This is a genomic window from Paenibacillus assamensis DSM 18201 (assembly GCF_000422445.1).
GTDB lineage: Bacteria > Bacillota > Bacilli > Paenibacillales > Paenibacillaceae > Paenibacillus_B > Paenibacillus_B assamensis.
Genome location: NZ_KE383838.1, coordinates 230687 through 288357, shown reverse-complemented (window position 1 = coordinate 288357; position 57671 = coordinate 230687). Strand labels below are relative to the sequence as shown.

55 protein-coding genes and 1 other RNA gene (2 of these 56 running past the window's edge) are annotated in these 57671 nt (G+C 44.3%); 32 read left to right on the top strand and 24 right to left on the bottom strand.

Annotated elements, in window-relative coordinates; genetic code table 11:
* Together H580_RS0119755 and H580_RS0119750 are read right to left on the bottom strand one after the other, a co-directional pair.
* Positions 1-661: the 5' portion of an electron transfer flavoprotein subunit beta/FixA family protein gene (locus H580_RS0119755; RefSeq protein WP_028596315.1), read on the bottom strand. 107 nt of this gene lie to the left of the window's left edge; only the first 661 of its 768 coding nucleotides appear in the window; it begins with the start codon at positions 659-661; its stop codon lies beyond the left edge, outside the window.
* Positions 662-802: 141 nt separating this feature from the next.
* Positions 803-1390 carry a fatty acid metabolism transcriptional regulator FadR gene (locus H580_RS0119750; protein ID WP_028596314.1) on the bottom strand — a complete coding sequence of 196 codons (588 nt, stop codon included), beginning with the start codon at positions 1388-1390 and terminating at the stop codon, positions 803-805.
* A 277-nt stretch (positions 1391-1667) separates the two neighbouring features.
* Here H580_RS0119750 and H580_RS0119745 point away from each other — a divergent pair, with 277 nt between their 5' ends.
* The 10 genes from H580_RS0119745 to H580_RS0119700 all read left to right on the top strand — a co-directional run bounded on the left by H580_RS0119745 (position 1668) and on the right by H580_RS0119700 (position 17398).
* Positions 1668-3851, top strand: coding sequence for a (Fe-S)-binding protein (locus tag H580_RS0119745; RefSeq protein ID WP_028596313.1), 2184 nt, complete (start codon positions 1668-1670; stop codon positions 3849-3851).
* Positions 3852-4255: 404 nt separating this feature from the next.
* On the top strand, positions 4256-6652 hold the full coding sequence (locus H580_RS0119740; protein WP_028596312.1) for a 3-hydroxyacyl-CoA dehydrogenase/enoyl-CoA hydratase family protein: 2397 nt from the start codon (positions 4256-4258) through the stop codon (positions 6650-6652).
* A 152-nt stretch (positions 6653-6804) separates the two neighbouring features.
* Positions 6805-7989, top strand: a complete 1185-nt coding sequence (locus H580_RS0119735; RefSeq protein ID WP_028596311.1) for an acetyl-CoA C-acyltransferase — start codon at positions 6805-6807, stop codon at positions 7987-7989.
* 783 nt (positions 7990-8772) lie between these two features.
* Positions 8773-10557 carry an acyl-CoA dehydrogenase family protein gene (locus H580_RS0119730; protein ID WP_028596310.1) on the top strand — a complete coding sequence of 595 codons (1785 nt, stop codon included), beginning with the start codon at positions 8773-8775 and terminating at the stop codon, positions 10555-10557.
* 99 nt (positions 10558-10656) lie between these two features.
* Positions 10657-12336, top strand: a complete 1680-nt coding sequence (locus tag H580_RS0119725; RefSeq protein WP_028596309.1) for an AMP-binding protein — start codon at positions 10657-10659, stop codon at positions 12334-12336.
* An 80-nt stretch (positions 12337-12416) separates the two neighbouring features.
* On the top strand, positions 12417-12860 hold the full coding sequence (locus tag H580_RS0119720; protein ID WP_028596308.1) for a PaaI family thioesterase: 444 nt from the start codon (positions 12417-12419) through the stop codon (positions 12858-12860).
* 196 nt (positions 12861-13056) lie between these two features.
* On the top strand, positions 13057-13728 hold the full coding sequence (locus tag H580_RS0119715; protein WP_051217591.1) for a fumarylacetoacetate hydrolase family protein: 672 nt from the start codon (positions 13057-13059) through the stop codon (positions 13726-13728).
* An 82-nt stretch (positions 13729-13810) separates the two neighbouring features.
* The gene (locus tag H580_RS0119710; protein WP_028596306.1) at positions 13811-14641 is read left to right on the top strand and encodes a DUF92 domain-containing protein; all 831 of its coding nucleotides are present in this window, start codon (positions 13811-13813) and stop codon (positions 14639-14641) included.
* 143 nt (positions 14642-14784) lie between these two features.
* Positions 14785-15357, top strand: coding sequence for a TetR/AcrR family transcriptional regulator (locus tag H580_RS0119705; protein WP_028596305.1), 573 nt, complete (start codon positions 14785-14787; stop codon positions 15355-15357).
* Between the two features lie 97 nt (positions 15358-15454).
* Complete coding sequence (locus H580_RS0119700) at positions 15455-17398, top strand: ABC-F family ATP-binding cassette domain-containing protein (protein WP_028596304.1); 1944 nt, start codon at positions 15455-15457, stop codon at positions 17396-17398.
* Between the two features lie 327 nt (positions 17399-17725).
* On the opposite strand, the gene H580_RS0119695 is transcribed toward H580_RS0119700, so the two are convergent.
* From H580_RS0119695 to H580_RS0119660, 8 genes are all read right to left on the bottom strand, one after another.
* Positions 17726-18208, bottom strand: a complete 483-nt coding sequence (locus tag H580_RS0119695; RefSeq protein ID WP_036605528.1) for a tetratricopeptide repeat protein — start codon at positions 18206-18208, stop codon at positions 17726-17728.
* A gap of 56 nt (positions 18209-18264) precedes the next feature.
* The gene (locus H580_RS0119690) at positions 18265-19293 is read right to left on the bottom strand and encodes an acrylyl-CoA reductase family protein (RefSeq protein ID WP_036605527.1); all 1029 of its coding nucleotides are present in this window, start codon (positions 19291-19293) and stop codon (positions 18265-18267) included.
* A 578-nt stretch (positions 19294-19871) separates the two neighbouring features.
* Positions 19872-20963, bottom strand: a complete 1092-nt coding sequence (locus H580_RS0119685) for a M42 family metallopeptidase (RefSeq protein ID WP_051217590.1) — start codon at positions 20961-20963, stop codon at positions 19872-19874.
* An 88-nt stretch (positions 20964-21051) separates the two neighbouring features.
* Positions 21052-21408, bottom strand: coding sequence for a LapA family protein (locus H580_RS24910; RefSeq protein ID WP_036605575.1), 357 nt, complete (start codon positions 21406-21408; stop codon positions 21052-21054).
* Between the two features lie 244 nt (positions 21409-21652).
* The gene (gene pepF / locus H580_RS0119675; protein ID WP_028596300.1) at positions 21653-23449 is read right to left on the bottom strand and encodes an oligoendopeptidase F; all 1797 of its coding nucleotides are present in this window, start codon (positions 23447-23449) and stop codon (positions 21653-21655) included.
* Positions 23450-23487: 38 nt separating this feature from the next.
* Positions 23488-23610 (bottom strand): hypothetical protein, encoded by a 123-nt coding sequence (locus H580_RS26865; RefSeq protein WP_281167986.1) that lies wholly within the window; start codon positions 23608-23610, stop codon positions 23488-23490.
* A gap of 159 nt (positions 23611-23769) precedes the next feature.
* Entirely contained in the window at positions 23770-23955 is a 186-nt protein-coding gene (locus tag H580_RS0119665) for a hypothetical protein (RefSeq protein WP_028596299.1), read from the bottom strand.
* Positions 23956-23989: 34 nt separating this feature from the next.
* Complete coding sequence (locus tag H580_RS0119660; RefSeq protein ID WP_028596298.1) at positions 23990-24223, bottom strand: hypothetical protein; 234 nt, start codon at positions 24221-24223, stop codon at positions 23990-23992.
* 244 nt (positions 24224-24467) lie between these two features.
* Here H580_RS0119660 and H580_RS0119655 point away from each other — a divergent pair, with 244 nt between their 5' ends.
* Complete coding sequence (locus H580_RS0119655) at positions 24468-24668, top strand: cold-shock protein (protein ID WP_211224428.1); 201 nt, start codon at positions 24468-24470, stop codon at positions 24666-24668.
* A 113-nt stretch (positions 24669-24781) separates the two neighbouring features.
* Here H580_RS0119655 and H580_RS0119650 read toward each other — a convergent pair whose 3' ends face one another.
* Entirely contained in the window at positions 24782-25432 is a 651-nt protein-coding gene (locus H580_RS0119650) for a nitroreductase family protein (RefSeq protein WP_028596296.1), read from the bottom strand.
* 83 nt (positions 25433-25515) lie between these two features.
* Complete coding sequence (locus H580_RS24905) at positions 25516-26700, bottom strand: MFS transporter (protein ID WP_157283031.1); 1185 nt, start codon at positions 26698-26700, stop codon at positions 25516-25518.
* 224 nt (positions 26701-26924) lie between these two features.
* Between H580_RS24905 and H580_RS0119640 the strand changes: the two genes are divergently transcribed.
* The 3 genes from H580_RS0119640 (at position 26925) to pfkA (ending at position 29408) form a co-directional block, all read left to right on the top strand.
* Positions 26925-27242, top strand: a complete 318-nt coding sequence (locus H580_RS0119640; protein WP_028596295.1) for a hypothetical protein — start codon at positions 26925-26927, stop codon at positions 27240-27242.
* Between the two features lie 144 nt (positions 27243-27386).
* Positions 27387-28412 (top strand): tetraprenyl-beta-curcumene synthase family protein, encoded by a 1026-nt coding sequence (locus tag H580_RS0119635; protein WP_211224427.1) that lies wholly within the window; start codon positions 27387-27389, stop codon positions 28410-28412.
* A gap of 24 nt (positions 28413-28436) precedes the next feature.
* On the top strand, positions 28437-29408 hold the full coding sequence (gene pfkA, locus H580_RS0119630; protein ID WP_028596293.1) for a 6-phosphofructokinase: 972 nt from the start codon (positions 28437-28439) through the stop codon (positions 29406-29408).
* A 71-nt stretch (positions 29409-29479) separates the two neighbouring features.
* On the opposite strand, the gene H580_RS0119625 is transcribed toward pfkA, so the two are convergent.
* Entirely contained in the window at positions 29480-30094 is a 615-nt protein-coding gene (locus H580_RS0119625) for a class I SAM-dependent methyltransferase (RefSeq protein WP_028596292.1), read from the bottom strand.
* A gap of 238 nt (positions 30095-30332) precedes the next feature.
* Positions 30333-31160: a YitT family protein gene (locus H580_RS0119620; RefSeq protein WP_028596291.1), complete on the bottom strand. Its 828-nt coding sequence runs from the start codon at positions 31158-31160 to the stop codon at positions 30333-30335.
* 260 nt (positions 31161-31420) lie between these two features.
* Here H580_RS0119620 and cshA point away from each other — a divergent pair, with 260 nt between their 5' ends.
* Positions 31421-33079, top strand: a complete 1659-nt coding sequence (cshA, locus tag H580_RS0119615) for a degradosome RNA helicase CshA (RefSeq protein ID WP_028596290.1) — start codon at positions 31421-31423, stop codon at positions 33077-33079.
* Positions 33080-33287: 208 nt separating this feature from the next.
* Positions 33288-33893 (top strand): C40 family peptidase, encoded by a 606-nt coding sequence (locus H580_RS0119610; protein ID WP_211224425.1) that lies wholly within the window; start codon positions 33288-33290, stop codon positions 33891-33893.
* 119 nt (positions 33894-34012) lie between these two features.
* Here the strand turns inward: H580_RS0119610 and H580_RS26005 are convergent, their stop codons facing one another.
* Positions 34013-34135, bottom strand: a complete 123-nt coding sequence (locus H580_RS26005; protein WP_084509391.1) for a sporulation protein YjcZ — start codon at positions 34133-34135, stop codon at positions 34013-34015.
* Between the two features lie 165 nt (positions 34136-34300).
* Between H580_RS26005 and H580_RS24895 the strand changes: the two genes are divergently transcribed.
* The 3 genes from H580_RS24895 to H580_RS0119595 all read left to right on the top strand — a co-directional run bounded on the left by H580_RS24895 (position 34301) and on the right by H580_RS0119595 (position 35900).
* The gene (locus tag H580_RS24895) at positions 34301-35023 is read left to right on the top strand and encodes a YesL family protein (protein ID WP_036605525.1); all 723 of its coding nucleotides are present in this window, start codon (positions 34301-34303) and stop codon (positions 35021-35023) included.
* 102 nt (positions 35024-35125) lie between these two features.
* Positions 35126-35311, top strand: a non-coding RNA gene (gene ssrS, locus H580_RS26000) — 6S RNA.
* Positions 35312-35507: 196 nt separating this feature from the next.
* The gene (locus H580_RS0119595) at positions 35508-35900 is read left to right on the top strand and encodes a DUF1499 domain-containing protein (protein ID WP_028596288.1); all 393 of its coding nucleotides are present in this window, start codon (positions 35508-35510) and stop codon (positions 35898-35900) included.
* A gap of 74 nt (positions 35901-35974) precedes the next feature.
* Here the strand turns inward: H580_RS0119595 and tpx are convergent, their stop codons facing one another.
* Entirely contained in the window at positions 35975-36493 is a 519-nt protein-coding gene (gene tpx, locus H580_RS0119590; RefSeq protein ID WP_028596287.1) for a thiol peroxidase, read from the bottom strand.
* Between the two features lie 145 nt (positions 36494-36638).
* Here tpx and H580_RS0119585 point away from each other — a divergent pair, with 145 nt between their 5' ends.
* The gene (locus tag H580_RS0119585; RefSeq protein ID WP_342663199.1) at positions 36639-37238 is read left to right on the top strand and encodes a rhomboid family intramembrane serine protease; all 600 of its coding nucleotides are present in this window, start codon (positions 36639-36641) and stop codon (positions 37236-37238) included.
* 32 nt (positions 37239-37270) lie between these two features.
* Entirely contained in the window at positions 37271-38164 is an 894-nt protein-coding gene (gltC, locus tag H580_RS0119580; RefSeq protein ID WP_028596285.1) for a glutamate biosynthesis transcriptional regulator GltC, read from the top strand.
* Positions 38165-38243: 79 nt separating this feature from the next.
* Here the strand turns inward: gltC and H580_RS0119575 are convergent, their stop codons facing one another.
* Both H580_RS0119575 and H580_RS0119570 read right to left on the bottom strand, forming a co-directional pair.
* Complete coding sequence (locus H580_RS0119575; protein WP_028596284.1) at positions 38244-38921, bottom strand: zinc metallopeptidase; 678 nt, start codon at positions 38919-38921, stop codon at positions 38244-38246.
* Positions 38922-38952: 31 nt separating this feature from the next.
* Positions 38953-39402 (bottom strand): MerR family transcriptional regulator, encoded by a 450-nt coding sequence (locus tag H580_RS0119570; protein WP_028596283.1) that lies wholly within the window; start codon positions 39400-39402, stop codon positions 38953-38955.
* Between the two features lie 257 nt (positions 39403-39659).
* Between H580_RS0119570 and H580_RS24890 the strand changes: the two genes are divergently transcribed.
* From H580_RS24890 to H580_RS24880, 3 genes are read left to right on the top strand one after another with little or no spacing between them, the layout of a single operon-like run.
* Positions 39660-41066, top strand: coding sequence for an ammonium transporter (locus H580_RS24890; protein WP_425414140.1), 1407 nt, complete (start codon positions 39660-39662; stop codon positions 41064-41066).
* Positions 41067-41070: 4 nt separating this feature from the next.
* Complete coding sequence (locus H580_RS25620) at positions 41071-42279, top strand: DUF294 nucleotidyltransferase-like domain-containing protein (RefSeq protein ID WP_051217586.1); 1209 nt, start codon at positions 41071-41073, stop codon at positions 42277-42279.
* Complete coding sequence (locus H580_RS24880) at positions 42272-43102, top strand: exonuclease domain-containing protein (protein WP_051217585.1); 831 nt, start codon at positions 42272-42274, stop codon at positions 43100-43102. Before H580_RS25620 ends, H580_RS24880 begins: the two co-directional genes overlap by 8 nt.
* A gap of 8 nt (positions 43103-43110) precedes the next feature.
* On the opposite strand, the gene H580_RS0119550 is transcribed toward H580_RS24880, so the two are convergent.
* Positions 43111-43542, bottom strand: coding sequence for a M67 family metallopeptidase (locus H580_RS0119550; RefSeq protein ID WP_169449384.1), 432 nt, complete (start codon positions 43540-43542; stop codon positions 43111-43113).
* A gap of 624 nt (positions 43543-44166) precedes the next feature.
* Between H580_RS0119550 and H580_RS0119545 the strand changes: the two genes are divergently transcribed.
* On the top strand, positions 44167-45522 hold the full coding sequence (locus tag H580_RS0119545; RefSeq protein WP_028596281.1) for a lytic polysaccharide monooxygenase: 1356 nt from the start codon (positions 44167-44169) through the stop codon (positions 45520-45522).
* A gap of 321 nt (positions 45523-45843) precedes the next feature.
* Complete coding sequence (locus H580_RS0119540; protein WP_245583604.1) at positions 45844-46404, top strand: TlpA family protein disulfide reductase; 561 nt, start codon at positions 45844-45846, stop codon at positions 46402-46404.
* A 127-nt stretch (positions 46405-46531) separates the two neighbouring features.
* On the opposite strand, the gene cimA is transcribed toward H580_RS0119540, so the two are convergent.
* Positions 46532-48145 carry a citramalate synthase gene (cimA, locus tag H580_RS0119535; RefSeq protein WP_028596279.1) on the bottom strand — a complete coding sequence of 538 codons (1614 nt, stop codon included), beginning with the start codon at positions 48143-48145 and terminating at the stop codon, positions 46532-46534.
* Between the two features lie 265 nt (positions 48146-48410).
* Here cimA and H580_RS0119530 point away from each other — a divergent pair, with 265 nt between their 5' ends.
* The 3 genes from H580_RS0119530 to H580_RS0119520 all read left to right on the top strand — a co-directional run bounded on the left by H580_RS0119530 (position 48411) and on the right by H580_RS0119520 (position 51766).
* On the top strand, positions 48411-49733 hold the full coding sequence (locus H580_RS0119530; RefSeq protein ID WP_028596278.1) for a DNA polymerase IV: 1323 nt from the start codon (positions 48411-48413) through the stop codon (positions 49731-49733).
* Between the two features lie 170 nt (positions 49734-49903).
* Positions 49904-50137 (top strand): ferredoxin, encoded by a 234-nt coding sequence (locus H580_RS0119525; protein ID WP_028596277.1) that lies wholly within the window; start codon positions 49904-49906, stop codon positions 50135-50137.
* Between the two features lie 159 nt (positions 50138-50296).
* Entirely contained in the window at positions 50297-51766 is a 1470-nt protein-coding gene (locus H580_RS0119520; RefSeq protein ID WP_028596276.1) for a L,D-transpeptidase, read from the top strand.
* Between the two features lie 83 nt (positions 51767-51849).
* Here the strand turns inward: H580_RS0119520 and H580_RS26860 are convergent, their stop codons facing one another.
* Entirely contained in the window at positions 51850-51984 is a 135-nt protein-coding gene (locus H580_RS26860) for a hypothetical protein (protein WP_273015255.1), read from the bottom strand.
* Positions 51985-52234: 250 nt separating this feature from the next.
* Between H580_RS26860 and H580_RS0119510 the strand changes: the two genes are divergently transcribed.
* From H580_RS0119510 to H580_RS0119500, 3 genes are all read left to right on the top strand, one after another.
* Positions 52235-53329: a quinone-dependent dihydroorotate dehydrogenase gene (locus H580_RS0119510; protein ID WP_028596275.1), complete on the top strand. Its 1095-nt coding sequence runs from the start codon at positions 52235-52237 to the stop codon at positions 53327-53329.
* A gap of 80 nt (positions 53330-53409) precedes the next feature.
* The gene (yjbM, locus tag H580_RS0119505) at positions 53410-54222 is read left to right on the top strand and encodes a GTP diphosphokinase (RefSeq protein ID WP_028596274.1); all 813 of its coding nucleotides are present in this window, start codon (positions 53410-53412) and stop codon (positions 54220-54222) included.
* On the top strand, positions 54219-54650 hold the full coding sequence (locus tag H580_RS0119500; protein ID WP_028596273.1) for a DUF309 domain-containing protein: 432 nt from the start codon (positions 54219-54221) through the stop codon (positions 54648-54650). Before yjbM ends, H580_RS0119500 begins: the two co-directional genes overlap by 4 nt.
* A gap of 91 nt (positions 54651-54741) precedes the next feature.
* On the opposite strand, the gene H580_RS0119495 is transcribed toward H580_RS0119500, so the two are convergent.
* The 3 genes in view from H580_RS0119495 to H580_RS0119485 are tightly spaced (at most 43 nt apart) and all read right to left on the bottom strand, a layout consistent with a single transcriptional unit that may run on beyond the window.
* Positions 54742-55827 carry an efflux RND transporter periplasmic adaptor subunit gene (locus H580_RS0119495; protein WP_245583603.1) on the bottom strand — a complete coding sequence of 362 codons (1086 nt, stop codon included), beginning with the start codon at positions 55825-55827 and terminating at the stop codon, positions 54742-54744.
* A gap of 43 nt (positions 55828-55870) precedes the next feature.
* Positions 55871-57247 (bottom strand): ABC transporter permease, encoded by a 1377-nt coding sequence (locus H580_RS0119490; protein ID WP_028596271.1) that lies wholly within the window; start codon positions 57245-57247, stop codon positions 55871-55873.
* On the bottom strand, positions 57244-57671 hold the 3' portion of the coding sequence (locus H580_RS0119485) for an ABC transporter ATP-binding protein (protein WP_028596270.1). 295 nt of this gene lie beyond the right edge of the window; only the last 428 of its 723 coding nucleotides appear in the window; its start codon lies off the right edge, out of view; the stop codon is at positions 57244-57246. Before H580_RS0119485 ends, H580_RS0119490 begins: the two co-directional genes overlap by 4 nt.

Below are 57671 nucleotides of genomic sequence, written 5' to 3'. Positions count from 1 at the left end.
AATCTTTGCGCTCTGTGCGTGGAGCAACAGCTCCAGCATCAAGGTTCAAATCGTCGAGAGATAGTTCGCGGAACGGTTTTTTCTTTGCTTTCATAATGCCTTGCAAGGAAGGATAGCGCGGTTCATTCAAGCCTTGCTGCGCGGTAAACAAGGCAGGCAAGGGCAGCTCAACCGTTTCGAGATCGCCCTCTGCATCACGTATAGCGACCGCTTTGCCTACGGAAATATCCAGCTTTGTAATGGATGAAGCGTGCGGGATGGCAAGTAATTTTGCCAGGCGAACAGCAACTTGACCGGCTCCGTTATCTACGGAGAAATTGCCCCCAAGTATGATATCGTACGGCTCTTGCGAGATAAACGCATGCAGCGCGAGCGCTACAGAGTACTCATCATGACCAATGCGGCTGTCTTGTATAAGAACAGCTTCATCCGCACCCATGGCGAGTGCGGTGCGAAGTGCTTCTGCTGCTCGATCAGGGCCAACCGACACGACAGTTACTTTGCCGCCCGCATCGTCGCGAATTTGGATCGCTTGCTCTACGGCATACTCGTCATATGGATTTATGACAAACTTAACGCCATCCTCCACGACTGTACCTTGTTCGACGACGATTTTTTCCTCCGTATCAAACGTTTGCTTTACTAAGACGATAATGTTCATCTTGTACTGCCCCTTTCATTCATAATGGATGAAGTAAGAGAAAGCCGAGTAACCTCGCAGCAAATGCATCTAAGGAGAGCAACATCCAGTTACAAAGGCTGGGATGAAATGTAGTTAAGTTTAGTTAAGTTAATAACAAACCTAAGCTTGTTCAATACCCTTAAAGAAGAAGGTAACTGTCCCATCAACTTGGGCGGATAGCGAATATTTTCTGCCGGAAATCAGCCATGAGGTCACAACTTCGTCCATTGCACCAAATAGAAGCAAGCGTGTCAGCTTAACATCAAGATCAGGGCGGAAGAGGCCCTCTTTAATACCTTGTTGGAGCAGCTGCTCAATTAAGGTGATGTAAGGCTTAATTGCGCTGCCTATTTCTTTGCGCAGCTCAAGAGAGCTTTGGCGCAGTTCAATTTGAGTGACGAATGCGAGGTCCACATTGTTCTCCAGCTCTGTATAATGAATCTCGCACACTTTACGCAGCGCATCTTTCGCGCTCGTTGTTTGCTCGATAGTCGCATGGAATTTACTTACCAGCTCGCCTAGTTTCTCTTGAAACAGAGAGATGAGAATATCCTCCTTCCGTTTGAAATACAAATAAATAGTACCGTCAGCAACTCCAGCTTCCTTAGCTATCCGAGCAACTTGAGAGCGGTGATACCCGTGCTCGGCAAACACTTTTAAGGCCGCTTCGAGAATTTGGGTATATTTTTCTTTTTTGCTACTTGTCAATGGAATCACCTCGATGTTAGAATATGGCTAAATCATGAATGAATACTCATTCAGTTGCTGCTATCATAAAATACAAACTTTTCCTTGTCAATGACATTTGCGGCTTATTGGATAGGAAAGTATGCATGAAGTTAGCTTTGTAGCTTTAGGATGGAGGAGCAATTGGAAGCGCTTAACCGCAAAATGAATGAGCATTCATTCGTTTTTTAGTTTTAACGCAAGGGCAAGCATAAGTATTAGCATTAGGTATGGACATCTAAGAAAGGGGTTGGTTTGAATGCCAGGAGCGTTCGTGCATTTGCTGTTGTTTCTGGGCGTTACTGGGCTCGGCGTCTATTGGTTTTTCAAAGCGGTGTACCATCGTTACTTGTACGTTCAGTTAGGACAGCCAACGGATTGGAGCGGACGGCTAAAGCACAATTTGCGCGAGTTTATGGGGCAAGTGTTTGGGCAAACGAAGCTAATGAAGGATCGCAAAAGTGGCATCATGCACCTTGTCGTCTTTTATGGATTCCTCATTTTACAGCTAGGTGCAATCGACATTATTTACAAAGGGTTAGCAGGGCGCTCGCTGCCGATTCCGGGTTTTGCCTACTTTGAGCTGCTGCAAGAGTTGACCGTGGCATCGATTCTCATCGCGATGGGCTATGCTGCTTACCGTCGTTACGGGGAGAAGCTGAAGCGACTTAAACGAGGCTGGAAGCCGAGTCTCGTACTTTTCTTCATCTACAGCTTGATGCTCTCTGTATTGTTTACACAGGCATTCGCCCGATTGCGTGAAGGATTGGACCCATCTTGGCATGCACCTATCTCATCACTCATTGCGATGCCTTTCGAATCGCTCGGAATGTCTACAGATGCAGCGACTGTTCTGTACGTGATTAGCTGGTGGGCGCATTTGCTCATTTTGTTAGCGTTTCTGGTGTATGTCCCACAGTCCAAGCATTTTCATCTCATTACGGCGCCGCTCAATATTGCGCTTCGACGTACAGGACCTGTTGGCCGATTGCGCAAGCTTGATTTGGAAGACGAAGAAGCGGAATCGTTTGGCGTTGGCAAAATTGAAGATTTCACGCAGAAACAGCTAATTGATCTATATGCATGTGTGGAATGCGGTCGTTGTACGAATGTGTGTCCAGCTGCCAGTACTGGTAAATGGCTGTCGCCGATGCATATGATTACGAAGATGCGTGATCACTTAACCGAAAAGGGTGCTGCGATTACTTCAAAGTCTCCTTGGGTTCCTGCATTTGCTTTTTCAGGTGTAACGACTCATATGGTGCAAATGGAAGGGCAGCAGCTTGGAGCATGGAGCGGGCAAGATATTACGGACATTGGTGCGACGATGCAAGCACAGGCTCAATCGTGGCTCCCTGTAGTCGATGGACGTGCACCGAGTCAGCTAGAACTTGTCGGCGATGTCATGAGCGAGTCTGAAATTTGGGCATGCACAACATGCCGCAACTGCGAAGATCAGTGTCCAGTTGGCAATGAACATGTCGATAAAATTATCGATCTGCGCCGCTACCTTGTGCTTACCCAAGGAAGCATGCCGCATGATGGACAGCGTGCTTTACAAAATATTGAGCGCCAAAGTAATCCATGGGGCATAAGCCGCAATGACCGTGTGAAATGGGTGCAGGATGTTGATCCAGAGGGTGTACTGAAAGTGCCTACGGTTAAAGAAAATCCGAATTTCGACGTATTGTTCTTCGTTGGCTCGATGGGCTCTTACGATAACAGAAGCCGCAAAGTAACACGGGCATTTGTCCGTTTACTTAACGAAGCAGGCATGAACTTTGCGATCCTTGGCAATGAGGAGAAGAACTCCGGGGATACACCGCGACGTATGGGCAATGAATTTTTGTTCCAGCAGCTGTGTGAAGAAAATATTACTACGTTCCAAAAATACAATGTCCGCAAAATCGTGACGGCTTGCCCGCATACGTACAACACGCTCAAAAACGAGTACCCTGAATTCGGCCTAGAAGCTGACGTGCTGCACCATACCGAGCTGCTTGATGAACTCGTGCGAGACAAACGAATCGTACCGAAGTATCCCGTAAAGGAGCGTGTAACGTATCATGACTCCTGTTATCTGGGACGCTACAACAACGTGTACGATCAGCCGCGCAACGTACTGCGTGCCATTCAAGGTGTGGAGCTGCTGGAGATGGAGCGTACTCGTGAAAATGGTATGTGCTGCGGCGCTGGCGGAGGCATGATGTGGATGGAAGAAACGGCTGGCAAAAGGGTGAACTTGGCCCGAACCGAGCAGGCGCTTGAAGTGAAGCCGACGGTGATATCCTCCGCATGTCCGTTCTGTCTGACAATGATGGAAGATGGCACGAAGCTGCTCAACGCCGAGGAGAGCGTGCAAACGAAAGATATTGCTGAGCTGCTGGAGCTTGCCGTATTTGGCCCTGTTCCATCAGGAGATAAGGAAGCTGTAACAGCGTAGGCTGCACATTTAAAAACAAATACAAATTATTAAAACTGAATTATTCAAAAGCTAGCCATTACATCGCACAAGTATTTCTACTAGTACAACTACCTTGCTACCATAATACTTTTCACTACTTCAAATAACTCCAACTAAACGACATGCTGCATTTTAGCTTAGATTTTCACCGTAATAGTAAATCAAACCATGCTGCTTCATCACTTTATTCATGTCACATGTCAATCTACACGATACTTCCACATCTCCCATCACGATTAAGCAGCTTCTTTATTGCTGCTGATGTATTGAAATAGCCAACATGAAACCTACATTTCAAGTTGGACGACACACCATTTTCATTCAGCAACCATTTTATTTATCTAATGTAAGCTCACCATTTTCGAACAGGAGGGTTTCCGAACATGGTCAAACCGATTCAGCAAGCCGCCGTAATTGGCTCAGGAGTGATGGGGGCAGCAATAGCTGCACATTTAGCAGGTGCAGGCATTCCCTGTTTACTACTAGATATTGTCCCAACACAGCTTAGCGAAGAAGAGGCGAAATCAGGTCTTACTCTGGAGCATCCGAAAGTGCGCAGCAAGCTTGCTGCAACCTCTATTGAGCGTCTAAAGAAGACGAAGCCAGCGCCGCTGTACAGTGAAGCATTCGCTGCTCTCATTACGCCAGGCAATTTGGATGACGATCTTCATAAATTGTCCAAAGTAGATTGGATTATCGAAGTCATTGTGGAACGTCTTGACGTGAAACGCCAGTTGTTGCAGCGCATTGAGCAGGTATGGACGCCAGGCACCATCGTTTCGTCTAACACGTCAGGCATTTCGATCAACGAAATGGTGGAGCCGTGTGGGGAAGCGTTCAAGCGTCACTTTTTAGGTACACATTTTTTCAATCCACCGCGTTATATGAAGCTGCTAGAAGTGATTCCGGGGCAAACGACGGACCCTGAAATTGTGAAGTATATGACAGCCTTCGGTGAAAAACGTCTTGGCAAAGGTGTCGTAGCCGCTAAAGATACACCGAACTTTATTGCCAATCGGATTGGCACGTATGGGCTGCTCGTCACGCTGCGCGAAATGCTGCAAAAAGGATATACTGTCGAAGAAATCGACGCGGTTACGGGACCAGCAATGGGACGACCGAAAAGCGCGACATTCCGTACGCTTGACCTTGTTGGTTTGGACACTTTTGTTCATGTGGCAGGGAACGTGCATAACAATACGATGGATGAGTCGGAAAAAGCGATTTTTGATGCGCCAACCGTACTGCGTCGAATGGTCGAGCAAGGCTGGATTGGGGAGAAGCAGGGGCAAGGCTTCTATAAAAAAGTAAAAACTACAGCTGGAAAAGAGATTCAGGCGCTAAATTTGGCAACGATGGAGTACGCAGTTTCGCAAAAGGTGAAGGGAGCTTCGTTAGAAGCCGCTAAAACAGCCAAAGGCGCAGCCGCTAAAATAAAGGCGCTTCTTGGGACTGGCGACCGCTATTCAGAGTTGGCATGGCGTGTTCTTAAGCCGGTACTGCTGTACTCCGCAAATAAGCTGGGGGAAATCGCGGACTCCATTGTTGAGATCGACAATGCAATGAAATGGGGCTTCAATTGGGATCTCGGGCCGTTTGAAATTTGGGATGCAATCGGTCTCGTAAAAAGTGTGCAGCGAATGGAATCAGAAGGGGAGGTTCTTCCTGAGTGGGTTACAGCTTGGATTGCTGCTGGACATACGAGCTTCTATGTAAGAGAAGCGGGAAGTAGTGCCTTTTATTATGAGTGTGCCTTGACTGCTGTTGAAACTAGACCGGAGCATATTTCACTGCGTGCGCTGAAAGAGCAAAACCGTATTATATTGTCCAACTCCGGTGCGAATTTGATTGATATTGGTGACGATGTTGCATGTTTGGAATTTAGCTCCCCTAATAACGCCATTGGCGGAGACATTTTAACGATGATTCAGAAAAGTGCAGAAGAAGTGCGTAACAACTACCGTGGTCTCGTTATTGCGAATGAAGGCAAACATTTTTGCGTCGGTGCTAATTTAATGCTGTTGTTAATGGAAGCGCAAGATGGTGAATGGGATGAAGTAGACAGCATTATTCGCTTGTTTCAGAACAGCATGATGGCTTTGAAACGTCTGCCGAAGCCAGTCGTCGCAGCACCACATCAGATGACGCTTGGCGGTGGGGTTGAGGCTTGCATGCCAGCAGATAAGGTGATTTTCTCAGCTGAAACGTACTACGGACTCGTTGAAGTCGGAGTTGGTCTGATTCCTGCGGGCGGAGGCTGTAAAGAAGTTGCGCTGCGCACAAGTCGCTTAGTGAGCAATCCAGAGGTGGATTTGCAGCCGTTTATGAATGGTTACTTTGAAACGATTGGAATGGCGAAAGTATCGACGAGCGGTCATGATACGAAGCGACTTGGCTATATGGCACCACAGGACTCGGTTGTTATTAATGCCGATCACCGTATTTATGAAGCGAAAATGGCGGTGCTGGATATGGATCGTGCAGGATACGCTGCTCCAGTTGAAGAGCGTATCCGTGTTGTTGGGGAATCAGGCAAAGCAGTAATGCAGCTCGGTGCATATACGATGCGTCAAAGCGGTTTCATCAGCGAGCATGATCAGCTTATTGCGAACAAACTTGCGCATGTGTTGGCCGGTGGAAATGTGCCTGCGAACAGTTACGTATCCGAGCAATATATGCTCGATTTGGAGCGCGAGGCATTTTTGAGTTTAACGGGTGAGCCGAAGACGCAGCAGCGCATGCAGCATATTTTGACGACCGGCAAGCCATTGCGCAACTAGTAGAGTTGGATGGGATTTCGTTTTATCAACATAGCAAAACATGAAGTTATCACAATAAGATATCACAATATTCAAATACCTGATGATCTGGCTAATAAGCTATTAATCGATCTATTTATCCATTTCATTTAGCTAAGCGAGGGGAGATAACGATGAAAGAAGCAGTTATAGTATCCATCGTGCGTACACCAATTGGCAAAGCAAAGCGCGGTAGCTTGGCGCATACACGTGCTGAGGATTTGGGGCGTATCGTACTGGACGAAGCGATCCGCCGGGCGCCTGGTCTTCGCAAAGAGGACGTTGATGACATCATTATCGGCTGTGCAATGCCAGAAGGTGAGCAGGGACTTAACTTTGCCCGCATTATGTCGCTGTATGCAGACTTTCCGACGACTGTCCCGGCAGTAACGGTCAACCGCTTTTGTGCATCAGGTTTGCAGTCGATTGCTTATGCAGCAGAGCGCATTATGCTAGGGCATGCGGAGGTTATCGTTGCGGGTGGCGTTGAAAGTATGAGCCATGTCCCGATGACAGGATTCAAGCTGGCTCCGCATCCACAGCTTGTAGCAGAAATGCCGCAAGTGTATATGGGCATGGGGCATACTGCGGAAAATGTGGCAAATCGCTTTGACATTAGCCGTGAAGCGCAAGATGAGTTCGCTTATAACAGCCATCGCAAAGCGGCAGCTGCAATCGCAGAAGGGAAATTCAAAGACGAAATCGTTCCCGTATCAACGAAGGTGAAGGGCATCAGTGCAGATGGACGTCCATGGGAGAAGGTCGTCCATTTCGAAATGGACGAAGGTGTTCGTACGGACACTTCCGTGGAAGGGTTGGCAAAGTTGAAGCCATCCTTCGCGGCTAAAGGCTCTGTTACAGCAGGCAATGCTTCGCAAATGAGCGATGGTGCTGCTGCTGCTGTCCTGATGACAAGAGAACGTGCAGAGGCACTTGGCTTGAAGCCATTGGCTGCATTCCGCTCCTTTGCATTGGCTGGCGTTGACCCCGAAGTGATGGGGATAGGGCCGATCGAAGCGATCCCGAAGGCGCTTAAGCTGGCTGGCATTACGAAGGAGCAAGTGGATCTATACGAGCTGAACGAAGCATTTGCTTCGCAATGCGTCGCTATTATTCGTCAGTTGGAACTGGATGAAAGTAAAGTCAACGTGAACGGTGGTGCTATTGCACTCGGCCATCCACTTGGCTGCACAGGAACGAAACTAACGGCATCGCTCGTCCATGAGCTGCGACGTCGTGGTGGAGGATATGGTGTTGTATCGATGTGCATTGGCGGTGGTATGGGCGCAGCCGGAGTGATTGAGGTGTACGGAGCTTAAGTGATTAGGAGTGACTAACCGATTAGATGTGCTTAAGCAATTAGGTGTGATTAACTGATTGAGTGAAGCTGAAAGCTTGCTGGAGCTTAATAAAGCCAGTAAAGCCAATAAAGCCATGAAAAACCAATAAGGATAGGCGACAATTCATGGAGCTTGATACGAAGTAGTGGCATTTAGTAGAACTTAGTAGTAACTAAAAATATTTATTTTAGTTAGAAAAACTTTGGTAGAAATCGGTAAATACATGGTGAAAATTAGCATAACGTAATGGCGCCTAATGGACTATAAATCTGCCTAGTTGTGGACTTGAAAAAAAGATGCAAGTATACATCTTTTTAACGACTTAAAAGGAAAAAATGTGAAATGAATGCAAATATGCATCAATTCTAGCCTTATTGGGGACGAAGCAGCTTTTTTAAGTAAAAAGCCTGTATTTTTGCAGGCTTTTCCTTGAAAATTGATAATTTCAGCTAAAAGCATGCATATTTGCATCTGTTCCTTGTTATTAATTGAACGTTCTATTTATAGGGCGTTGTATCGCATCATTGAGTTATATTCATTTTCGTTTAATTGAATTGATTTTCATCGAAATACACTGAATTACAACGAATATTAAATCGAATTATATCGCATCGCCTAGAATTACATTTTTCCTGTACGTACATCAAGCAACTCATTTGATTTTCCCACAATCCATAAATCAACTAATGATATCCATTAATTTTTAAAAGAAATTTATCTTCATGTAAACGCATTCATTATATGATAAAGGAGAGATTGGATATGTTGGACACGAAAGGCACGAAAGTGAAAGGCGGCAGCTTCATTATTGAGGAAGTTGAAGCGAGCTCAGTCGTTATTCCCGAGGACTTTGTGGAAGAGCAGCGCATGATGATGGAGACAACGCGTGACTTTGTAGAGGGAGAAGTTGTACCTCATGATGAAGCAATCGAGAAGCTTGATTACGAGCTGACGGTGAAGCTGATTCGCAAAGCAGGCGAGCTCGGCTTACTTGGCTCTGATGTACCAGAGGAGTATGGCGGCCTTGGTTTGGACAAAGTCAGCTCCACACTTATTAACGAGACGCTTGCCAAAGCATCTTCGTTCGCACTGTCTGTTGGTGCACATGTTGGTATTGGAACACTGCCGATCGTTTTTTTCGGGACATCTGAGCAGAAGCGTAAATATTTGCCGACATTGGCATCAGGTGAGAAGATAGCGGCCTATTGCTTAACCGAGCCGACCTCCGGTTCGGATGCGTTGGGTGCGAAGACGACAGCGAAGCTGTCCGAAGACGGTCAGCATTATATTTTGAACGGCTCTAAAATATTTATTACGAATGCTGGCTTTGCAGATATTTTCATTGTATATGCGAAAGTGGACGGTAAAGACTTTACGACATTTATAGTTGAGCGTGATATGGAAGGCTTTACGGTAGGACCTGAAGAGAAAAAAATGGGTATAAAAGGATCATCTACATGCCCCTTATTCTTCGAAGATGTAAAAGTTCCGATTGAAAATGTGCTTGGCGAAATTGGCCGAGGCCATATTATCGCGTTCAATATTTTGAACATTGGTCGATTCAAATTAGGTGCTGGCTGTCTTGGAGCTGCAAAAGAAGCGATCGAGCTCAGCTCCAAATATGCGAATACGCGTACACAGTTCGGCAAACCATTGTCTGCATTCCCGCTCATCGGCAAAAAGCTCGCAGAGATGAACATTCGCACGTATGTGACAGAAAGTATGGTGTACCGTACTTCTGGCTTAATCGATACAAGCATGAAGGACATTGATCAAACTCAACCGGATGCTGGTCAGTTATTGGCAAAGAGCATTGCAGAGTATGCGTTAGAATGTTCGATTAACAAAGTATTTGCGTCTGAAGTATTGGACTTCGTCGCAGATGAGGGCGTACAAATACATGGCGGGTACGGTTTTACACAGGAGTATAAAATCGAGCGTATTTATCGCGATTCACGGATTAACCGCATTTTTGAAGGTACGAATGAAATTAACCGCTTGCTCATCCCAGGCACGCTCGTCAAGAAAGCGATGAAAGGCGAGCTGCCTCTCATGCAAAAAGCACAAAGTCTGCAAGCTGAACTTATGCAGCTCGTACCTGGGCAAACCTTCGAGGGCACGTTGGAGCATGAGGCTCATTTGCTATCGATGGCTAAAAAAATATTCCTTATGATTGGCGGCTTGGCGGTGCAAAAGTACGCTATGGAGCTTGATAAGCAGCAGGAGGTACTCAGCAACTTGGCGGATGTTATGATACTCGTCTATGCCATGGAGAGTGCGCTGCTGCGAACACGTAAAATGATTGCCAAGATAGGAGAAGCCAAGGCAGCTCATGCCATTGAGATGACAAAAGTTTACATCCATGAAGCATTTGATGATGTTGATCGTTTTGCCAAAGAGGCTCTTGCGACGATGGAAACTGGCGACGTACTGCGGACACAGCTGTCGATCTTGAAGAAGTTAACTCGCAACACACCAATGGATACGGTAGCTATGAAGCGTGGAATCGCGGCACGTGTTATCGGTGCAGAAAAGTATATCGTCTAACGGCGGCTGATATCAATAAAATTGATATTATGGCTGACACACGCTAACCAACAACGCCGGAAAGAGACGGCGTGGACCTGGGGAAAGGGATGAGCTTGTATGTCATTGGATAAGCCATGGCTCTGTCATTATCCTAGAGAGATCAACTCGACCTACGAATATCCTAAGCATAATTTAGCCTTGTTTCTCATTCAGGCGGCACGAGATTATCCAGACCGCACTGCCCTGTATTTTATGGGGAAAAAGATAAATTACGAACAGCTGTTAGAAGCTGCATACCGCTGTGCAAATATGTTAACGAGCCTCGGTGTAAAGCGCGGTGACCGCGTAGCGATTATGCTGCCCAACTGTCCACAGACAGTCATTGCTTACTACGGAACGTTAATGATTGGCGCCGTTGCTGTGCTTACCAATCCGCTTTATAAGGAGCGGGAGATTGAGCATCAGCTAAATGATGCCGAAGCGAAAATTATGGTTACGCTGGACCTGCTGTTCCCTCGTGTACATGCTGTAAAGCAGCAAACGGGGCTTGAACATATTATTGTCACTTCCATTAAAGAGTTTTTGCCATTTCCCAAAAATGTGTTGTATCCGTTCAAAGCAAAGCGTAGTGGAGCGAAGCTGGACGTCCCTTATGGTAAGGGCGTCCACTCTTTCCATTCTTTCATGCAGCTAGCTTCACAGGAGGCAGTATGCGTGGACGTAGATGCAGACAACGAGCTTGCCCTACTGCAATATACAGGTGGCACTACAGGTGTTGCCAAAGGTGTTATGCTGACACACAATAATCTCATTGCCAACACGCTGCAAGTTTCCCGCTGGTTCTACAAAGCAAATCGTGGCGAGCCTATATATTTGGGAGCCCTTCCTTTTTTCCATGTGTTTGGCATGACCGTACTGATGAATTTGTCGATCGTAACGGCAGGGATGAATATTGTTATCCCCAAATTCGATGCCAAAGACATACTAGATTCGATCCAACGACTCAAACCGACGATGTTTCCAGGTGCCCCGACGATGTATATTGCACTCATGAATCATCCTAACATTGCTGCTTACGACCTTTCTTCCATAGAAATGTGTATTAGTGGAGCCTCCTCACTGCCGCTTGACGTCCAAACGAAGTTCGAACAATTAAGTGGCTGCAAGCTTATTGAAGGGTACGGGTTATCGGAAAGTTCACCAGTAACGCATGCTAATCTGCTGTGGGGAAAGCGGAAAAATGGAACGATAGGCATTCCATTCCCGGATACGGACGCTAAAGTGGTAGATTCTGAAACAGGTGAACAAGTGCCCGTAGGTGAAATTGGCGAGTTAATTGTGAAAGGTCCTCAGGTGATGAAGGGGTACTGGAAGCGTCCTGTAGAAACGAGTAAAGCATTGCGGGATGGTTGGCTGTATACGGGAGATATGGCTCGTATGGATGAAGAAGGTTTTTTTTCGATCGTCGATCGGAAAAAGGACCTTGTGATTGCAGGCGGATTCAACATTTATCCGCGTGAAATTGAAGAGGTGCTATTTGAGCATCCTCACATTCAAGATGCCAGTGTTGTCGGTATTCCAGATGAGTATCGGGGTGAAACAGTTAAGGCATTCATTGTGCTGCGTTCAGGTAAACATGTAACGGAAGAAGAGTTGAATACATGGTGCCGTGCTCGTCTGGCTAGCTATAAGGTGCCGCGCCATTATGAATTCCGCTCGGAACTTCCGAAGACGATTGCCGGAAAAGTACTGAAGCGAGCCTTATTGGAGGAAGAGGCGAACGTATTGAAGAAATAGTAATAAGCGCTAAACGTACAGGCGAGTACGTGGCATTGTAGAATGCGTGCGTGTAGCAATCAATCAGGAGGAATTGTCTGATGAGTGTAAAGCCAGTAACGGAAGGACAAGAGAAATGGCTGAATACGTTAGCGGAGCGTGCACGCGGTACGTTCTGGGACTACATTGGTTGTGAAGTTATGGAGGCTTCTACGGCCAAGGTTGTGCTAAGACTTCAAGCGCAGCAGCACCATTTGAACGTGATCGGCATCGTCCATGGAGGTGTGCTTTCTTCGCTGCTTGATAATGCGATGGGGCTGGCTACGATGCTGCTTCGTCCGAATGAGAACACCGTTACGTCTAATTTAAATGTTAATTTCGTTGCTCCGATGAAGGCTGGAGAGCTTATTGTGACGGCAGAAGTCATTCATCAGTCAGGGCGTACATTGACTTGCACAGGCAAAATAGAGAGCAGCAGTGGCGTCTTGGGGACGATTGGTACAGGAACATTCCGTGTTGTTACTCCAATTACAAGCATTCCTTAACGGAAATAGTAGAAATCAAATAACTCGCGAGCTTAATTGCCAGTCGTCGATAATAATTTCGGCGGCTGGTTTTTCATTTTACTTGAATTCGAATACAATGAATATAGTTAAAGTTCTTGTACATATCTCTTTTCATCATGATAGTCCCTATGATTCTAGTATTCAGCGATCATCTAATAATAAGGAGAGGTTTCTAATGACACATCAACTAGCTAGTAATTATGAACATTCTTTTGCCGCAAATATTCGCAATGTATACTGCATCGGTCGCAACTACAAGCTGCACGCGCTTGAGCTTGGCAATGAAGTTCCAACGAAGCCAATGGTGTTTATGAAACCGTCTCATTCGGTCGTTCCTATTGCTGAGCGTACGTCGCTCGCATTGCCGCTGCATCAGGGGGCGGTTCATCATGAAATTGAAATTGTGCTTTACATTGGTAGAGAGGTGACAGCTGAAACGACAGTTGATGAGGCAATTGAAGCTATAGCACTCGGACTGGACTTTACGCTGCGTGATGTACAAGATACGCTGAAGGCGAAAGGTCATCCATGGTTGCCTGCTAAAGGTGTTCCGAATTCGGGACCGATTACAAATGCGCTTGCTTTTGAAGGAGCCGAGCAAGTTAGCCGTACGCCATTTGCCTTATTGCGTAATGGTGAGGTCGTGCAGCAGGGAACAGCAGCGGATATGATTTTTGACTTGCAGCAGCTCATTCAATTTGTAGCCTCTAATTATGGCTTGCGTAAAGGTGATGTTATTTTCACGGGAACGCCGGCAGGCGTAGGGGCAGTGCAAGCTGGTGATATACTTGAGCTGCAATGGAATAGCGAGACGGTAGGTTCCTGTGTTATAGAGGCTGCACAATAGCAATAATAGTCATTATATTAGGTAGTAAATAGTAGCGTAATTAAGCTAGCAATTATAGCAAGGAAACTAGAAAGGATACGAAATGGACTGGATCATTGGATTAGTTGGAAGTTTTTTTATGGCGGGAGCAGCTTATAAAAAACGATCGCTTACTCGTTCAGGTGCATTAGCAGCTTTTATAATGGGCACGGTGTACTTTGGAAGCGGTAGTTTGATATGGTTTGGGCTGCTGCTTACCTTTTTTATAACGTCAACAGGTTGGTCAAAATGGAAAAAGCGTACGAAAAGCCGCTTTGATACGATTTATGAAAAAACGGGACAGCGAGATGCGCACCAAGTGTGGGCGAACGGTGGGATCGGCATGCTGTTATGTGTGGCAAACGCATTGTTCCCTCACCCTGCTTGGATATTTTTATTTGTCGGTGCTATGGCTACCGTTAATGCAGACACATGGGCAACGGAAATCGGCAGTTTAAGCCGTACACAGCCGCGCTCTGTCATCACGTGGCGTCCCGTGCCAGCAGGGACATCAGGAGCTGTATCAGCACTAGGCACTTGGGCGGCAATTGGCGGAGCGGTCGTCATTGGCGGAGCAGCAGTTGTTTGCTTGTACATTGCTCAAGATCTCGCGTTTCCGTATCCATACAGCTGGAATTTGCTGTTTGCAGTCGGTATCAGTGGGGCTATTGGCGGCGTTGCAGGGGCGTTTACAGACTCTTTGCTTGGTGCAACTTGGCAGGCTTCATATCGCTGCGAGAAGTGTGGTGCTGCAACAGAAAGATGGCAGCATTGCAATCAAGCCACTAGACTCGTTCGTGGCTATCGTTGGATGACAAATGATTTGGTCAATAGTGTAAGCTCCATTGTTGGTGGACTTCTTGCTTGGCTTATCGGCAGTTTGCTGCTTGGGTAGTGCGTTGAGCTGCGACATCTACTGGAATGAGCTTGCTCTGAATCGACATCTTTCAAGTACCATGTTATATTCGATATACGAAATATGATAATAAGACATATGAACAAATGGATGAGCGGTGTTTAGCAGAAGGAGGTGGGCCGATGAGTCAAGTACAAGTAGACAAATGGAATCTGATTTTGGATGCAGCTTACGAGCTCTTCGGTGCCAACGGCTTCTACGAAACAAAAATGTCTGATATTGCAGAACGGGCAGGAATTGCAAAAGGGACATTGTACTTGTATTTTAGCAGCAAGGAACAATTGTTTACAGCGATGACGAAACGCGACTTTGAGCAATTTTTAGAGCAGCTTACGGATGGCTTGCAGCAAAGCGAGTCTCTGAATGATCGCTTATCCGTAGTAGCTAGTCATCATTTAGGTTATTTTTATGAGCGAAGAGACTATACGAAGCTGTTTTTCATGATGCCTAACAATGACCCTGAGATGCTGCAGGAGATACAGTCTTTTATTATGCAATATATACGCATATTAGCAAATATGCTTGAAGGTGATGGCTTTAGAGAGTCGAAGCTGCTCGCTAAGTCGTTTGTGGGCATTTTGGATATGATGAAGATGGACATATTGTTCGATCCGTCGTTTCAAGAGGAAGATGTAAGTCAGCGAGTGGTGTTTGCTACAGACTTGTTTATGAATGGCTGTATGCATCAGAAATAGATGACGCATTACAATCATCCCAATAATAGATAAGGTGCTGGGGAGAACCATAGGTTCTCCTTGTTTATTGATATTCACAGAGTTCGGAGGAAGAAACATGCATGTAATTACCGTAGAACAGCTTGGTAAAAGTTACGGAGAGAAGACGCTATTTAAAGAGGTATCTTTCGGTATCGCGACAGGCGATAGATTTGGAATTATTGGTGTGAACGGAACTGGTAAATCAACGTTTATGCGTACGTTGGCAGGGATTGATCCGATTGAAACAGGACGCATCATGAAAGGCAATGCGATCCGTGTGCAGTATGTGGCGCAGGAGCCTGAATTTGAACCACATGCGACGGTATTGGAAACGGTAATGAGCGGGGATGCACCCGAAATGAAGGCGGTTCGTCGATATACCGATCTATTAGAGCGTCTACGTGTACAGCCAGAAGACGAGAAGCTCCAAATGCAGCTCGTTCAAGCAAGTGACGATATGGATCGGCTACAGGCTTGGCAGATTGAAAGTGAAGCGAAGACTATTTTGTCTAAGCTGGGCATTACTCGTTATGATGCTCGTGTTAGTGAGCTGTCTGGTGGTCAGCGCAAGCGAGTCGCGCTCGCAGCAGGTTTGATCCATCCATCTGATCTATTGCTGCTCGACGAGCCTACCAACCATATTGACAACGATACGGTAGCGTGGTTGGAATCCTATCTACAGAAGCGCTCAGGTGCGCTTATTATGATTACGCATGATCGCTATTTCCTCGATAGAGTTGCGAATCGAATGATTGAACTTGATTATGGGCGTGCTCATTTTTATGAGGCGAACTATACGCGTTTCCTCGAATTGAAAGCGGACCGCGAAGCGCGTGAAGCTTCCGCAGAATCGACGCGTCAAAATATTTTACGCCAAGAGCTAGCATGGATTCGCCGTGGAGCAAAGGCGCGTACGACGAAACAGAAGGCAAGGATTGATCGTTTCGAGGATCTGCAATCACAAGGACCTGCACAGAAGCAGGGCGCTGTCGAAGTATCTGCGGCAAGTGCTCGTCTTGGTAAAAAGATTATGGAGCTGGAGTCTGTTGGCGCTGATGCGGGCACCCGTAAATTGTTCCGCGGCTTGGATTATATCGCTGTTCCACATGATCGCATTGGTATCATTGGTGTGAACGGAAGCGGTAAGTCGACGCTCCTGCAAATTATTGCGGGAACAAGACAGCCTGATAGAGGGAATATGGTATTAGGCCCAACCGTACGCATCGGATATTTCACGCAAGAGCATGATGAAATGGATGAATCGATGCGCGTTATCGAATATATTCGAGAGGCTGCTGAAACGGTTAAGACAGCGGAAGGTCACACGATTAGCGCGGCACAAATGCTGGAGCGATTCTTATTTAATCCATCCATGCAGTGGACAATCGTTGGCAAGCTTTCTGGTGGTGAGAAGCGCCGTCTGCAATTGCTGCGTTTGTTAATGACTGCACCGAATGTGCTGCTGCTCGATGAGCCGACGAATGACTTGGATGTAGAAACGTTAGCCGTATTGGAAAATTATTTAGATGAATTCCCTGGTGTCGTCATTACTGTATCGCATGATCGCTACTTCCTTGATCGGGTTGTCGATCGGATATGGTCGTTCGAGAATGGTGAAATTCGTAATCATGTTGGGAACTATACGGAATATGTAGAGTGGAGAGCTGCACAAGGACTATCTTCGCTTAATGAGCAGAAGTCTGTATCTTATGATAAGCAAGGAAATCAAGCCAATACATCGACAGAAGCAGTCGCTGTGAAGTCAGAACGCAAGCCCAAGCTGAAAATGTCGTATAAGGAAGAGCAGGAATACAATCAAATTGATGGCTGGATCGCCGATGTAGAAGCGCAAATGGAGCGTAATAACGTTGAAATGGAAGCAGCATTCAATGATTCTGTGCGCTTGCAGGAGCTAATGAAGCAGCAGCAAGAGGCGGAGCAGAAACTAAGTGACTTGCTGGATCGTTGGACAGAGCTAAATGAACTCGCTGAGCAGATCGAGGCGTCCAAACGTTCGTAGCGGCCTAATGGTTAGACCTTTGTTCAGAATGGAAACGGATGTAAACCATGCATAGTTGAAAAATAACGGAAATTGATAGCGTATCACAAAAACAACCCGTATCACTTTTAGGAGTGAAGCGGGTTGTTTTATATGTAAATGAAGTCTCTATAATGTATGATGACACGAATAGTAGATTTACTATACTACGCCTATAACAAATGGTAGAGAATGTTATTACATGCATTGACTTTATATGAAGTTGTTGTACTCCTCTATCTGATTTGAATGCACGGAATGCATTCTCTTCTATTCTTCATCTGTCCATACCTCGTTCAGATGATCCGCTTAGAAAAGCAGGGCGCGATTATACTGGGTAATATCAGCATTCTGAGTAGTTTCCACAAGTTGACGCAGTAGTATAGAAGTAGACTCCTCATGTTGTCCAAGATTGTACAACGTTACGGCGTAAAATACTTTGAATTCTCGTGCATCTGGAAATTGGTCGATCGCTTCTTTGAGCAGAGCCTTTGATTTCTCATACTCGCCAATAGCTCGATAGGTGCTGCCAAGACCGAGATAGGCACCGCGACGATCTTCGTCTGTAAGTTCTAACGATAGTGCTCGTATATAGTAGGGCACAGCGGATATTTCTTTGCCTATGGCATCATGAGCCCATGCGCATTGATACTGAACGATCCCCTCATCTGGAAAGTCGTCCGCAAGCTTTAACAACAATTGCAGTGAAGATTCTAATTGAGATTCCTGACGCAATTGAACGGCTTGCTTTAGCTGGGAGTCCCATGCAGGTTGCTTAATTGAGTTATTCATATGAGGTGTCTTCCTCCAGTTCGCATCTGAAGTAGTAGTACTGGATTTCTTGGAATTTAATCTCCCAAACGAATGACTCGTCTTCCTTCACTTGCTCCTTGCAGCATACTGGTTGTCAACATTGGAACATCTTGCAGTGCATGCTCTTGAACGAACCCATCTGTATGAACAATAGAAGACCAATCCGTAAGCATTTTATTCCACAGCACCTGTCGTTGCTCGTTCGGTGCGTACACAGAATCGATGCCGTACAAAGTAATGCCACGTAAAATGAACGGCAGCACGGTTGTTGGCAAGTTTGCTCCAGCTGTTAGTCCGCTCGCAGCGACTGCACCTCCATAATTTACAGAAGCAAGCGCAGCTGCCAAAATATCTCCACCACAGACATCGATAACGCCTGCCCAGAGCTGCTTATTTAGTGGACGCTGCTTCTCAGGAAGCAGTTGCTCACGGGAAATAATTTTTGCAGCGCCAAGCTGTTTCAAAATTGGTTCGAAGCTCGCCTTGCTTGTAGCAGCAACTACTTCATATCCTAGCTTGGCTAGTATGCCAACGGATAAAGAACCGACTCCGCCGCTTGCTCCCGTAACAAGAATGGGTCCGTCTTCAGGCTTTAATCCGTGATTCATCAACCTATCAACGGATAGAGCTGCTGTAAGTCCAGCAGTACCGAATGCCATCGCATCACGAAGGCTGGTTCCAGTAGGTAAAGGAATGAGCCAATCACTTGATACTTGGATGTACTCGCTCAATCCACCAAACTGGCTAACGCCTAATTCATATCCAGTCAGCACGACGGATTGTCCAACCTCATAACGCTCATCATCCGATGCTACGATTATACCGGCAGCGTCTATACCAGGGATGAAGGGGTAGGACTTGACGATCCCACCATTCGGTACACAAGCTAATGCGTCTTTGTAATTCAAGCTGGAATAAGCGACTTTTATCGTTACATTTCCTTCAGGGAGGTCATGTATAGAGATCGAACGAACGATTGGCGATATTTCACCAGCCTCATTTTTTTCAACTATAAGGGCTTTAAAGTTATTAGGAAAAGTATGTGGAAGTGGATGTTTTGTCATATTCGTATTCCTCCTAATCCTTTTTATCCAATAATAATAGGCCTGCTGGAAACTGCAAAAGCGTTGTCTTTATCGTTATACCTTCCTACATAAAAGCAAGCTAAGGTTCTTCTAACGAGCGCTATTGACGTTATTTTTATGAAATCGTCTATCTTACAATTTTAACGGTTGTAAGGGAGCTTATTTCAGCTATTGTAGCTATTTTACACGCTTAATCTAGCAAATAAGCTCTCCTGTATCCCTTAGAGATCAAAAACAGGCAAAATAAACTATATAGCCTCTATGACGACCGTTAGAATTATAATGGCATATTATACGTCTCACTATCTATAGTGCACATTTGCCCACTTACTGCGCACTGCGCACCATGCGTGGCACATGGGGCACCACGAATGCATGTTAAGAATGATGAGCTATGCATGTGCACTACACACCACACATGACGCATTATACATAGCGCACCACGCATGGCACACTAATGATACACTGCCACTACACAATTGACATTTCCAGCTCATTAACGACTGACTCACGATTTGAGATTCGTATAAAGGACTGCTTTAGAACGACGAAAAATATTATTCCTTAATATAAGCTGCAAGCAGCTTGGCTGTATTGATTACCGCTTGCATATGAGTGCGTTCCATCGCATGGGATGCATGTACGCCAGGACCGATCAAAGCAGCGCGAATATCATTTCCTCCACGCAGCGCAGCAGAAGCATCCGAACCGTAGCGAGGATAAATGTCGACTACATGATCAATGCCTTCTCTTTCCGCAAGTTGAATAAGGCGAGAAGTCATGAAGTAATCATAAGGGCCAGACGAGTCTTTAGCACAGATCGATACATCGGTTTCTTTACAGTTCAGGTCATCTCCCATTGCTCCCATATCCACGGCAATTAGCTCCGTAATTCCACTTGGCAACGATGATGCCCCATGACCAATCTCCTCGTAGTTAGTAATGTAAATGATGATATCGTGATGCGGCTTCCATTGATGGACCTTCATACTGTGCAGCAAGCCGAATAAAGCAGCTACACTTGCTTTGTCATCCAAATGCCTGGACTTTATAAATCCACTTGGCAGATGTACAGGACGTGCATCAAAGGAAACGTAGTCTCCTGTACGAATGCCTAGCTTCACTGTATCTTCTTGGGTATGTACAATTTCATCGATACGGACGATTGTGTTTTCTTCATTACGAGCCAGCTCGCTTGCTTTATCAAACACATGAACAGATGGCTGCTTCGTCATTATCGTACCTGTATAGGTTCGTCCTGTGTGCGTATGTATTTGACAATATTCATTCTCGATAGAATTCATCATGTAGCCGCCTAGTGGCGTAAGTCGAAGTGTTCCATCTGTATGGATGGAACGAACCATAGCGCCTAGCGTATCAACATGAGCAGAAAGGCCAATAACTCGTGTACGGTCGTTTTGGGAACCTTTCACATGAATGTAGCCGCCGCCTTTCTGATTACGTTCCATCGTATAGCCGAGTCTATGCGCTTCTTCGTGAATCCGGTTCATGATATGGTGTGTGTAGCCTGTTGGACTAGGGGTTTGAAGTAACTCCATCAGCAGACTAACGACATAAGATTCATCAATGTGAATAGCAAGTGCTTCGTTTTTTATTGCAGCATAAGGGGAATCGTAAAGTGTGCTCATAAGATGGTTGCTCCTTTAAATATGAAATAATATCGCAGTCCAATGAGAAATCAATGTTAGTGCTGCAAAGGTATGTCCGTTTGAAATCTTACTCGGGTTTGGAATCTTTTGAACTTCGTTTGTCCGCAAGTACATCTTCGATTTCTAGCAGATGCACATCCGTTGGTTCTGGAAATGCATAGTCATGTTCTGAAGCTGCTTCGAGCTGAGCCACTTTGGCCTCAAGCTCTTTAACTTTACGTCGAATACGGTACTGTGCATATACGCCGTAAGATCCAACGATCAGTGCTCCTAGCAATGTACATCCTAAGATTAGCAGGATGAGCGGTACATCGAATGTGCCAAACAACAGATTGACTTGTACAGGCTCCACATTCACGATAGCAAAAATCGCGGTCAGCAGTGCGAATACGAGTGCAGCAAATAAGGTCCACTGGATGCGCAAGTCATTATTTTTGTTGTTGGAATTGGTTTCTTTTGTTGTTTTGTTAGCCATGTTTAATCAACTCCTTAGTTGTTAGTATAATCCTTACTGTTCCAGCCTCACAATCTCATTCTGAGATTTATCGGGGATTCTCCTGTAAACTTATTGTGCAAATAACAACTCCTTCCGATGCATGGCAAGGGAAGGAGTTAAATGAATTTATTTACGATGATATTTCGATGGAGCAGCTAGGTTGAGATAGCGATTAAAGCTCTCTTGTCATCTGTTCCATTTGCTCGATAAGGGATTCAAGAACACTCATACCTTCCTCGATTGGAGCAGAAGTGGACATGTCAACGCCAGCTTTTTTCAAAATATTAATCGAGAAGTCACTGCCACCGCTCTTCAAGAAGCCAAGGTATCGGTCAACTGCTGGTTGACCTTCATCAAGAATCTGCTTCGCGAAGCTTTGTGCAGCAGAGAAGCCAGTTGCATATTTGTACACGTAGAAACTCGTGTAGAAATGCGGAATTCTAGCCCATTCGATCTCAATATCTTGGTCAACGACCATTTCGTCACCGTAATATTTTTTATTTAAATCATAGTAAACTTCATTCAATAGCTGCGGAGTGAGTGCTTCACCTTTCTCAGCACGCTCGTGAATAATCAACTCGAATTCAGCAAACATCGTTTGACGGAATACCGTCGTACGGAATTGATCGATGTAGTAGGTGAGCAAGTACATTTTTTCTTTCGGATCATTGCTCTTCTTCAGCATGAAGTCCATTAACAATGCTTCGTTCAAAGTGGAAGCAACTTCAGCTAGGAAGATCGTATACTGCGCATCCCGATACGGCAAATTGTTGTCTGAATAGTAGGAGTGCAATGCATGACCCATTTCATGCGTCAACGTGAACATGCTGTTCAAGTTGTCTTTATGGTTCAAGAGCACGTATGGGTGTGTGCCATAAGCACCCCAACTGTAAGCTCCGCTGCGTTTGCCTTCATTTTCATATACGTCAATCCAGCCGTTATCGTAACCTTCTTGAATGGCATTCAAATAGTCTTCGCCTAGCGGCTTTAAACTTTCCTTCACAATCGAAGTTGCTTCCGTATAAGGGATGTTCATATCGAACTGTTCCACGATAGGGGCAAACAAGTCATACATGTGCAGCTTGTCGACCTTGAGCAGCTTCGCACGAAGTTTCATGTAGCGGTGCATAAGCGGAAGATGCTTATGAATGGCGCCGATTAGATTCGTGTAAACTTCTTTCGGAATGTTATCGCCGTAAAGGTACATTTCCAATGTGGAAGGGTACTTACGAGCTTTGGCATAGAATAAGTTCTTTGTAACATTTGCACTTAACGCAGCTGCAATTGTGTTACTTTGCTTCTTATAGGTGCTGTAAACAGCTTCGAAAGCTGCTCGACGCACGTCGCGGTTGCGGCTTTCCAACATTTGAATGTAGCTGCCGTGCGTCAGTTCTACTTCTTCACCTTTATCGTTCTTGATCATAGGGAACTTCATATCCGCATTGTTAAGCATGCTGTAGATCGTCTCTGGTGCTCTGGACAAGCTGCCTACTTGTGCAAGTAGCGCTTCCTCTTGCTTGGAAAGAACATGAGCCTTCTGACGCTTCATTTCTTGCAATGTAAAGCGGTATGCTTTCAGTTGTTCATCTTCGATAAATGCATCAAGCTTATCGTCAGACAGAGAAAGAATCTCTGGTGTGATGTAGGATAATTTCTCGCTAACCGCGACGCTTAGTTTCTTAGCCTTATCGGATAGTGCTTGGTACTGTGCTTCAGCTGTATCTTCATGATGGCGCATATTAGCGTATACATATAATCGCTCAGCATGGAGTGAAATGTCATCTTCCAGCTCAAAGCATGCTTTGAGCGCCGCTGGTTCGTTTAGTTTACCGTGAAATTGATCTGCCTTTGCCAGCAGCTGTTGCAATAACGCATACTCTTGATCCCATTCAGCTTGTGAGCCGAATAAATCTTCAAGCTTCCAACGGTGTTCCTGTGGTACTTCCGAACGTTTCGTCAATTGTGACATATGTACCCTCCTAAAATCACGATAAGTATTGAAGTTGCTTACGCTGGCTTGCACAGCATGACTGTTGCGAAATGACCGTACGGTTGATGGGCAAATACCAACAGCCAGCGGAATGATGGCAATAAGGAGACAGCGTGCAACGGTAGTGCGATATTTGCCATTCATCATATTCCTCCTGTCGTCTACAGTCCCGTATCCGACGACTCGGGCTCAGGACTAGTATGACCGAGAAGGAGGGAGATTAATGCTTCAGCTTGATGTTTATCCCATTTAGATGAAAAGCAGGCCAGATAAATAACGATATGTATGCGAACAGCCTCTTATGAGGCTGAACCAAGTGTAACGAAGCTGTACACGATTAGGAAAAAGGCGAATAAAATAAGCGCAAGTGTAGTAATCGCCATGAACTTACGCAATTGCTGCGGTACAGTATCCTTTTTCCAGACGATAACGGCGCCTAGTGAGAATGCAGTAATGATAAATGCAAGCGTAATTGAAGAATCCATAATCACCGTACCTTCTTACAAGGATGGGGTAGTACTATACCTCTTTAAAAGCCGCCATTAGCTGATCCCATTCTTCTTCATTCCCAGTGAATTGCTCTTTAGGGAAGCGTTGAGAAACCCATTGCATCATTTCTGGACGACCGAGGAATGTATGGCACTCTTCTCCCCATTGATCAGATATTTCACGAAGGACGAGCTGGCGTCCGTGAACTTCTACCGTAAGCATATTCCATTTGTCTTTCTTGTAAATCAGATGTTTCTTAGCCATGTTGTACCTCGCTCTATCTAGTTTCAAATCTATGTTATTCCTTGATGTATCAAGCAATAACAATCTTTACGTTCATATTAACGCAGGGGTCGAAACAAAGCAAATAAAGCTTATCCCTCATACATGAAACTTGACATATAATCAAGAGGTAATTGCAGAAGAGCTGAAAAAAAGTTGCTTTTTCAAAAAACGCCGACTATAATGTAAATATTCGCCTTTGAGGCGAAGATGTGAGGAGGTTTTTATTTTGAAAGGTACCGTAAAATGGTTTAACGCAGAAAAAGGCTACGGATTCATTTCTGTTGACGGTGGAGAAGACGTGTTCGTACACTACTCCGCAATCGAAACGGATGGATTCAAGACACTTGAAGAAGGCCAAGCAGTGGAATTCGAGATTTCCGAAGGAAATCGCGGACCACAAGCTGCTAATGTCATTAAATTATAATCGAATTCCTTATGGAATCCTTATAAAAATGCCATAGCATTGTGAAAGGAGCCCGCTCGTTCTATCTAGAATGAGCGGGCTCCTTTTTCGTTCTTGCTATGGAAACAGTGCCACTAATTGATGATGCGTAAAATTTCGCTAACTTCTTTACGTGCAAGCTTTTTTACCTGCTCTTTGGCATAGCCGAGGGCAAGGACCATATTAATCGTCCGGTCGGATTCGATATGAAGCAGCTCCTTAATCGCTTCTTCTGCCAGCAAAACAGGGCCAGTCATCGGGCAAGTAGCTAAGCCTCTAGCGTGAGCAGCGAGCATTACATTTTGTACGGCTAAGCAACTGCTTTTAATTCCTTCTTCTTGCCATACAGACTCTGGAGCAAGCTGTATAGGATCGAAGATTTTTTCGCGAAACTTAGACTGGTATGGAGTCGCCAGACATATTAATAGCGCAGGAGCTCCAGAGAAAGCAGTGGCATAGGGACCAAATGACTTTAACAACATACGTGCTTCTCTTGTAAGTCCCTGTGCTTCAGCTAGAGCAGCTCTTTCATGAAGTTTCTCCCAAGTTAATTCCTCAATGGTACGGATTAGATCCGCGTTTAATATCGCAATAAATTCCCAAGTCTGCGAGTTCGTATCACTAGGTGCATATCGTGCACAGTCGATTAGCTCTTGAATATCCTCCGTCGTTACAGGCCGCTCATCATAATGACGAACGCTGCGTCTTCCATGAATCGTATCTTTTACAATCTCATATGTGTTCAATTTGGTTCACCCTCTATTAAGGTAGTGGCCCACCCATAATTAGTACCTCATACTAATAGCTACTACTATTATAAGATGAACGGTTAAAAATGCAATGCAGTTATTGATTTTTCATTGCGCTTCACATATAGATGAAGCATTGCAAAGCCTAGAGCAGCAACAATAGCGAAGCCAGCTGCAGAGAAGAAGACGATATCTTTTCCGTATACTTCTAAAAGTGTACCTCCAATGGTACCACTTAGAAGCCCAGAAATACTTGACCATACAATCGTATAAACTGCCATGCCTGTTGAGCGGAACTGCTCTGGAATCACTTTATTTAAGTATCGAATGGCCACGAAATAAAAAATGCCGAATGTAACACTGTGCATCACCTGCGTACTAATAAGCCAGATTGGATCTTGAACATAGCCGGCAATAAGGAAGCGCAGCATGTACATCACACAGGAGATCGCTAACAGAGGCAACTCCTTAACACGTTCTCCATAAGCATTTAATAGGAAGAAGACAGGAATTTCACTAACAGCAGATATCATCCAAGCCCATCCTACAATCGATTCATCGGCACCAAGCGAAATGAGAGACAGGCCCAGGAATGCATCATTGAGCCGATGTCCAATCGCCAGAAGCAGCACACAAATAAGGAACAGATACACATTTGGCTGCTTAATGACCTCCCATAAACCACCGAACTCCATCTTTTTTATGGAAGCTTTCTTATCTGTTACAATTAACAAAAGCATAAAGGAGAGTACACTTAATGCTCCGATTACAACTAGTGTATACGAAGCACCGATCGATTTTAGCAAGTAACCGAAGGCGAGCGCAGAGAAAGCAAAACCAATGGACCCAAACACTCGTACACCAATGAAGCTGCGGTTATGGGATTGCGTAGTTACGATCGTCAGCGTATCGGTCAGTGGAAAGACCGGGTAGTAGAAGAAATAGAAAACGACAAGCAGCATCATAACCGTCGTGTATGACGAAGCAAAGCTTAGAACTGCGATCATGATGGTTTGAACAGCGAGCAGAATGAGTATGATTTTTTTAATCGTCTGAGACTTATCGCTTGCTACACCCCAAATAAAGTTGGAACAAATGGATATGAGCGGACCTATCGAATAGAGCAATCCGATCTGCACACCGTTATATCCAAGCGACTTTAAATATAAAGGTAAGTATGAAATAATAACGGCAGAAATCATAAACACTGCAAACGTATATGTACGCAGCTTATTTATTTCCCAAGATGATGAAGCAGAATTCATGATGTGTAGGCTCCCTCCATATTAACAATAATCCAATATGGTAATCATTCTCTGTCTAATTTAGTTAGTATATCATGGTTGCGAAGAAGCCGACAGGCAGTGTCAGCAATAGATGTGAATGCATTTACAGCCGCTTGTGATAAATGATACATTACCATAGAGAAGATAGAACGATGTAGACAAGTGTCGAATTAGGACAAAGATGAGCGGAGAAGGACGTGCGTATGAAACGATATCGATTCGATTGGAATGAACGTTTACAAATTCATACGCCTGTACTGCTGTGCGAATGGGAGCAGTTAAGTATTCAGGAGCAGAATTCACTGCTCATGGACTGGGAAGTCATTCGTGGTCGTATACCTGATCGTATTTTTGAGCTCGAACGAGTCATTATTATAAAGCAGCAAGCGCTTTACGAGGAAAATTGTTTTGAAGAGTCGTGCAGACTAAATAGTGAGATAGCTGAACTTGCTAGTGCGATCAATGACCTTCATATTTGGTACCGGACACAGCAGGATGTAGATGCCAAATTACACCAGTAGCTGATATTGTTTGTGCATTCAATCACTTCGTAATATAATAGTATCGGTTAAAATGAGAATAAAACTCTTTCAAGGTGAGATCGGAGGCTTGTTTTGGATAGTAAAAGGCTTAGAACAGGAGCCCCAAAAGGGTCTGTGCAATTAATGTACCGTGTATACAAATACATATTGCCGGAGGTGCGTTCTGAGCTAACTTATTGGACAAGCCAAGCTGAGCAAATTCCTAGTCAAGAGTTACGTAAGCAAGCGCTCGATAGCTTGCGGACGAAACAGTTTCATTGTCAAGGGGGCGCTGTGTATGCAGCGGTGTATCCAGATAACCGAGATGTACTAATTCCTCTAATTGTTGCTTTTCAAACGATTAGTGACTACTTAGATAATTTGTGCGATCGCAGTACTTCCCTTAATCCGGAAGATTTTCGGCTGTTGCATGAGTCCATGTTGGACGCAGTGCAGCCAGAACGAGCTATGACAGATTATTATGCAGAGCGGGAAGACAACGATGATGGTGGTTATTTAGTATCACTTGTTAATCGTTGCCGATCATGCATTGATAAGCTTCCTGGATACAGTCAAGTTAGATCAGAGTTAGTGCCGCTTGTGAAACTGTACACAGAACTGCAAATTTATAAGCATATTGAATGGTCAAAGCGTGAAACTGCACTGCTGGAATGGTGGCAGTTGCATCAATCTCGATATGCTGACCTTTCGTGGAATGAGTTTGCAGCAGCTACAGGGTCCACACTAGGTATGTTCCAATTGTTTGTATTGGCATCGTCCGAGGATTGTACACCTCAAGAAGCTGAACAAGTTAGCGCTGCTTATTTTCCGTATGTATGCGGTCTTCATATATTGTTGGATTATTTTATTGATCAAGAAGAAGATCGAATCGGTGGGGATTTGAATTTCTGCCATTACTACGAAAATGACGAAATGATGTTCCAGCGCATTGGGTATTTTGCAGAACGATCTTGTGAGCGAGTGAGCCATCTGCCGGACAATCGTTTTCATCGGATGATTGTGGAGGGATTGCTGGCATTGTATTTGTCAGACCCTAAAGTAGCAGAACAGAGAGAAGTTTTAGATGTTTCCAAAAGGTTAATGAAGGGTAGTCCAATGATGAGATTATTTTTCTGGATAAATAGCCGCTGGATTCGTAAACATATGTAATGAGGATAAGAGGAGGAGACAATGATGTCTGCTGTAAAAAGAATTGCTGTGTTAACAAGTGGTGGAGATTCTCAAGGGATGAATGCGGCTGTACGTGCTGTTGTTCGCACTGCCATTTATCATGGAATAGAGGTATACGGAATTCAACGTGGTTATCAGGGATTGCTTAATAAAGATTTGCGCAAAATGGATATCCGCAGCGTAGGTGACATTATCCAACGCGGTGGTACGATTCTTCAATCTGCTCGCTGTCAAGAGTTCAGAACAGCTGAAGGTCAAGAGAAGGGCGCAGAGATTTTGCGTGAATTCGGTATCGATGGCCTGATCGTTATCGGTGGTGACGGTTCATACCAAGGGGCTAATAAATTGAGCAAGCTTGGTATTAAGACAATGGGTCTACCGGGAACAATTGACAATGATATTGCGTTTACAGACTATACGATTGGATTTGATACAGCTGTAAGCATCGTTGTTGACGCGGTCAACAAACTTCGTGATACAATGAGCTCTCACGAGCGTTCTTCCGTAGTAGAAGTGATGGGCCGTCATTGTGGCGACATCGCTTTGTATGCGGGTGTTGCAAGTGGTGCGGAATCCATCTTGCTTCCAGAAGTGCCATTCAACTTGGATGAAGTGGCAGAGCGCATGAGACAAAACTTTGAAAATGGTAAGCGTCATAGTATCGTCCTTGTCGCTGAAGGGGTAGGAAAAGGAGACGATATCGTTACTGGCATCGTAGAACGCTGTCCTTCTATTGAACCACGCGTAACGGTTCTTGGGCATATTCAACGTGGTGGAACGCCAACTGCAAATGACCGTATTCTTGCGAGCCGTCTTGGTGATTTCGCTGTACGCAAACTTATGGAAGGCGATTCCGGTAAAGGCTGCGGCATTATAAATGGTGAGTGTGTAGCGACGGATATCGATCTTGTCGTTAATACGAAGAAAGAATTCAACCAAGAACTGTATGATTTGTCTTGTCGTCTATCTCAATAATAGTAATCGTTGGTGTATAAACAACAACCCGTCAGTATAGGCTGACGGGTTTGTTTTTGTCTTCTATTAAATTAGCTATTTACATCTTTTCTTTTCATAAGATGAATATACCATTTCAGTCCTGCCTGATGATTGAACAAGCTGACCTTATCAAGTACCTCGAAGTCAGGGGAATTTTCCATCTCAGCAATTTTATTCTCTATAATCGTATATGCTGGGTCATTGATGTTTTTATGAGAATACAAGGAAGAAATGATGACGCCGTTTGAAGTTAGGTGATTGGAATAGCTTAATAGAACTTTTGGTGTGTTCGTCACGTAGTGCAAGGATTCATTGAATACGATGATGTCATATTGTTTCTGAGGTGTATAGTCCATAATATTTCCGACTTGAAATGTATTCGCGGGAGCTTTTTGTGATGCTAACTTAATGGCTTCTGTGGACAAATCAACACCTGTAAAGCCTTCTTTCTCGTTATCGAGCAGTGTGTCATATAAAATCCCTGTGCCACAGCCCATATCCAATATTCCATTAGTACCTAAATACCTTCTTATGTATCCATAAACAATCGAATATCTTGAAAATTCGGTGATATCAGCTAAATAATCCCATGTCTTGTTCTTGTACTCTTGATCCCAAACCTCTTGATCACTATCAAGATAATCTTTTATTGTTGTGTTATCCATGTTTATCTTCCTCCTTAAGTAAATGAAAGTTGAACATCAATGATTGATACTACTTTAGAATGAAAATACAGATAGCAGAACTGAGTGGAAACCTATAGAGCGGTAATTCGGGGAATAAAGTAAGCTGATGTAGATATTACCATGTCAGATCATAATAATCAACAAGATGTAGTTAATCACGGAAATGAAAAAGGGACTGCTTTGTCATCCAGCATATGACAAGCAAGTCCCTTTAGTTTTATAATGTTTTAGGTCGACGGAAGTTCCCCATAATGCCAACTGTTTCTACGATGTTTACAAAAGCTTTAGGGTCCGTTTCCTTTATTGCTCGTTTTAGCTCATTCAGTTCATACCGGGTAGTAACTGTCATCAGCATGTCGCGTTCAATGTTGGAGAAGGCGCCACGTGTCTTGATAACAGTAATCCCATGAGGCAAGTTCAGCAGTTTTTCTAACAGCTGCTCCTGTTTGCTTGTAATGATATATACGGTTACTTTGTAATGGTTAATGTAGAGTGTGTCGATAACTTTACCGGTCGAATAAATCGATACCATAGAGTAAAGTACAAGTTCCCAATCGTTCGTCAATAAGCCGTGTGTCATAATGACAATTGCGTTCATCGCTGCCGATATCATGCCAATAGGTACATCACGATAACGATTAATAATAGATCCTACAATGTCAAAGCCCCCTGAAGAGCCTCCTACCCGTAACGATATTCCAGCCCCTATACCTATAAATGTGCCTCCAAATACTGCACAGAGCAATGGCTCGGGTGATATCGAAATTTCGGGTATGATACTAATGAACCATGTTGTAGCAACGACACTTAACAAACTGTAACCAATAAATCGGCGACCAATGATGAACCAACCCCAAACGATGAGTGGTAAGTTAAGTGCGAAGTAAAGTACGCTGACATTCCACTGTGTAAAGTAGCTTGTGATCATCGATACACCGGATACACCACCGCTTAACAGCTGATGGGGAATGAGGAATAGATTAAATCCGACTGCTATGCATGCGGCACCTAATATGATGACGATGCAATCCATGATGCGTTTCAAGACGAGCTCACCTCATAAATAATAAATCGTGACTACATTACTGGTATTCATCGTTAGCTTTATGCTATAATGTATAGGATATTCTTGAGTACGCATAAAGATTGATTTAACCTCAGACCCATACGCGGCTGGAGGGCGTAAGCCTCACCGCATTGTATATGATGAGACGGTCGGCCTGAAGTGCCATTCGTCACCTAGTCACGCTACTTAAGAATACAGATAAGGCTGTGGATTGTCCACAACGAAGGAGCATGAATATTTTGAAGACATTTGCAGAATTTGGTTTAGATCCTAAGGTTCTTCAAGCAATTACAGAGTTAGGATTTGAAGAATCAACACCAATTCAAGAAAAAGCGATTCCTGTAGCGATGACCGGGAGCGACATGATTGGACAAGCTCAAACAGGTACAGGTAAGACGGCCGCATTTGGTATCCCGCTAATTTCTAAGATCGACGTTGAAGACGAGCGTGTAGTTGCGCTTGTTATGACACCAACACGTGAGCTTGCAATTCAAGTAGCAGAAGAGATCGGAAAGCTTTCTCGTTTCAAAGGAGTTCGTTCCTTGCCGATTTATGGTGGCCAAGATATCGGTCGTCAGATCCGCGCAATGAAAAAACGCCCACATATTATTATCGGTACACCAGGTCGTTTGCTTGACCACATTAATCGTAAGACAATTCGTCTCACTGATGTAACTACAGTTGTATTGGATGAAGCGGATGAAATGTTGGACATGGGCTTCATGGAGGACATTACTAGCATTCTTAGTCAAGTTCCAGAAGAGCGTCAAACGATGTTGTTCTCCGCAACAATGCCACCAAACATTCAAAAGTTGGCTAACACGTTCTTGAAGAACCCAGAGCATGTATCCGTAATGCCTAAACAAGTAAGCGCTCCGCTTATTGACCAATGTTATATGGAAATTCCTGAGCGTTCGAAGTTTGATGCGCTTAGCCGCTTGTTGGATATGGAATCTCCTGACCTTGCAATCGTATTCGGACGTACAAAGCGTCGTGTAGATGAGTTGGCAGAAGCGTTGCAAAAGCGTGGTTACACGGCTGATGGCCTACATGGTGACTTGTCCCAGAACCAACGCGATAACGTAATGCGTAAATTCCGTGACGGCAGCATTGATGTCCTTGTGGCAACAGACGTTGCTGCACGTGGACTAGATGTTTCTGGCGTAACACATGTAATTAACTTTGACCTTCCGCAAGACCCTGAGTCTTATGTACACCGTATCGGTCGTACAGGACGTGCGGGTAAAGAAGGAAGCGCTTGGTCATTCGTAACTCCGCGTGAGATTGATCACTTGCACTTTATTGAGCGTGTAACACGCCATCGTATTGCACGTAAGCCAGTACCAAGCTTGGCTGAGGCAATTGAAGGCAAGCAGCGTGTAGTAGCAGAGCGTCTACTTGATGTATTGCAAGCTGGCGATCTTCAAGAGTACAAAGCGATTGCTATTCAATTGTTGGAGCAAACAGATTCTGTTCACCTTCTGTCCGCAGCGTTCAAGCTTCTGACTGGTGAAAAGAAAGATGTTAACATCCAACTTACTCCAGAAGATCCGATCCGTGCGAAGCGTCGCAAACCAGATGTGCGCACAAGCGGTCGTAAATTATCCGCACCATATGGCGGTCGTGGCCGTTCTTATGGAAACCGCGAAGGCGGCGGTGGAGATCGTCGTCGTGAAGGTGGCACTGGTGGTGGAGATCGTCGTCGTGAAGGCGGTGGCGGTGGATACCGTGGTAACCGTGATTCTCGTGGCGGCGAGCGCGGTGAGTACCGTGGTAGCAGCAATGGCGGTAACGGCGGTCAACGTCGTGAGTACAATGATCGTGGCGGTGAGCGTCAAGATCGTCGTCCGCGTCGTCCGTACGAAGGTAACCGTAATCGCTCAACAGATAGCGAATAAGAATAGGAATAATAATAAGGGACTTCCAACTAAGCAGTTAATAGCTGCTTAGGGGAAGTCCCTTTTTCTGTAAAAATATTATAAAGACTAGTATATACCTCAACCTAAGACGGGGGTCTATATACGTCTCTGGTTCATAGTAGAGATTCATCTTCGTAACTAAAATGTAAGTAACGACATAATCGAATGATGGGTGGAACGAAAGACAATGGAACAAAAGACAATGAACAATCAAAATAGAAAAATATATGTATTGCTGTCCGATACGGGTTCGTGGCTGTCTCAGTGTATTAAATGGTATACAGATAAGCCCTTGAATCATTGCTCTGTTGTATTAGATGAAGATCTTAACGAAATATATAGCTTTGGTCGCACGAGAGATATGCATCCTCTAGCAGGAGGATTTGTGAAGGAAAACCTTGAAGGCGATCTTATTAGATCGCCTTTTCGTCCTACACTGGGGGCATTGTATAGTTGCGAGGTTAGTGAAGAGCAGTACACAATGATACGACGACGAATACAATATATAGATAAGCATAAGGATAGCTACAAGTACAACTTGTTAGGATTGTTTGGGATTGCGCTAAAAGTAAGAATTGAACGGAATCAAGCTTATTTTTGCTCGCAGTTCGTTGCAGAACTATTTACATATGCTGGGGTTGGGTTGTTTGATCAAGCTGCGGAATGGATTGCCCCTGATGATTTTCGGAAATGTTCAAGATTGAAGTTAGAGTACAAGGGCGACCTGAGGCTGCTCGCAGCAGATCGCCGTTTGCCCTATGCTCAAACTCTGTGGAATACACGTGTGTCATAAAGTGAACACGATGTGCTGCGGCAATAGATTATGCTCGAACGGGATTAAGCGCATGTATTAACCAGTCAAGCATAGGAGAGGGGATTCCTCTCCTTGCTTGTTGGAAGGGCGCTTGCTCCTTAGAAGCAGATAGCGCGGGAGATGATTACGAGTAAGATGAAAAGTACCAAGATGCAACCAATTCCAGTACCGAAACCATAACCGCCACCGCAACCATATCCGCCGTATCCGAGTTGACCCATTGTATTACCTCCTCCAAGACTCTTGTTTTGAATCACTGTATATACTATGCAGGCTATCGCACTTGGCATGGATATTCACCCACTCGCGAGAAATTAGGCACTGGTCTAAGGTTGGGCTTTGTATTATAGTTACATTATAGAGGCAGCATGGAGGAGGAATTGTGGTTGGAAACTAGAGGGATTATGGGTGGGTTGTATCGCATCTGTGAATGGATTATGCGAATCTCGGTGACGAACATTTTGTGGTTATTGTGTTCGGCTCCTTTTTTCTTTTGTTTTGTCATGATGCTCGTTATGGCCAACAGTAATTTTATGAATGAAGTGTTGCAGATGAAATGGTTAATGGGGATATTAGCTCCATTTACACTATTTCCAGCGACAGCAGCTATGTTCTCGGTTACTCGCAAGTGGGTGATGGGAGATGTAGATGCGAAACTGATCAAGACATTTTTTAGTTCGTACAAGGCCAACTACAAACAAGCGATGCTTGGAGGTATTTTTTATACCCTTTTATCTGTCATTATGTATGCCGGTTATACGATCTATATGACAGAGATGCAATCGATGCAGGTGCTTGGCATAGTGGTGTTGGCTATGTTGGTTGTATTGCTTGTATCACTTTTCAACTTTTTCTCGATTATCGCTCATTACCATGCGACTACGCTGCAAGTAATTAAGAATAGCATATTTATGACGATTTTCCGTCCGATTCGTGTGGTTGTATCTGGAATTGTGAGCGTTGCCATCTTGTTTATTGGACTAAAATACCCAGTGATTATTATATTTGCAGCAGGTTCGTTGATTGCTTATTTATCGTTCTTTAACTTTTATCTCACTTATCAGAAGCTTCAGCAAGCAGTTGAGGCACGCGAAGCAGCGGAAAGTTAGTTTGAATGGAAGAACGTTAGGTTATATCTTTGAAATTGTGTAAAATGTTTACTTCTGCCGAGAATGAATTGCTTTTGTCAGATGGATTCACTATAATGAGTTTATATCCTGCAATGTACGTCACGGTTTTCGTTGTTTTGAACCAATGTTTGTTTCACGGGAGTTCGATATCTAGACGTTGCTGACAGGCTTTCCTGTTGCGTTAGTAGTCAAATTCGTCTGTGAGGACACCCACCTGCCAGAGCAGGTTCAGAAACATTAAAGCCGAACGGCATATGCGGGTATAACCGAAATAAAGACGCCTTCAAGATGGATGGATATCCGCTTGAAGGCTTTTTTTGTTCCATCGATCACTTATTTATGGTGTATTCCGTGAATACTCCGAGACTTTTCGACATTTAGCCTTTCCAGTTAGCGAACAACAATGCTAAACTAGAGATGAGTATATAAGCAAAGGGTAGTAGAGTAAAGGAGGAACACGCTGTTGTCATTCAAGCGCACACTTGCTGGTCTGTTTCGAAGCTTCGAATCGAGCAGTGACCGAGCAAAAGATCCCAAGTTAAAGACGCACTATTATCAACTTTCAAAAGAGAAAACATGGGCAGAGGTTACTTCTACCTTGAAAAAAATGCAAGGCTACAAAGTGCTGCATGAGGTGCCTTCAGTAGGGGAAATTACATTAGAGAAACGTACAATGACTGGACGAGCTATGGATATTACCGTCTCCCTCATATCTGTAGGTCCATCCAAGACTGCTGTTGATGTGTACTCTGCTTCTCGGGGTGGCATGGGGGACTTAGGGTCGAACTATCGGGTTGTAATGGAATTATTCGATGTGTTTGATAAGAAATTGTCTTCTTATGTAATAAGAGGCTAAATAGAACAAAGCGAGAGAAGAATAAATGTATATTCTTCCCTCGCTTTTTGCGCATAGCAGCTTAGAAATGCGGATTAGAGAATACCGCGAACCGCTTCTAATGCTTTCTCGTAGTTTGGATGCTCGCTCATTTCTGCCAAGTATTCAACATATTGAATCGTATTGGATGCATCAAGAACGAAAATGGAACGCATATCTAGGTGGAATTCTTTGATAAGAACGCCATATGCTTTACCAAAGCTAAGTTCTTTATAGTCGGAAAGCATGACTACTTTATCTACACCAGCAGCTCCACACCAGCGAGCTTGTGCAAATGGAAGATCAGCGCTTATTGTAAGTACAACGACATTGTCGCCTAGCTCAGCTGCTGCTTCATTGAAGCGGCGAGTTTGAGTGTCGCATACGCCTGTATCAATGGATGGAACGACGCTGATAAGCTTTACTTTACCTTCGAAGTCCTTAAGGCTTGCGAATTCAACCAATGACCGGTTAAGGTTGAAGTCAGGAGCTTGGTCTCCTACTTTGAGCTCTGGTCCGATAAGTGTGATTGGATTTCCTTTTAGAGTTGCAACGCCTGTGCGTTCTGTAGTCATATGTAGATCCTCCTTCAAATTGGTGAAACGGGATAGTAAATCCATTTCATTATAAGCGTAAAGGATGGGGTGTGTCCAATCTTCCTATGAAATGAAAACGAGCTTCGGTTGAGAAAGGTAAGGGTAGGTAAAGGAAGGAAGGGTAATGATGATTTTTGAACGAAATGAAGATTGGCGGAGTTATGTAAAGTATTATAAAGTGACGAGTTTGCTGCTTGCGGCGAATATTATTATGTATATTTTGGTCATCGTGAACGGTGGTACGGATGATCTAGAAACGATGCTTCGTTTCGGGGCGATGCTTAAGGTAGATTTGTTTGTAAACGAGACGTGGCGTATGTTTGCTTCGATGTTTCTCCATGCAAACTTTGAACACCTTTTGTTCAACATGTTTACCCTGTTTGTGTTCGCTCCTCCGTTGGAGCGTGTGATGGGGCATCTTCCATACGCAGTACTGTATATTGCGAGTGGATTTGTTGGCAATGTCGTCAGTAATTGGGGCAATGAGTGGGGCACGTTGTCCGTGGGGGCTTCAGGTGCGATTTATGGTTTGTTTGGAGCTTATTTATTTGTTGGCTTGTTCTACAAACAAGCTATGGATTTCGCTACGCGTAAAACGCTTGGCGTCATCTTAGTTATTGGTATACTGCAGACTTTCCTTATTGATAGTATTAATCAATACGCTCATTTTGGTGGGTTGGCTGCGGGCTTCGTTCTGTTTTGGCTGCTGCGGCGTATACGATAGGATAAATGTGAAGAACGGAGCGTTGATGGACTGTGGAACTTAGGCAGTTGCACTACTTTGTCAAAGTAGCGCAAAAAGAACATGTCACACAAGCAGCAGAAGAGCTGCATGTGGCTCAGTCTGCGGTGAGCAGGCAGATTCACCAGCTAGAGGAAGAGCTTGGAGTTAAGCTTTTTTTGCAGAAGGGAAGAAATCTTCATTTAACTCCTGTTGGGCAGTTATTTATGAAGCGTGCGGAAGCGATTTTGAAGGAACTGGATCGATCTGTGCAGGAAGTTCAGGAATTTATTAATCCTGAATTAGGGGAAATTCGAATTGGATTCCCACACAGCTTAGGTGTGCATTTAATTCCTTCAGTTGTAGCTGCTTTCCGCAAAACGCATCCCAATGTAAAGTTTCGTTTTAAACAAGGGATGTATCCTTCACTAATCCGTGATTTAGTGCGGGCGGAAGTTGACTTGGCGTTTATCTCGCCGTTTCCTGAAGTGTCAGAGCATGTGACGGGAGAAGTCATTCTTACAGAGAGGTTGTCAGCTATTCTGCCGCCAAATCATGCGCTGGCAAATGAGGAAGAGATTGATTTGGCACAATTGAAGGATGATACATTCGTTCTCTTTAGCCCTGGTTATTCGCTTCGTCCTATTGTGTGGGATGCATGTATTGAAGCGGGATTCACGCCAAAAATCGGGTTTGAAGGGGAAGAAACAGATACGATTCGTGGGCTTGTGGCGGCAGGGATGGGTGTTAGCTTGTTGCCGGATATGGCATTGCGACATACGTCAGAGCTGCAGCCGGTCTGTGTGAAAGTTAATAAACCACAAGTAACAAGAACGATTGGATTAATTCGACGTAAAGATGAGAAGCTGCCGTTGGTTGCGCAGACGTTCCATCGTTTTTTGCTTGAATACTTTAATGTGCAATCTTAAATGATCATAGAAATGAAGTCTAATAAGCCCCGTGCGCTTGTGCGTACGGGGCTTCTGTCATTGAAACTCTGAGGTTGTGTTAATCTTGGCTGCGGAAGATCATAATGTACTTAATCAATTCCAGCAAGGAAATCAAGGCTGCTGCTACATACGTTAACGCTGCTGCGTTCAATACTTTGCTTACACCTTTTTCTTCATCGTTTCTAATGAATCCTTCTGAAATCATTAGGTCTCTTGCGCGGCTGCTTGCATTGAACTCTACAGGTAGTGTAACGAGTTGGAATGCGACTGCAGCTGTGAAGAAGATGATCCCGAGCAAAATGAGTCCAGATGCTTGGAATAAAAAGCCGCCAATTAGCAAAAATGGTGCAAGGCCTGAGGAAAAATTCACAAGCGGGAACATACGATGACGTAATCTTAGCATAGCGTAAGATTCTTGGTCTTGGATAGCATGTCCAACTTCGTGACAGGCAACAGACAAAGCTGAGATAGAGCGTTCGTAGTAAACGGGCTCTGATAGGCGCACCACTTTCTGGATCGGATCATAATGATCGGACAAATGTCCTCTGACTGGTTCGACAGGAACGTCGTACAAGCCTTGTGCATCAAGCAAGCGTCTTGCTGCTTCGTAGCCGGTCAATCCGCTGGATGCTTGTACATTAGCAAATTGGTTGAATGTACCTTTGACTCGAAATTGTGCCCATATGCTAATGCCGAAGGCGATTAGGATTAGAAAATCCATCGGGTGAAAGAACATGATGATTACCTCCTGGGCTAAATATGTTGTTTCAAAGCATGTGCTGCTTGTCCGCTAGGGCAATTAACACATCAATGCAGGCTGCGCTTTGTGGAGCGATGCGCTGGAACAAAGATTTTGCCTGAGTTGGCTTCAGCTTCTCTAGTATCGGTTGAAGCTCTTTGGCTTCACGCTCGACCTGCTGCAAGTGGACTTGCAAATCAGTTAAACGTTTGACAAGCTGCTCATCAATCGAAACCTGCTGAAGTTGTGCGAAATACTCCTTGATTTCATCGAGGGTGTATTTCTCTTGTTTCATCTGAATAATTCGTTGAATCCGTTCTATCGTTTCCATATGGTAGAGACGATAATTCGTATCGGTTCGCTTCGTAGGCTCGATGAGGCCAAGTGAAGTATAATAATCAATCGTTCGCTGATTGACCGAAGCTAAACGAGCTAATTCTCCGATACGCAACAGTTGATTATCCCCATCGGTTCTCACCTCAATTCTTCTTCTTATTTTACTGTATTTTAAATGGTGTAGTCAAACATTTGATTTACTATGTATGTCATATAATATAACATAAAAGGCGTTATTGGGATTACTTTTTATCTATTTTCAAATAAAATGATTGTCAAAACTTACCTCGCAAGCTTATAATGTCATCATTAATCATTTATTGTGTTAGAAAATATAACATAAAAGGGGAGAGTTGTTCTATGTACAGCTATTTAAAGTCTACACAGGTCAAATTGTTAATGAGTACATTGTTCGTCTTTGGTTTATTTATGGGGACCTCATCGATAGCTTATGCTGCTGAAGAGGTAACTACGGCTCAAGTACATCAAGCACTAGATGCGGTATGGATCTTAATTGCTGCGGTACTAGTCATTATGATGCAAGCAGGCTTCGCTTTATTGGAAGCGGGATCGTCACGTATGAAAAATGCAGGGCATGTTGCGGGGAAAACGATTTTGACCTTTGGTATATGTGCCATTGCGTTTTGGATGTTCGGCTTCGGATTTGGCTTCGGTGAATCCAATGGTTTCTTCGGTACAACAGGTTTCTTCTTCGACGGTAATGAATCGACAGCCGCAGCGCTGTTCAGCTCCCTAGACTTCTCACAAGTTCCTATCACGATTAAGTTCTTATTCCAGCTGGCATTCGCGGCCATTTCACTTGCTATTGCATGTGGAGGCTTCGCAGAACGAGCGAAATTAAGTGTATATGTGTGGTTTGGCTTCCTATTTACCATCTTTATTTACCCCGTAGCTGCTCATTGGGTGTGGGGCGGCGGTTGGTTGCATGCATTAGGTATGCAGGATTTTGCAGGTTCGGCAGTCGTTCATATGCAAGGTGCGACAGCAGCATTAATTGCAACGGTCATGCTTAAACCTCGTCTTGGTAAATTTAACGCTGAAGGTAAGCCGACGATTATCCCTGGTCATAATCAAGTGCTGTCTGTACTCGGTGTATTGCTGTTATGGGTAGGTTGGTTTGGTTTTAATCCAGGCAGTACGCTAGGCGCAGTTAATGATGGATTCTTCGGATATATCGCGATGACAACTCAGTTGGCAGCAGCGGCTGGTGCAGTTGCTGCATTGATCGTCTCATGGTTGGTGTGGGGGAAAGCTGATATACCAAGTATGTTGAATGGTGTGCTAGCAGCACTTGTTGCTATTACGGGGGCATGTGCATTTGTAGAGCCGTGGGCAGCGTTAGTTATTGGTGCGGTAGCAGGTGTAATTACCTTTTTCACGGCTCAATGGATAGAACGTCTTGGGATTGATGATCCGGTATATGCGTTCTCTGTACATGGAGTTGCTGGTATATGGGGGGCATTATCGACAGGATTCTTTGCTGCTCCTGCGTTGGTAGAGAAAGTTGGAGTTGGTAAAGCGGGTTTATTTTACGGTGGTGGCTGGGAACAGCTCGTTGTGCAAACGGTAGGAATTATGGGTGTGTTTGTATTTGTTGCCATATTGTCATTTGCCATTTTCTTTGTATTGAAAATAACGATCGGGCTTAGGGTATCAGAAGAAGAAGAGTTGGTAGGGTTAGATATGAGCGAACATGGTGTGTACGGCTATCCTGAACAAATGAAAGCATTACATCAGCATGAGCAGTTATCTTCAGGAGTTGATCGTCGTGAAGGGGTGAGCTGATTGCGTGAATCATCCTCTAGGAAATAACCGTTTCACAGCCTATTTGGAGCAGTGGATGCGACATTTGGAAGAAGTCGAAAGGTACAAGGATTTATGTGACGTAGACGCAAAAATTAGAGGCTGGAGACAGCTGCGAATGCAATTGGTGTGTGAAGTTGAGCCGAATTTGACAAGGGAAAGTGAAGAATATAAGCATAACTTGCAGCCATCGAATTTTTCATGTAAGCCGCTTGAGTTTCCTCTAGCTATTAGTGTGCGATACCGAATCGTAACTGCTTGTTATGATGCACTGTTTGAAAAAGTTGTTTCTTATGTAGAACAACAGCTCAAGGATAGAGGATATGGACCACCACCAGTTCCGTATGCTTTCGTCTTATTTGGAAGTGGAGGACGCAAGGAAATGCTTCCTTGGAGTGATCAGGATCATGGACTCATTTGGCAGACTGTGAAAGAAGGATCAGAGCGTCTCATAGTAGAGCAATACTTCCTAAGATGGGGAAACGAAATGGTCAGCGCACTTCGTGCAATTGGATTTATGCCGTGCAGTGGTAAAGTGCTGGCAAGTGAAGCATTGTGGCGAGGTTCCCTTGAGGATTGGCAATTGAGGGCAGAGCAATGGATAGGTATAGCGGATTGGGAACATATTCGATATTTCTCGATCGCGCTTGATATGAGAACTGTGTATGGAGACGTTTCTTTGGAAGCGGAGTGGAGAGAGCATATAAGGCAGTTCAGAGTTTCATCTACATCCGCTTCAGCTTCTCAAACAGCAATGGTACGCAATCAGCAGCATCGTAAACTAGCACATAATGCTTTTGGTCAACTTATTAAAGAGCGAACGCATCCTTATGCTGGTCAAGTCGACCTGAAGTATCGGATTTATGTACCTATTGTGCAACTCATTCGAACGACATCGTGGATGGTGGATGATATTGCTCATCCATTATCTACGAAGGAGCGTATGGAAGGTATTTTATCAACATGGTCAGATGGCGAGGAACGACAAATTATCCGAAAGCTATATGCGTACTGGGATGATGTTATGGCGGTTAGATGGATGTGCGGGGCAGAACTGCTAGACGGCATGTGGAATGGAACGGGAATGATTGATCCTGATCAACTGCATGAATTGCAGAAGTTAGCGCTTCGTCGAAGTTCGCAAAGTATAGAAAAATGGTCGAAAGTATTGAATAGGAGGTGCGAGCGTGGCTGAGGGAGATGGGAACATACGTCGAAGTTGGTGGAAGCGACTAGAACGGTTACAACCTAAGAACACAGGTGTTGAACCGAGGCACGCACCTTCTGGAAATTCAGTTTCCGAGTTTTGGATGACGGGTTTATCTGCATCAAACTTGAAGACGGAAGGTGCTAAAAAGGCTTACGAGCGAGCTCGCCAAAAAGAACGATTAAAGTTGGAATCAAGCGGAAGTGTTCAACGTTTACATGTACTTGATATTCCTTTGAAGGAGCTTCCTGTCGTCGTCATTGATCTGGAAATGACGGGCTTTGAGCCTCATGCAGATGAGATTGTTTCTTTTGGAGCGTGGCGGCTGCAAGGAAAGCAATGGGAAGAAGGGGAACATGCGAGCTTTTATCAACTTGTTAACCCTGGTATGCGCATTCCTACTGCTACCGAGCGACTGCTGCAGATAACTTCGGAAGAGGCTGCACAAGAGATGCCCGTGTCAGAAGGACTCACAAAGTTTATGGATTACATGGAGGAACGTATTGTCATTGCGCACGCAAGTGCGCATGACAAGGCATTTTTACGAACAGCCTTATGGCGTTATTTCAAAAGTCCATGGCGTCATCGGATGTTGGATACGATGATGATTGCGCGCTGGCTGTACCCGCAGCTTCGAAATAATGATCTAGATATGCTGCTCCAACATGTAGGCATTGCAATAGAGCGGCGCCATCATGCGCTCTGGGATGCGCGAGCTACAGCTGAATTATGGCTGCATTTTATGGACCAAGCCGAGAAAAGGAGAGTGACAACACTTAGGGAAATGTACATGTATTTGAGTCAGTACTAGCAGCTCCATTATAACTTCGTGTAATAGCTAAATGATGGCTTATCCAATCCATCTTCGAACGAAACGACTAGCCATCCTGTCCACAAGGCTTGTGTTTCCACCCATCCCGATATGTCCTCATGACTGATTGCAGCTGATGTAAGAGGATGAGAATGTACGAGTATACGATCCCACGCTGCTTCCGGGTAACGGAATAACAGGCGGATATATACGGAAGGCTCCAAATAAAAACGCTGTTGTGGATGCTGATCCGTATTTGGAATAGGTTCGAAAATATGAAAATGATGTTCGTTTGAACGTTTATCGCGGAGTAATATGCCGCATCCTTCATTAGGATAGTGTGTGCGTAGATGTTCTAGCATGCCTGAATAAACGGACGGCAAAATAGATAGTGTGTCTATCGGTAATGAATTTGCTTGAATGTTAAATGTGTTATTCATTGCGTTTATACGGTTCTCCTTCTTCATCTTCTTCTCCAAGTGATTAAATTATAGCGGATCTATTAAATATATTCATAGGGCGCATCTCAAGGGAAGGCTTGGGAGCGCCTTTTATTTGGTAGTATAGGATGGGAGTTGAAACGGATATATGTGAGTCAATGTCATTGTATGAAAGAACTTAAAAAATGATATATGCCCTGAAAAGAAAGCGTTGTCATTTTGATAGAAAGTGTGCTAGTATGTGATCACACCCAGTATAACCCAGTGATTTTTCTCACTTCCACATACCGACCAATTTGGTCCTCCTACACGAATTGCCTATCATTTATAATCTTTCTTCTTCATCCTCACAGACATCTCGTATATTTACTTGAAGAGGGTGCTTTACCTTCATCGTATAGCTTTACTCAGCTTTGTAAAATTATAATCATAGTATTTTTTCTTCCCAAAGTGACATTAATCTCCCACAATTCTAATTCCATATTCCGATATGTGAGCGATATACAACAGACGATATAGACGCTTATTTGCGTTTATATAAATTTCTCTAAAAGGAGGGGTGATCGTTAACTTGCTTTCAGTCATGGCTAAGACGAGTCCAAAAATTAAAGGAGGCTGTTGATGATGATGGATCAAAAGTTCAACCAGCACATGATGAGTTACAAATGGCTACTGGTAGGGACGACCGCTATTCTCACAGTAATTTTGGTACTGCTTATGTCAGACAAAGCTTTCGCTCACGGTTATATCGAAGGACCTGCTAGTAGGGGCTATTTGTGCAAAACGGGTCAAAATACGAACTGCGGCCCAATTGTGTACGAGCCTCAAAGCTTGGAAGGACTAAAAGGATTCCCGAACGCTGGTCCCGCGGATGGCAAACTTGCAAGTGCTGGTCTTGGTGGATTTGATCAGTTGAATGCTCAATCTTCTACGCGCTGGACAAAGGTAAATATGTCGAGTGGTACAGTAACGTTTAACTGGAAATTGACAGCAGCACATGCAACCACGAAATGGGAGTACTTTATTACGAAGCCGAATTGGGATCCGAATGCACCGTTGTCTCGTGCCCAATTCGACTTAACACCTTTCTGCTCTGTTAATACTGGTGGTGCACGACCGCCATTTAATTATTCGGATACTTGTAATGTGCCACAGCGGACAGGCTATCATGTTATTTTGGCGGTATGGACCGTCCATGATACACCTAATGCATTCTACAATGTCATTGACGCCAATTTCGGCGGAGGATCTAGTGATACAACTCCACCGACGGCTCCTTCCTCTTTAGCTGTGACAGGCAAGACTTCTAATACGGTTTCCCTGTCATGGAATGCGGCTACAGACAATGTTGGAGTTAGTCAATATAAAATTTATAACGGAAGCTCGCTGGTGACTAGCATTTCTGGTTCCAATACGAGCTATACGGTTACAGGTTTGACGGCAAATACAAGTTACACGTTCTCGGTCGTTGCTGTGGATGGAGCGGGCAACTCTTCTGTGCCCAGCGGATCTATCGCAGTTACAACCAATCCAGCTGTTGTAGATGTAGCTCCTCCTACTGCGCCAAGCAATCTGCATGTGATGGGTTCGCCGACATCCAATTCGGTACCATTGATGTGGACGGCTTCCTCAGACAATGTCGGGGTTACAGGGTACAAGGTGTATAATGGCACCAATCTTGTAGCTACCGTATCAGGCAGTACAACCAGCTATACGGTTACGGGATTGGCAGCTTCTACTTCGTATACATTTACCGTATATGCTGTGGATGCAGCGAACAACCAATCGCCAGCGAGCAATTCTGTCTCTGCTACAACGGCTCAGCCTCCTGCAGCTGCGCCTTGGGCAGCCGGCACCGCTTATACAGTAGGTCAGTTGGTTTCCTATAATGGGGCAACTTACGAGTGTCGTCAACCACACACTTCATTGGTAGGCTGGGAGCCGACTGCTGTACCGGCGCTGTGGAAACTAGTTCCATAATGGAGGGGCGTCATGAGGATAGACTAGCTGTTCCATACATCGAATGGAATTAATCCTATGATGCAAGGATGGAAGCCATGCAAAGGAGCGTGCTGCTAATAAATTGATGTTGCAGAAACTGCTTATGTTACCGCACTAGGCAGTGTGTAAAAGGCAGTGTCGAAAAGATCTGATGAGTGAGGCCTCGCCAGCAAGTTCTGGCGAGGTCTTCTTGTTGTTATTTTGCAAGTAGTATGATGGGAGAAGAGGGTCGTATTTTTTGTATTTTTGGAGAAATAAGGGTACAATAATAAGAATACGGTTTCTAGAAAGGGCATTGCGATGATGAAAAAAAGCACAATCATACTAGCTTTGGTGCTTCTTTTAGGCGTTACAGGCATTTGGCTAAATACGAAAACGGCAAGTTTAGAGCGAGAAACATCTGCTAAAGTGCGCATTGCAAAAGAGGCCCCGCTTGTAAATTATCAGGCACCAGCATTTGAATTGAAATCGATAGATGGCACACAAACGTTTCGAGTAGGTGGAGAAAGGGAACGACCAGTGTTGATTAACTTTTGGGCATCATGGTGCGGACCTTGCAAGTTGGAAGCGCCTGATCTCGTAAAAATATATGCGAAATACCAAAATGAACTTGATATGTATGCTGTTAATGTGACATCTACAGATAGTAGGAAGGATGCTCAAGCATTCGTCGATGAATACGGGTTAATTAACCCCATACTGATGGATTTAGATGGAAGCGTATTTGCAGCCTATAACGGTATGGCATTTCCAACGAATTTGCTCATAGACAAAAGCGGCACCATACGTAAACTTTATATTGGACTTCGACCGGCTAGTCAGATTGAAGCAGATATTCAAGAGTTGTTGGATGAGAAATAGCGTATATGCAAAATGCCCTGAACCTCTTAGAGACTAGATGTTCAGGGCATTTACTCGTTTCATATATATGTTGTTGTAGGTCAAAAGTAGTCGTATATTTTCCACAGCAGCATAAATGGATTAATGATTAATGATTAACAATACCGAGACTTTCTTTTCGTTCATTGGTTTGAAGCTGTTTTTCTTTGCCATAAAGGGCGTAACGAATGCTGTCTACAAGCGCTTCCCAGCTTGCTTCAATTACATTTTGTGAAACGCCAACGGTACTCCATGTATGCTTGAAATCTGTTGATTCGATAAGTACGCGGACTTTGGCAGCGGTTGTGTCGCTTTCATCCAGCACGCGAACCTTATAATCGGTTAAATGCATATCTTCGATACCAGGATAATGGCGGGATAGCGCTTTGCGAAGGGCATTGTCCAGTGCATTGACGGGGCCATTGCCTTCAGCAGCCATATATATCGGCTCGTTATCGATATTAATCTTCACGATCGCTTCGGATACAACAGAGCGATTGTTGGATTTCTCTACTAATATTTTAAAGGATTCAAACTGAAACGGTTCCTGTTCACCGCCAATCGCTTGTCGCAGCATAAGTTCTAATGAAGCATCGGCTCCTTCGAATTGATAGCCTTCGTGTTCCAATTGCTTAATGCGTTCGATAATTGCTTTCGTTGCAGGCTTGCCAGCGTCCAATTCATAGCCGAGCTGCTGCGCTTTAGACAATACGTTGCTTTGACCTGCAAGTTCAGAGACCAGTACACGCTGCTTATTGCCAACTAGTTCCGGTTGGATATGCTCATAGGTACGCGAATCTTTTAAAATAGCGGAGACATGTATGCCGCCTTTGTGGGCGAAGGAGGCATTTCCAACGTATGGCTGATTAACCGGCATATGAACGTTCGCGATTTCGCTTACGTAACGTGCAACAGAAGTTAATTGTTGAAGCTGATCGTCTGCGACGCAACTATAGTCGAGTTTTAGTTGAAGATTTGGTATAATCGAACATAAGTTTGCATTTCCGCAGCGCTCTCCATAACCATTCATTGTACCTTGTACTTGGAGGGCGCCTGCTTGCACGGCCGCCAAGCTGTTCGCGACTGCTAATTCACAATCATTATGTGTGTGTATGCCAATCTTCACTTGTGTACTTTGCAAAGCAGCGCTTACAATTTGCTGGATTTCATGGGGAAGTGTACCGCCATTCGTATCGCAGAGCACAACCCAATCGGCGCCAGCATTGGCAGCTGTACGCAGCACTTGCAAAGCATATTCACTGTTGTGCTTAAAGCCATCGAAGAAATGCTCAGCATCAAGCATCACTTCTAATTGATGCCGCTTCAAGTATGCGATAGATTCGGCAATCATTGCTAAATTTTCCTCTAATGAGGTTTGTAGTGCGGTATGCACGTGGAAGTCCCATGCTTTGCCGACGAGTGTTGCTGCGGGAACTTGGGCTTCGATAATACGATTCAAATTGGCATCTTGATCGGCAATCGAATCTTTACGTCGTGTGCTTCCGAATGCGACAAAGCGTGCGTTCCAAGCGTAGGATTTGATTCTTCTGAAAAATTCGATATCTTTGCTGTTGGAGCCCGGAATGCCGCCTTCAATATAATGAACGCCAAGGGAATCAAGCCGCCTTGCGATCTTAAATTTGTCTTCAGCTGATAGACTAATGCCTTCTCCTTGTGTACCGTCACGTAAGGTCGTATCGAATATTGCAATCGACTTTTTCATGATAGTTCCTCCTCCAGATCGTTTCAGGATGAATCTGGTATTATTTTTTTTCTAATTATAGCACTGCGTTTGCATTTGTATAGCAGTAATTTCCTGCGTCACCCGATTAATGCTCCAAAGAACAATGAAGAGTATAAATGTATTACAATACATAGGAAGAACAAGCATCTGTGTTACAAGATATAGTATTGCGATGTACCACATAAAAGCCTTTCATTTTCCTGAGAAAGTCTTAGTCTTTTAAGTGAAGAAAGGAAGATACGAGATGAAAGAGAGCACTCCCGATGAGAATGTACATCGTTACTACCCGACAAAGGGAAAAGTCATTCTTCATTTGGACATGAACGCTTTTTACTGTTCTGTACATGCAGCGGAGGAGCCGGATACGTATCAACATAAGGCGACTGCTGTAGCGGGCAGCATCGAGCAGCGTAAAGGAATTATTGTAACTTGTTCTTATGAGGCTAGACGTTACGGTATTCGCACAGGTATGCGTGTTCGTGAAGCTCAGAAAATATGCCCGTCTCTTATCATTATTAAGCCAGACTTTCATTTATATCGTAAATATTCACGTGCGTTTCTACATATAGCTGGTTCCTATACACCATTAGTGGAAGCGGTATCTATTGATGAGTGTTATTTAGATATAACAGGTTCAAAATCGTTCGGAACTCCAATGCATATCGCAGAAGAGCTGCAGACGCGTATTCGTGAGGAGCTAGGCATACCTTGCTCCATTGGTGTTGCGCCGAATAAATTGCTTGCTAAAATGGCATCGGACATGAAAAAGCCGAACGGCATTACGGTACTGCGAATACGTGATGTGGCTGACAAGCTGTGGCATCGTCCGTGTCAAGAGTTGTTCGGAATTGGGCGTAAAACGGCAGAAAAGCTGCGCCGTCTTGGTATTCATACAATTGGTGAGCTTGCCCGGACAGATGTGCAGCGGTTGGAGAACCATTTTGGCGTATTTGGAATAGGAATGAAGCAAGCCGCAAATGGCATCGATCATGGTGAAGTTCGGGCTGAGAGGGAAGCCAGCAAGTCCATTGGGCACACAACGACTTTGCCGCAGGACGTTGAATCAGATGGGGATATACGCCGAGTGCTGCTAAATTTGGCTGACCAAGTGGCTCGTCGCATGCGCAAGCAGCACATGATGGCGCAGACGGTGCAGTTAACCTTGCGCACTCCAGATATGAAGACGTTTACGCGCTCGTTAACGATGGATACACCGACAGATGATGCGCAGCATTTGGTGGAAGCATCATGGAAACTGTTCGAGCGTCATTGGCGAGGTCGTGGACCTTTGCGATTGTTGGGAATTACAGGGCAGAATTTAGTTCCTAAGGAAGAGGCAGTTGTGCAGCTTGATTTATTTGCCTATGAACAACAACCGAAGCGAGACAAATTGAATGAGACGGTAGACAGTCTACGTAACAAATATGGTGAAAATGCGGTCGTTATGTTGGGAATGCTAGGAGATGATCCTTCCGCGCTTATCCGAAATCATCGTGTAAGGGGAACCTCCTTGCAAACGGATTTCTTGCGAGAATTTGAGAATCGGGATGGTGAGGATTGGAAATAGCTGTATGGCAGTCATTTTGGACATAATAGTTTATACAAATTTAGGTGAAAATACTATCTAGAATTATTATAAAAAAGATGGAAATCGTTTGAACTTGAGACTTGTTTGTATTATATTTGAATACGGAGGAATCAAGACGATCTGACTTGAATACCAGGAGGGAACTACCAATGGGAAAATATACTTGGGTTGATAAAGACACGTGCATCGCTTGTGGTGCTTGCGGAGCAACGGCTCCTGACGTTTATGACTACGATGATGAAGGTCTAGCAGAAACAATTTATGATGGAGATGGCAACATGGGTGTGAAGGCAATTCCTGAAGACCTGTTTGATGACATGCAAGATGCATGCGATGGCTGCCCAACAGACTCCATCAAGATTGCTGATACACCATTCAACTAAGTTATATAGAGATTATAAAGAGAATACAACCAACCAACCAAATCCTCGCTTCGGCGGGGATTTTTAAATATATATATATTTTCATACGAAGGAACACTTGCGATCTGGTCCACAATTGCCGATATAGAAATTATAGAGCCAGGGGGAGTTGAGGGCATAATGAACAATCGGCTGGATGAATGGACGGAAAAAGACGAAGCCTATATGAAGAAGTATGTACAATCTCATCCTGACAACCGCATGGCATGGTATTTACTGGGGAAGCAATATGAAAAAGACGGCCAGCTGCGTAAAGCTAGCTATTGTTATAACCAAGCAGGTGATATATATAAGGCCTTTGAGAATGAGCCTTTGCCGATAGAACGTTTTCAGGAAGAACAAATGTTGCTGGTGCAAGCAATCCACAAACGGATGAGAAAGCGCAATCGTATCAAACAAGGAATGAGAGTGTTTGCAGCTCTTCTTCTATTGCTATTAATAGCACCTATCGTAATAGGAGAAGATGCGATGGCGCCGTCAACCGAGCGCAATGTAGACAAGGTTACCCAGACAAAGCCTGAAGGTGAGCCTCAAACTTCTAAACCTGTGGATAAACAATCTGAGGGTAAAGAGGAAGAGCCAGATAAGGGACATATCTTGCCTGTACCAGGCCATGGATCGGTAGTGTATGTGGAAAAGACGAGTTCAGCCCAGAGTGATCGTCAGTTGAGACAAGCTGTAGTAAAGGCTGCGAAACAGAATCAGTCATCCACGCTGGTTACCCTACAGAAGCATGGCCGATGGAGTATTTGGACAACGGAGCCACAGGTATGGGCAATCGTTAAAAGTAAAGCGCAAAGTGAAAGTAGAAGCAGCCAAACGTATTTCCCGGGAGATGCAGATTGCGAATGTGAGCCAGAACGTATACAAGCAGCAAAGGAAGCTGCTGCATGGGCTCGTGATGCAGAACATCGCTTAATGGCGATGTCTACACATGCTGCTGTGCTAGTACAAGGGAAGCTGCCACCAGCATCGGTCAGTGAGCTAGCGAAGGGCTATCCTCGTAATGTAGTTTCAGGGATAGATGCAGAATGGTCAGAGGTGTATAAAGATGTACATAATAAACTTGCCGTGAAGACTGTACCTAAGACGAAGCGTGCGCTGGACAAGCAGTGGGCGACATTGGCTGCGAATCCTTTCAAAGAGCCGCTTCGCATTATTATTGATAAAAAGTCACATCGATTGGCTGTCGTGAGCGGTTCCATCATGCTGCGCAATTATAAGGTAGGATTAGGCGGAGAGCGTACACCGGAAGGTTCGTTCGTTATATCAGAGAAAGTGGTCAATCCGAAGGGCAGTTCCTCAGGTGCATATGGCAGCCGTGGAATGGCGTTGTCTCATACGCAGTATGCTATTCATGGGACAAATGATCTGGATTCTATTGGACAAGACGAATCACTTGGTTGTATTCGGATGTCCAATGCGGACGTGGAGGAGTTGTTTGATTTGGTGGCGATGGGAACGAAAGTGACCATTACGTCGGGACATTTGCCAGACGTAACCGTTGTCCCGGCAGATGATGAGCGTTACCGTATACCTCTAACACCGGGACAAGAGAATCCGAATAAAGTCTACAAATGGTTGGATTAAATTGTAATGTAATAACGTAAGGATAAAAGTAAGGTCTGCTCTGTGGAAGGAGCAGACCTCTTTTTGCTAGTAGAAGTAGATTTTTATTTCAGTAAAATAAATACGCTTAGTAGGACGGTAACAATAAGCAATGAACTCCCAACGATGTAGATTGCTTTGCGGTTTACCTGTGCTTCTTGTTTTGTTTTTCGAGTTGGCGGCATTCGCTTTGCACTCATAAAATTCATCACCTTTCGTATGTATTCCTATATGTATTGTAATCGCTTACTATGTAGATGGCTAGTAAGTTATTGTATTTCGATCTCTTTTCATTTTGATTGGAAATCAGTAAAATAGGATAGGATGGATACGCGAAATTGTATAAGATTAAGCGTATTTTCGAGACCGAACCCCTTTTTTATGTTAGAATAGATAACATAATAAAATATAAAGCTATTTTAATGAAGAGCGAAGAACGGAGTGGAACGATTGATATACCGCAGCATTGGCAAACCGATATTTTTTCGAATGGATCCAGAACGTGCACACCACCTCGTCATCGGAGGGCTTGCAGGAGCTAGTAAAGTTCCTGGTATGAAGCCGCTGATGCGTTCGATATATGGGGTAAAAGAAGATCCAGCACTTGCGACCGATTTATTTGGCTTACATTTTCATTCGCCGATCGGACTCGCTGCAGGGTTAGACAAAAATGCCGCCGCTGTGGAAGGCTTCTCCTCCATTGGATTAGGATTTATGGAAGTAGGAACCGTTACTCCAGTCGGGCAGCCAGGCAATGAGCAGCCTCGCATGTTCCGACTCCCTCCAGATGAAGCACTCATCAATCGCATGGGATTCAATAATGAAGGTGCAGATCAAATGCTAAATCGTCTTTCCAACGTAAAGGAACGACGTATTCCTGTCTGGGTGAACATTGGCAAAAATAAAGTGACGCCAAATGAGCAGGCTGAGCAGGATTATTTGTCATGTATACGTAAACTTTATGATACAGCAGACTTATTTGTGGTGAACATTAGTTCTCCCAATACGCCTAATTTGCGTAATTTACAGCATGGTGATGAGCTGCGCTCTTTGCTGAATGCAGTTGTGGCAGAAATGCAGACACTAAATGATAAAAATCAGAAAAATAAAGCAATCCTTGTTAAAATAGCACCTGATGTAACAGACGAAGATTTGATTCCTATGACAGAGACAATCGTGCAGAGCGGGGTTTCTGGAATTATTGCTACGAACACAACGTTGTCGCGTGCAGGGACCAATCATCCGAATCGTATGGAAGCAGGCGGCTTGAGCGGCAAGCCATTGACTGAGCACTCTACAGAAATTATTCGGAAAGTATACCGTCATACGGGCGGGCGTATCCCGATAATTGGCTCGGGCGGTGTATTTACAGCTGAAGATGCATACGCAAAAATATGTGCCGGTGCAAGCCTGGTGGAAGTGTATACAGGGCTTATTTATCGCGGTCCTGGCATTAGCCGTGAGATAACGACGGGTTTGAAGACCTTGTTAAAGCGTGATGGCTACCGACATATATCTGAGGCAGTTGGTCGAGATCATAAATAATTACCTATAATAAAGTCAGACAACGTTAACATACCTAACCGCATACAATGAACGATGGGAACGGACAGGAGGCGTTCGTTATGGACGGAAGAGATTGGAAGAAGTTTTTGCTGCCCTATGAACAAGCTGTCGAAGAATTGAAAGTTAAATTCAAAACGATGCGCAGCGAGTTAAAAAAGCGTGAGGAATATGCGCCAATAGAATTTGTTACGGGACGCATTAAGCGGATTTCGAGTATTTTGGAGAAGGCAAAACGATTATCTATCGATATGGATGATATTGAACGTGGAATTGAGGATATCGCAGGTATTCGAATCATGTGTCAGTTCGTAGAAGATATTCATTCACTTGCAGAATTGATCCGACATCGTAAGGACATGACTGTTCTTTATGAGAAGGACTACGTAACGAATTTTAAGGAAAGCGGCTACCGCAGCTTTCATATGATTGTAGAATATCCAGTTCAGACGGCGTTAGGTTATAAACATGTGCTTGCTGAGATTCAGATCCGTACATTGGCCATGAACTTTTGGGCTACGATTGAACATTCTTTGAATTACAAATATCGGGACAGCTTGCCTGATGAAGTCCGAGAGCGCTTGAAAAAGTCTGCGGAAGCTGCCTTTATTCTCGATAATGAGATGTCGAGCATTCGTCAAGAAATATTGGATGCTCAAAAGAGTTTCGAGGATGATGCGAAGCTCGTCCAGAAATGTTTGACGCTTATTCAAGACTTGTACTTCTACCATCGCATTAGTGAAGCGATAGCCTTCCAAAGTCAATTCAACAGTTTGTGGATGGATCGTGACCTCACCGGATTCAAACAATTGGAAGAAGACCTTAGTCTCTTGATTAAAGAATGTAAGAAAAAGAGCGGCGAGTCAGAAGGATGAGAACGTCCTATGATCGATTGTTCGTCCGCTTTCTGAAGCTGTTCAATGAACATCGTGACTACTATACTTGCCATGATGTGATGGAGGAGCTCTGGCTGGAAGAAGGCCGGAAACCATTTTATCAAGGATTGCTGCAAGTGGCAGTGGGACTGCATCATTGGCACCACCATAATACGGTGGGAGCAATTAAACTATGGGAAGCAGCTTTACATAAGCTGGCTCTATATCCGGATAATTGTATGGGCATTGCGCTTGGTACTGTACGAATAGAGACAGCTTTACTACTAGAACTTGTGTCTAGTGAAGAAGGAGCTCAAGCTGAGCCAAGAGATATCACCATTCCAATAACGGATGCTGAATTGATACAGCTTGTTAGCTTGGATGACATCGATTTACATGTGGACGAAACGAACGAAACAACACCATAGCACGACTTGAGATATGATAACAAAAGCAGTCCAACCCATTTGCTTGGGAGGACTGCTTTTGTTCGTTTCACATGCTATTCATATAAATGAATTATTGCAGAGTTACTTGCTCTCCAGCCTTTAGTCCTTCCAGCACTTCTGTCTTGTCTGCTGTTTCCAAACCTACGTTTATATTTTGACGCTTTACTGTACCATCAGCGCCTTTGAGCATTACATAAGAGCCTTCGTTGTCTTTCATAACTGCAAGTGTAGGTACAACAATCGTGCTATCCTTGCGTTCCACCTCAACCTTTCCGTTTAAGCTAAGGCCTGCAATCAGATTTGGATTTTTAGCTAGACTTACAATTACTTCGAATTGAGCTGGCGATACAACCGTACCATCTGCTCCTGTTTTAGCGAATTTAGATACTTTTACAACATCACCATTTAACTTGATATCTTTATGCGCCGTTAGTTCAACTTCAACGGACATGCCTGGCTTAAGCGAGAAGATATCTTGCTCCCCGACATAAGTGACAAGCTGAAGTTGATTCACATCTACAATTTTGCCTACACGCATATTTTCCTGTACTTGCTGCGGAAGCTTAGCCGCATCATCATAGAGGAAAATACCTGACACAGGAGCGATATAATGAGATTGAGCTATTTTTGATTTTTTGTCTGCAATATCTTGTTGTTGAATGGTACGGGTAAGGGAATTGATTTCTTTCTGTACCCGTTCCGTTTCTTTTTGCACATAGTGCTGCTTAGAGCTTTCTTCCGTCAACGGAGCATTCTGTTCGTTTGTTGCAAATTCACCTTTGAACTTAGCTAGCTGCTCTTCGAGATCTTGTTTCTTTATTTCGGTTTCCGCTCTTGTAATCTCTTGTTGAATAGAAGTTGGATCTAGCTGGAACAACGTGTCACCACGTTTCACTTGTTGCCCGTCCTTGACATTCCACTTGTTCACTTTTCCATTATATGGTGCATATACGATCGTTTCACTAACATAAGATGACTTACCTGTTATTGCAATTGTCTTTACTAACGTTTCCTTTGTAACGGGGAAGGTAAGCTCTTGAGATGCTGCTGTATCTAACGGCATTGTCTTAGGCTGAGAAAATGAATATAGCCCATAGCTGATACCGCCTAACAATCCGAGAATAATCGTCCATTTGATTATTTTTTTTATTTTCATATCGGGAGTGCTCCTCTTCTAATTTACATATACTAGTCACGGCTTAATCACGGCGAATGGCTGTCAGAGCATCTGTACGAGACGCATTGATTGCAGGGTATAGTCCAGCCAGTATTCCCGTAATAATCGCGAAGAACATACCCAACGGTATAATCCAAGGCGCGATAAATAGGATCTCAGCAGCTTCAGCACCGCTCGAAAGTACAAGGCCGTTAATTCCCCATATAATCCAATGAGAGAGGATTACCCCCATAATTCCACCCAGAAGACCAATTAGCGTAGCTTCTACGATGAACATGTTGCGAATTTGCCTTAAGTTAGCACCAAGCACCTTCATAATGCCGATCTGACGTCTACGTTGATGAGTAGACATTGTCATGGCAACAACAATCGAAATAGAAGCGATGAATAGAACAAATAAGCCGATACCAAGTGCGATCGTGCGCACCATAGCAAATTGTTTTTCAAGACGTTCTTTTTGTTCTAAGTTGTTCCTTGCAGTAAGACGCAGCTGCTTAATTTTGTTTTCCACTTGCGTTATATGTTGTTGACTATCTACTTTTACTGTCACTAACGGATAATGCTCGATACCTGCTGATACCGTATTCATGGAAGAATCTGATTCAATGGGTCTAAATCCTGGCTGCTTACGCAACCATTCTGCTGTTTCGAGAGATACATAGATAACTTTCTGGTTCATTGCCATATTGTCGGTTTGGCTATCCGGTTTCTTCAGTACGCCCGTTACCCGAAGCGGAGGTGAAAGCAATTCTCGACCAGATTGTTGGTCGTACTGAACAAATTGAATAGACTGCTGGTATAAGTTCGCTGGTAGACGATCTAAATTTTCGAGCTGCTTGTATATTTCATCATCATATGGATTTTGACGCAGCTTATCGTAGAGCGATTGTCTTGCTTTTTCATCTACGTATCCGAATGTTGCACCAAAGTTAGCAATTACGGTTTGAGGCAAATCCGAGACAGCGCCCAAACGCATTTGATGACCGAAAGCTTGCAAGCTATTCAGATCAGTTGCGATCACTTGCGCATAAGAACTAGTTCCATTGGCTAGTTTCGTTTGATAGTGACCGATCTCCTCCATCGGAGCAGCGGCTAGTACGTGTGGAAATGTACGAATCAGCTCAAGCTTCTGTGAAGTAAGTAGTGACCCTTCATCAACTTCAGGCTTTGCAGATGGATCACCAGATTGTCCCGTACTTTGTGGAGAGACGGTAATCTCATCAAGCTTAAACCAGCGGCTCATCTGCATTTCTGAATATTGGGCGGCAGATTCACCAATGCTCATCGCTACGACAATTGCTGCACAGCCGATCGAAATGCCCATGGCACATAACATGGTGACGACTTTACGCCTGCGAAGCTGGTCAAAAGATATGCGGATATAGTCACCAAACCTCATGTATGTACGCCTCCTATATCGTAGCCGGCTGCTTGCGCATTTGTTGTTACTGCGTCTTCAATAAGTTGGCCGTCTTTAAGGGTTAGTACGCGTTCTGTATGCTCTGCAACTTCTCGTTCGTGGGTAACGATAACAAAGGTTGTATTCATTTTCTTATTGAGCTGCTTCAGAATGGAAATGACTTCATCCTCTGTTTTCGTATCCAAGTTTCCTGTAGGCTCGTCTGCAAAAATAACAGACGGTTCTGTAATAAGGGAGCGCGCGATACTTACGCGCTGCTGCTGGCCGCCTGATAGTTGAGAGACGAACATCTTTCCTTTGTCTGGTAAGCCGACTTGTTCGAGTAAATGTTGGGCTTTCTCACGTCTTTTACGAGGAGAGATGCCTTGGAACACGAATGGGAGTTCAACATTTTCAATAACGG

Coding starts and splice junctions, on each gene's coding strand:
- H580_RS0119745 (WP_028596313.1), top strand. CDS start 1,668: ATGCCAGGAGCGTTCGTGCATTTGCTGTTGTTTCTGGGCGTTACTGGG.
- H580_RS0119740 (WP_028596312.1), top strand. CDS start 4,256: ATGGTCAAACCGATTCAGCAAGCCGCCGTAATTGGCTCAGGAGTGATG.
- H580_RS0119735 (WP_028596311.1), top strand. CDS start 6,805: ATGAAAGAAGCAGTTATAGTATCCATCGTGCGTACACCAATTGGCAAA.
- H580_RS0119730 (WP_028596310.1), top strand. CDS start 8,773: ATGTTGGACACGAAAGGCACGAAAGTGAAAGGCGGCAGCTTCATTATT.
- H580_RS0119725 (WP_028596309.1), top strand. CDS start 10,657: ATGTCATTGGATAAGCCATGGCTCTGTCATTATCCTAGAGAGATCAAC.
- H580_RS0119720 (WP_028596308.1), top strand. CDS start 12,417: ATGAGTGTAAAGCCAGTAACGGAAGGACAAGAGAAATGGCTGAATACG.
- H580_RS0119715 (WP_051217591.1), top strand. CDS start 13,057: ATGACACATCAACTAGCTAGTAATTATGAACATTCTTTTGCCGCAAAT.
- H580_RS0119710 (WP_028596306.1), top strand. CDS start 13,811: ATGGACTGGATCATTGGATTAGTTGGAAGTTTTTTTATGGCGGGAGCA.
- H580_RS0119705 (WP_028596305.1), top strand. CDS start 14,785: ATGAGTCAAGTACAAGTAGACAAATGGAATCTGATTTTGGATGCAGCT.
- H580_RS0119700 (WP_028596304.1), top strand. CDS start 15,455: ATGCATGTAATTACCGTAGAACAGCTTGGTAAAAGTTACGGAGAGAAG.
- H580_RS0119695 (WP_036605528.1), bottom strand. CDS start 18,208: ATGAATAACTCAATTAAGCAACCTGCATGGGACTCCCAGCTAAAGCAA.
- H580_RS0119690 (WP_036605527.1), bottom strand. CDS start 19,293: ATGACAAAACATCCACTTCCACATACTTTTCCTAATAACTTTAAAGCC.
- H580_RS0119685 (WP_051217590.1), bottom strand. CDS start 20,963: ATGAGCACACTTTACGATTCCCCTTATGCTGCAATAAAAAACGAAGCA.
- pepF (WP_028596300.1), bottom strand. CDS start 23,449: ATGTCACAATTGACGAAACGTTCGGAAGTACCACAGGAACACCGTTGG.
- H580_RS26865 (WP_281167986.1), bottom strand. CDS start 23,610: ATGGCAAATATCGCACTACCGTTGCACGCTGTCTCCTTATTGCCATCA.
- H580_RS0119665 (WP_028596299.1), bottom strand. CDS start 23,955: ATGGATTCTTCAATTACGCTTGCATTTATCATTACTGCATTCTCACTA.
- H580_RS0119660 (WP_028596298.1), bottom strand. CDS start 24,223: ATGGCTAAGAAACATCTGATTTACAAGAAAGACAAATGGAATATGCTT.
- H580_RS24905 (WP_157283031.1), bottom strand. CDS start 26,700: ATGAATTCTGCTTCATCATCTTGGGAAATAAATAAGCTGCGTACATAT.
- H580_RS0119640 (WP_028596295.1), top strand. CDS start 26,925: ATGAAACGATATCGATTCGATTGGAATGAACGTTTACAAATTCATACG.
- H580_RS0119635 (WP_211224427.1), top strand. CDS start 27,387: ATGTACCGTGTATACAAATACATATTGCCGGAGGTGCGTTCTGAGCTA.
- pfkA (WP_028596293.1), top strand. CDS start 28,437: ATGTCTGCTGTAAAAAGAATTGCTGTGTTAACAAGTGGTGGAGATTCT.
- H580_RS0119625 (WP_028596292.1), bottom strand. CDS start 30,094: ATGGATAACACAACAATAAAAGATTATCTTGATAGTGATCAAGAGGTT.
- H580_RS0119610 (WP_211224425.1), top strand. CDS start 33,288: ATGGAACAAAAGACAATGAACAATCAAAATAGAAAAATATATGTATTG.
- H580_RS26005 (WP_084509391.1), bottom strand. CDS start 34,135: ATGGGTCAACTCGGATACGGCGGATATGGTTGCGGTGGCGGTTATGGT.
- tpx (WP_028596287.1), bottom strand. CDS start 36,493: ATGACTACAGAACGCACAGGCGTTGCAACTCTAAAAGGAAATCCAATC.
- H580_RS0119585 (WP_342663199.1), top strand. CDS start 36,639: ATGATGATTTTTGAACGAAATGAAGATTGGCGGAGTTATGTAAAGTAT.
- H580_RS0119575 (WP_028596284.1), bottom strand. CDS start 38,921: ATGTTCTTTCACCCGATGGATTTTCTAATCCTAATCGCCTTCGGCATT.
- H580_RS24890 (WP_425414140.1), top strand. CDS start 39,660: ATGAGTACATTGTTCGTCTTTGGTTTATTTATGGGGACCTCATCGATA.
- H580_RS0119550 (WP_169449384.1), bottom strand. CDS start 43,542: ATGAATAACACATTTAACATTCAAGCAAATTCATTACCGATAGACACA.
- H580_RS0119545 (WP_028596281.1), top strand. CDS start 44,167: ATGATGGATCAAAAGTTCAACCAGCACATGATGAGTTACAAATGGCTA.
- H580_RS0119540 (WP_245583604.1), top strand. CDS start 45,844: ATGATGAAAAAAAGCACAATCATACTAGCTTTGGTGCTTCTTTTAGGC.
- cimA (WP_028596279.1), bottom strand. CDS start 48,145: ATGAAAAAGTCGATTGCAATATTCGATACGACCTTACGTGACGGTACA.
- H580_RS0119530 (WP_028596278.1), top strand. CDS start 48,411: ATGAAAGAGAGCACTCCCGATGAGAATGTACATCGTTACTACCCGACA.
- H580_RS0119525 (WP_028596277.1), top strand. CDS start 49,904: ATGGGAAAATATACTTGGGTTGATAAAGACACGTGCATCGCTTGTGGT.
- H580_RS0119520 (WP_028596276.1), top strand. CDS start 50,297: ATGAACAATCGGCTGGATGAATGGACGGAAAAAGACGAAGCCTATATG.
- H580_RS26860 (WP_273015255.1), bottom strand. CDS start 51,984: ATGAGTGCAAAGCGAATGCCGCCAACTCGAAAAACAAAACAAGAAGCA.
- yjbM (WP_028596274.1), top strand. CDS start 53,410: ATGGACGGAAGAGATTGGAAGAAGTTTTTGCTGCCCTATGAACAAGCT.
- H580_RS0119500 (WP_028596273.1), top strand. CDS start 54,219: ATGAGAACGTCCTATGATCGATTGTTCGTCCGCTTTCTGAAGCTGTTC.
- H580_RS0119495 (WP_245583603.1), bottom strand. CDS start 55,827: ATGAAAATAAAAAAAATAATCAAATGGACGATTATTCTCGGATTGTTA.
- H580_RS0119490 (WP_028596271.1), bottom strand. CDS start 57,247: ATGAGGTTTGGTGACTATATCCGCATATCTTTTGACCAGCTTCGCAGG.